We start from the raw sequence: 56,015 nt of genomic DNA on the forward strand, positions 1-56,015 counted from the left end.
ATCTTCATCGTCAGCATCCTCGTGGGCGTGCTCTCCGCCGGCCTGCGCGGCAAGCTGGAGGAGCTGCGCAAGGGCCGCTCGCGCGTCATCGAGAGCGGCCACACCGTCATCCTCGGCTGGTCCGAGCAGCTCTTCACGATCGTCTCCGAACTGGCGAAGGCGCACGCCAGCCAGCACGGGTCGGTCATCGCGATCATGGCCGAAAGGGACAAGCCGGCCATGGAGGACGCCATCCGGGCCCGGGTGGGTGACACGGGCAAGACGCGCCTGGTGTGCCGCACCGGCCGGCCCACCGAGCCGGCCGACCTCGACCTGTTGAGCCTGAGCAGCGCGCGGACGATCGTCGTGCTCTCCCCCGAGCAGGACGACCCGGACGCGCACGTCATCAAGACCCTCCTCGCGCTGGGCAAGCGCGCCGGGGACCATCCTCCGGTGGTCGCCGCCATCGCCTCCTCGCGCAACATGGCGGCCGCCCGGCTGGCCGGAGGGCCCGGCGTCCACCTGGTCGACAGCGACGACATCGCCGCCCGGCTGATCGTGCAGTCGTCCCGGCAGTCCGGCATGTCCGTCGTCTGCATGGACCTGCTGAACTTCGACGGCGACGAGATCTACCTGCGCCGCGACCCCTCCTTGGCGGGCAGGTCGTACGGCGAGGCCCTCGACGCCTACGCGACCGCGACCGTCCTCGGCCTGCGCGCACCCGGCGGCGTGGTGCTCAACCCGCCACCGGACACGGTGATCGGGACGTCCGACGAGATCGTCGTGCTCGCCCAGGACGACTCGCTCATCCGCCGGGAGAGCGGAACGGCTCCCGCGGACGAACGGCACATCGTCCCCGCGACGGCCCCGCCTCCGGCCCCCGAGCGGACCCTGATGCTCGGCTGGAACGGCCGGGCCGCACGGATCATCCACTACCTGGACGGATACGTGACCCCCGGGTCGGTGCTCGACGTCGCCGGCGACCACCCCGGCGCCGGCGCCGGCCTGGCGGACCTGCGCAACCTGACGGTGAACGTCAAGGAGTGCGACGGCACCGACAGGTACGCCCTGGAGTCCCTCGGTGTCGGCGTCTACCAGCACGTCATCGTGCTCTCCGACGACCGGTGCGATCCGCGCCACGCCGATACCCGGACGCTGATGACCCTGCTGCAGCTGCGCGACATGCAGGCGACCCTCGGGGAGAAGTATTCGATCGTGAGCGAGATGCACGACGAGAACAACCGGGCGCTCGCGGAGGTCACCGAGGCCGACGACATCGTGATCAGCGACACCGTCATCGGCCTGCTGCTCGCCCAGCTCGCCGAGAACCCGCACCTCGCCGAGGTCTTCGGCCACCTCTTCGACTCCACCGGCTCGGAGGTCTACCCCCGGGCCGTGGAGGACTACGTGACCACCGGGGTGCCCGTCGCCTTCCGCACGATCATGGAGTCGGCGCTGCGGCGTGGCGAGACCGCGATCGGTTACCGCCTGGCGGCGAAGTCCGGGAAACCGCCCCACTACGGCATCGTGCTCAACCCGGACCGGTCACGGCCAGTGACGCTCACTCCCGGTGACTGCGTGATCGTCCTCGCCGAGCGGTGAGCCCGGTCGCCCCGACGACTCACTCGGTCGCGTGAAGCCCGGTTGCACGGAGCTCGGCGCAGACGGACGTCAGGTGGGACCCGGCGCCGGCAATGCCGTGCTGCCGGCCCGCCGCCTGTGGCGGCGCCCACGCTCCTGCTAGAGCGCCTTGACGGAGGACATCACCTTGTTGATGTCGTGCCAGCGCTTCTTCTGGCTGTCGGGGATCGTGACGAACACGACGGCGGGCTTCGTCTCCGGCGTGTCCACGAGGGCCAGCGCCGCGGCGGAGACCCGTTTCCTGCCCTTGAGCGAGTAGTGCACGGTGTAACCGAGCAGCCAGCCCTTCCGCTTGCCCGCCTTGATGGGCTGCGAGGCGGTCCAGGTGATCGTCGCGCCCGACGGGTGGTGGTTGAGCGTCCATCGGGCGGCCAGGAAGGCGGTGTCGCGCAGCGTCTTCTGCTCGGGGATCGGCACCGGGCAGGAGACCAGCATCCCGCGGTACGACGCGCCCTTCGCCATGGGCAGCAACTGGCGGGAGGCGAACGGCGCGGGCTTGGCCAGCGTCCATGCCTTGGTGAAGCGGGGCAGGGCGACGCCGGAGCGCCTGTCCTTGATCAGGCTGTGGGTGGCGGCCGCCCGGCCGGGCAGGCTGCGGAGCCGGCGGACGTCCTTCGGCAGCGCGGGCACCCGGGGGTCCTTGAGGGCCGCCGCCAGCGCGGGATCGACCGCGTCCGCGTTGTCCGCGGGGCTGGCGTCCACGCTGGGCGTGGCGCTCGTCCCGGTGCTGGACAGCGGGCTGGACGGCGGGCTGGGCGGCGGGCTGGGCGGCGTGCTGGACAGTGGGCTGAGACCGGGGGTGGCCACCGCGCCCGCGGCCGGTGCGGCGGCGCCCGACGCGGACGAGGCCGACACGACCGAGGGGACTGCGGCGTCCGCGGAGTTCCGCGGCGCGGCGGTCGTGGTGGCGGAGTCGCCCCGGTTCAACAGCACGACGGTCACGCCCGCCCCCAGGACCACGACTCCCGTGGCGACCGCGATCATCCGGTAGACCACGCGCATCGGCAGGTCTCCGAGGCCCTTGGACGAGCTCGCCGGTGGCGCCGCCGCAGGGACCGTGATCTTCGGTAGTGGCGTGGTCTCGGCCTCGGCCGCTAGATAAGAAGGAACGGCCTTCGTCCCATAGTCCCCAGGTGACACGATCGGGAGCGTACGGCATATCCCGGTATTTCGGGCGCCTTCCCCATCACACTTCGGGAACGCCGACCCGCAGCCACGGCGCGTCGGCCACAACCGTCGCGGAGTTCGGGGCGATCTCGGTGAACCCTGCGTCCCTGACCACCGGCAGCCCGCTCGCGGCGAGCGCGTCCCACCCGGCCGGATCGGCCGTCCTGACCCGTACGGCGAAGCCGCGCTCGCGCCAGGCCGCCCTGTCCGCCTCGCCCGCGCCCCACCAGGCGAACTGGGCGCCGTGGCCCGCCTGGGCCATCGCCTTGCCCGCGGTCATCTCCAGACCGGGGTTGATCCAGAGCACCACGTCGCCGGGACCCGCCTCCGGCGGGGTGGCGTCGTCGGAGAGGTCCGTGCCCGAGACCTGGAGCCGGGCGAGGTCACGCGGCCAGTCGTCGAGCGGCACGGGAGGATGCACCCGCACCTCGGCCGTGCGCACGGTGACGGTGATGCCGGGCAGGGCGAGCGCCCGCCGCCATTCGGCGCCGCGTGCCCGCCTGACCACCTTCCTGATGCGCCCGTCCTGCCACTCGGCGACCTCGTCGGACCACTCGCCTCCGCGGTCCTCGGCACGGTCCCCGGCACGGCCCTCGGCATGATCCTGGGCACCGTCTTCGGCATGATCCTGGGCACGATCCTGAGCACGGTCGAGCAGGCGCACCACGGCCGTCGCCGCCGCCTCCAGCGCGTCGGTGCGCTGCGGCGGCGCGGACCGCTCGATGCGCACGACCAGGGGAAGAACGCGTTCGGTCACCCGACAAGGATCCCAGCTTCGCGGCGATCCCGGACACGCGTGACGATACGGGACGACATGAGCGCGGCGAACAGGCACAGCACGCCCGCGCCGTACCACGCCAGGTCGTAGTTCCCCAGGTGGTCGCGGGTGACCCCGGCCACGGTCGCGACGACGGCCGCGCCGACCTGGTGGGAGGCGAAGACCCAGCCGAACACCACCGCGCCGTCCGCGCCGAAGATCCTGCGGCACAGCGCGACGGTCGGCGGCACAGTGGCCACCCAGTCGAGGCCGTAGAAGACGATGAAGACCAGCATGCTCGGCTCGGTCGTGGCGGCGAACAGCCGCGGCAGGACCAGCAGCGACAGCCCGCGCAGCCCGTAGTAGACGACGAGCAGGAGCCGCGGGTCCACCCGGTCGCTCAGCCAGCCCGACACGACGGTGCCGGCGATGTCGAAGACCCCGATCACGGCGAGCAGCGAGGCGGCCGTGGTCTCGGGCATGCCGTGGTCGTGGGCGGCCGGGATGAAGTGGGTGCCGACCAGGCCGTTCGTGCTCGCCCCGCAGATGGCGAAGCCGACGGCGAGATACCAGAAGCGCCGGGTGCGGGCGGCGTCCCGCAGCACACGGACGGCCCGCGCGGCGGCGCCCTCGGCCGGCGTGCGCACGACCGGCTCGGTCGCGCCCAGCGCGGTCAGGCCGATCTCCTCGGGGGTGTCCCTGAGCAGGAACCACACGAGGGGGACGACGGCGAGCGCGGCCGCCGCCACCGTGACCGAGGCCCACCTCCAGCCCTGCGTCTGGGTCAGATGCGCGAGCACCGGCAGGAAGATCAGCTGCCCGGTCGCGCCGCCGGCCGTCAGCACGCCGGTGACCAGGCCGCGGTGCCGTACGAACCAGCGGTCGGTCAGCGTGGCGGCGAAGACGAGCGCCATCGAGCCGGTGCCGAGCCCGACCAGGACGCCCCACAGCGCGATGAGCTGCCAGCTCGCGGTCATGAACACGGTCAGGCCGCTGCCGGTCGCCACCAGCAGCAGGGCGCAGGCGACGACGCGCCGCATGCCGAAACGGTCCATGAGCGCGGCCGCGAACGGCGCGCACAGCCCGTAGAGCATGAGGTTCACCGAGACCGCGAGCGAGATCGTGCCCCTCGACCAGCCGAACGCGTCCTCCAGCGGCGTGATCAGCACACCCGGCGTGGCGCGGAATCCGGCCGCCCCGAGGATCGCGACGAAGGCGACGGCGGCGACGATCCACGCACGATGCAGCGACTTCATGGCGAGCATCCTCCGTTGTGCCCGCCTTGGGGGACAGTGGCCGGGAGGTCAACATGTGAAAGGATCGGGCCATGCACCGCGTCGCCGTACTGGCCCTGGACGACTTCTCCACACTCGATCTGGGCGTCCCGGGGCAGGTGTTCTGGGCCGCCCACGACCACGGCCCGCTGTACGAGGTCGTCACCTGCAGCCCGGGCGGCCGCCCGGTGCGGAGCCAGGCGGGCTACAGCGTCCTCCCCGACCACGACCTGAGCGTGCTCGCGACGGCCGACACGGTGGTGGTGCCGGGCATCCACAGCGGCACCCCGCTGGAGCACGGCACGCTCGACGAGGAGGTGCGCGCGGCGCTGCGGGGCGTCGCGGGACGCGCCCGGCTCATCTCGATCTGCACCGGGGCCTTCGTGCTGGCCGCCGCGGGACTGCTGGACGGGCGGCCGGCGACCACACACTGGCGCGACGCCGCGGGCTTCCGTGCGCTGTTCCCCCGCGTACGGCTCGATCCCGACGTGCTGTTCATCGACGACGGCGACGTGCTCACCTCGGCCGGCGTGGCGGCGGGCATCGATCTGTGCCTGCACGTCATCCGGCGCGACCACGGCAGCGACGTGGCCAACCGCACCGCCCGCCGGTGCGTCACCCCGCCGTTCCGGGAGGGCGGACAGGCCCAGTACATCGAACGCCCGCTCCCCGATCCCGCCGCGACCTCCACCGCGCCCACCCGGGCGTGGATGCTCGAACACCTGGAGGAGCCGGTCAACCTGGCCGCCCTGGCCGCGCACGCCCGCATGAGCGTGCGGACGTTCACCCGCAGGTTCCGGGAGGAGACCGGCCTCAGCCCGGCCAGGTGGCTCGCCGGGCAGCGGATCGCGCACGCCCGGCACCTGCTGGAGACCACCGACCTGCCGGTCGGCGCGATCGCCGGGAAGGCCGGGTTCGGCAGCGCGGTCTCGCTCCGCCAGCACCTCCACGCCGCCGTCGGGGTGTCCCCCCTGGTCTACCGCCAGACGTTCCGCACTCCCGCCGGCGTCGGCTGATCAGACCTGCCTCAGCGTCGGCCGGGAGGCCGGTGCCAGCGGCCGGTGTCAGCGTCGGCCGGGCGGCCGGTGTCAGCGGCGGTTGCCCGCGGCGGGTCCCCGCCAGGCGGACGGATTGCCCGACCGGCGTCCGGGCTCGCGCAGCGCCGGCGAGCCCGCGGGCCGCTGCTGCTTGCGGGTCCGCCGCCTGCGCATGAACAGCCAGCCGATGCCGAGCAGGACCATCCCGAGCGGCGTGCGCGCCAGCCAGCGGGTGAAGACGAGCTGCAGGATCCTCTTCATGACATCCGCCCCTACCCGGCACGGACGTGGTCATGTGCCCGCCGGTCAGGATGCCAGCTGCGGATACAGGTCTGCCACGTCGCCGGACAGCCTGGCCCGCACCCCGCGGCTCACGTCGTCGGCGACCACCTCGAAACTCCCCTGCTCGATCCCCCGCAGGGCCTGGGCGGCGACCTCCGCCGGGTCGGCCTTCGGGCCGTCGACGTGGGCGGCCATGTCGGTGTCCATGTATCCGACGTGCAGCGCCGTGACGAGCGTGCCCTGCTCCTTCAGTTCGAGGCGGAGGCTGTTGGTGAGCTGCAGCGCGGCCGCCTTCGCCGCGGAGTAGCCGGCCACCTGCGGGGCGGTGAACCACGACAGCACCGACAGCACGTTGAGGATCGCGCCGCCCCCGTTGCGGCCCAGGACCGGGGCGAACGCACGAGCCATGGCGAGCGTGCCGAAGTAGTGCGTCTCCATCTCCAGGCGGAGTCGTCGAGCGTACCGGCGAGGAACGACGAGCCCGTGGAGATCCCGGCGTTGTTGATCAGGAGGTCCACGTCGCGGGCCCGCTCGGCGGCGGCCCGGACGGACGCGGGGTCGGTGATGTCCAGGGCGAGCGGCACCACGCCCGGCAGGTCGACCGTCTCCGGCCTGCGCGCCGCCGCGTACACCTTGGCGGCGCCCCGGTCCAGCAGCGCGGCTGCGAAAGACCGTCCCAGCCCGCGGTTCGCGCCCGTGACCAGCGCGATCGATCCCTCGATCTTCATTGTTTCTCCATCCCTTGACGGCTTCGCGTCCACACTAGAGACCTGACTTTAAAGTTGCAAGTCAGCCTCTTCGAGCTAGCCTGGATCCCACCGGCGAAGAGCGAGCGAGGCGTGCGAATGACGACCACCGAACTCCCCGACTCGATGACGTGCTCCATCGAGCGGGCGGTGACCTTCCTCGGAGAGCGGTGGACGCCGCTGATACTGCGGGAGCTGCACGACGGAGCCGTCCGCTTCGCCGACATCCAGCAGCGCCTGGGGATCGCCACGAATCTGCTGACCACCCGGCTGGCGACGCTCGTCGGTGCGGGCGTCGTCGAGAAGCGGCCCTACCGCGACTCCGGGGCCCGCACCCGCTACGAGTACCACCTGACCGATTCGGGCCGCGACGCCCTCGTGATCCTCGGAGCGCTGCAGCAGTGGGGGGACCGCCACGCGCCCCGGCTCGCGGGACCGACGGTCGAACGCCGTGATCGGCGGACCGGGGCGCGGCTGGACGTGTCGTTCACCGACCCCGAGGGGCGCGCCGTCCCGCTGGACGCGGTCGCCCTCGTACGCACGGCCACCGACCGGCCGGACGACGGCGGCAGAGCGGCCTGAGCCGCCTGAGCCGCCGTGCGGTCACCCGGCACTCGTCATGCGTGAGCGGATGCGACTCGGCGCCTCGTGGGCCGGTGATCAGCGGTGGGACGGCGGTATCTCGAAGCCGAACTTCTCCCCCAGCGCGTGGACGTCCTCGCGATCCTTGTCCTGGGGTGTGTACGCCGTCTTGAAGGTGAACATCCACTCCGGGGCGACGCAGTCCACGGCCCGGCCGTTGATCGTGCCCTGTCCGGTGAGCGAGCCGTAGGGGTACGCGATCCCGTAGACGTTCTTTCCGGATTCGTCGTATTCGAAGACGTGCACGTCGACGCTGCGGCCTCGGCCGTCGGTCAGGACGTAGTTCCACGCGGTGTCGTCACCGTCGCGCCTCTTCGTGTATCCGAGACCCTGCATGAGTGCGGCGAATTCCACTTCGTCCTTGTGGTCGACCGCCACGTCGAGGTCCGGGTGCTCTCTCGTCTGCCTCCCGAGGAGGGCGTCGACGCACCAGCCGCCGTCGATCCAGATCCTCACTCCACGTCCGGCGAGATAGTCGTAGATGCCGCAGACCGCTTCGGCGTCCATCAGAACGCCGAGAGCCGCCCTCCGGATGGAGGACGGCTCTCGGGATGGTTCGGTCATTGTGGAGCTATGGGGATTCGAACCCCAGACCCCTTCCATGCCATGGAAGTGCGCTACCAGCTGCGCTATAGCCCCTTGCCACACCGCGTCCGCGGCGCCTTGCCAGTGTATAGGACTTCCGCGGTGTGGGTGTAACCGAGAAGACCTCGGCAGGCGCAGGCGGCTCCCGCGGGCGCGGCGAGCGGTTCGGCCCGCCCGGCGCGCACCCCCGGAGGGCTCCACGACCGCGAAGCCCACGACGTACGTCGCCGCCGGCGCGCCGCACGGCGTTCCGGTGTCAGGTCGCGTCCGGCGGATCGGTGATCGCCAGCGAGAACCAGACGGTCTTGCCTCCGGCCACCCGGCTGGTCCCCCAGTGCTCCGCGAGCTGGCTGACGAGGTACAGCCCCCTGCCGTCCTCGTCGAGCGGGCCGGGCTCGCGCACCACCGGCAGCCGGTGGTCGTCGTCGCTGACCTCGCACAGCAGGTGGTCGGTGCGCAGCAGCCTGATGGTGATGGGCCGCTGGGTGTGCTGCACCGCGTTGGTGACGAGCTCCCCGGCGAGCAGCTCGGCCGCCGGGATCATGGGCGTGAGGCCCCACGAGCCGAGCGTCCGCCGGACCAGGCCGCGTACGCGCGACGGCGCCGTCGGCTGAGGCTCCAGCAGCCACTGGGCGACGTGTCCGCTGGGGATGCCGCGGAACCGGATGGCCAGCACGGTGACGTCGTCGGTCCTCTCGACGGACAGCACGTCGTCGCTCAGCGCCTCGATCGAGGTTCCGTCGGCGAGCTTGCGGCGCAGCGACTCCACGCTCAGCCCGATGTCCTGTCCGCGCTCCTCCACGAGGCCGTCGGTGTAGAGGACGAGCATGCTGCCGTCCTCCGCCGCGATCTCCATCGTCTCGAACGGCGTGCGGCCCAGCCCGATCGGCGGGCACCGGGGCGGCGACAGCACCTCCGCCTTGCCGTCCGCTCCGAGCAAGATCGGCGGCAGATGCCCGGCGCTCGCGATCGTGCACCTGCGCAGCACCGGGTCGTACACGCAGTAGACGCAGGTGGTGAGCGTCTGCGCGGCCAGCCGCTGCGCCATCTCGTCGAGCGAGTGGAGCACCTGCTCGGCCGGCAGGTCGAGCGAGGCCAGGGTCTGCACGGCCGTGCGGAGCTGGCCCATCACCGCGGCGGCGGCCAGCCCGTGTCCCATCACGTCGCCGACGACCAGGGCCACCCTGCTGCCCGGCAGCGGGATGACGTCGTACCAGTCGCCGCCCACCCGGTCGGCCATGGGCTTGTAGCGGTAGGCGATCTCCAGCCCCGGCAGGTCGGGCGGGTCGCCCGGCCGCATCCCGCGCTGAAGGGTCTCCAGGGTCTCGTTGTGCCGGCGGTCCCGCCGCCCGTGATGGATCGTGAGCGCGGCGGGCACGGCGAGCTGTTCCGCGGCGAGCACGTGCGCCTTCCCGAAGGGCGGCCGACGGGCGTCGCGCGCCAGCAGCGCGCAGCCGACGGGCGTGCCGTACGCCCTGAGAGGCACGGCGAGCAGGTGCCCGTCGAGCAGGGTCGCCTCACCGATCCCGTCGTCGGCCCAGCGCGGCGGCAGCCGCCCGTCGGGATCGACCCGATGCCAGGCGGCGCCGTCCACATAGACCGCGGCGGCGTCGGCCAGCTTCGGCACCACCGCCTCACACAGGACCCTCGTCGCCTCCTCCGGGCCGCGGCTCTCGCCCATGGCCCGGACGACCCCGCTGACGTGACTCAGCACAGAGAACGGTTCCCCGTCTCGCGACACGGGTGCGGCCGCTCAGACTCGGTCACGCCGGCAGTTGACGAAGAGCTGGATTTCCGGCGGCGCCTGCGTGGTCGCCGGAGCGTACGAAAGGTGGTTCTCCGACAACACGCTGAAACCGGCGGCTTCGATGACCTCGCGCAACTCGTCACGCAGATATCCGGTCACCCGCACCGGAGCGCCGAGAAACTGGAAGGGCACGTCGTCGAGGTCGATTTCCACCATGCTCAGTGAGAACAGGCCGCCGGGGGCGAGCACGGCGTGGATCGCGCGCAGCGCCTGCTCGATCTCGGCCCGCGGCAGCATGAGCAGACTGAAGAAGGCCGTCACGGCGTCGAACGCGCCGAGCGAGCCGTCGAGGTCGAGCACGTCGCGTTCGACGAACGTCCCGGTCGGCACGTTTTTACGCGCCAGGTCCAGCATGACCGGGGAGATGTCGATGCCGGTCACCTCGCAGCCCGCCTCGGCGAACTGCTGTGCCGTGGGCGACCCCGTGCCGCAGCCGACGTCGAGGACGCGCGCCCCCGGCTTGAGCTGCTTGATCATCCACTCGCCGGCGGCCACCTGGCCTTCCTTGTGCGGAAACGCCTCGTCGTACCGGCCGCCGATGCGATTGAACGCCTCGGCCTGGATGGCCCGGTACTCCTGACGCGGATTGTCCGGTCCTGATTCGATTGTCATGGTCGCCGCCGTTGGTGATCAGCCGTCTTTTGCCTCCTTCTAGATAGGGGACCGCACCCGGACAAGTCAAGCCATTGCGTGGCTAAATAGGCATTTCGGCCAACAATTGTGTCAAAGATCGTTGTCAACTCATGGCCGGCACACCGATATGCCAGAGATGATCGACGAGGGCCGTGAGGCCGTACGCCCGCCGATGAACAGAACCGGCCGGCCCCGGCGGCGGAGAGTTTCGGACACACTGCGCACTGGCCTGAGCTCCGTTTTTTGGGCCACGCGGGCGACCGAGCGCTCGATGTAGCGGCCGGTCGGCCGCTCGCTCCGCCGGGCTCTCATTCGCCCGAACACATGCCAGCAGATCCCGGTATATCAAAATATCTTCTTCCATTTCGGCGGAAAGATCCCTAGCGTGGGCCGCCGTGACGATGCACACGGGCACGCTCCGCCCGCGCGGCGGAGAGCAGCGGGTCACGTTCACCGAGCTGTTCTTCGACCTCGTGTACGTGTTCGCGATCACTCAGCTCTCCCATCTGCTGCTCGGCCACCTGTCGGGGCGCGGCGCGGCGCAGACCCTGTTGCTGCTGCTCGCCGTCTGGTGGGCCTGGATCTACACCGCCTGGCACACGAACTGGTTCGACCCCGACCGCCCTTCGGTGCGGATCGTGCTGGTCGCCGTCATGCTCGCGAGCCTGGTCATGTCGGCGGCCCTCCCCCGGGCCTTCGGCGAGCACGGCCTGATGTTCGCCGGGGCGTACGTGGCCGTCCAGGTCGTCCGTACGGCGTGCTCGGTGGCCGCCGCGCCGCGGGGTCCGCTGCGGCGCAACCTGACGCGCGTGCTCGCCTGGGCGGTGCTGTCGGGGGTGTTCTGGATCGCAGGAGGCCTCGCGCACGGTCTGTCCAGGGAACTGCTCTGGGCGGCGGCGGTGGGGGCCGACCTGCTGGCCCCCTGGGTCGGGTTCGTCACCCCGGGCCTCGGCAGGTCGGCGACGACGGACTGGTCGATCGACGGCGCCCACCTGGCCGAGCGCTGCCAGCTCTTCCTGATCATCGCCTTCGGCGAGTCGATCCTGGTCACCGGGGCGACCTTCGCCGCGCACCCGTCCGCCGCCGCGGGCGCGGCCCTTCTCACCGCGTTCGGCGCGAGCGTCGGCCTGTGGTGGACCTACTTCGGCAGCAGCGCCGAGGCGGGCAGCCGGATGATCGCCGCGGCGGACGACCCGGGCCGGCTCGCCCGTTCGGCCTACACCTTCCTCCACCTGCCGATGGTCGCGGGCGTCGTCGTGTCGGCGGTGGCCGACGAACTCGTGATCCACCACCCGGGCGGGCACACCGCGCCCGGGACGGCGATCGCCGTGCTGGGCGGCCCCGCGCTCTTCCTCACCGGGCACGCGCTGTTCAAGCGGGCCGTCTGGGGGCGCGTCCCGAGGTCGCATCTGGTGGGGGTGCTCGTCCTCGCCGCCCTCGGGGCCCTGACGCCGCTGGTGCCGCCCCTGGCGCTCGCGGCCTGCGCCACCGCGACCGTGGCGGGCGTCGCCGCCCACGCGACCGTCGCCCGCCGCGGGGAGCCGCGGGCGCGTCGCCCCTGACCGCCACCACGACAGTCCTCCGCCTCTTCGGCATCCCTGAGGGAAACGGAGAACCGGCGCCACGGGGCGGATGGGAATGCCGCGCCCCGGAGCCCGCTCGCCGGCCTTCTGACATGAAAAAGGGCGGTCGATCGACCGCCCTCAAGGTGTTGTGGAGCTATGGGGATTCGAACCCCAGACCCCTTCCATGCCATGGAAGTGCGCTACCAGCTGCGCTATAGCCCCTTGCGACGCAGTCAGTGTATAGGAGTCCGCGCGAGGACGGTAACCGGATCCGGGCCCTCGTCCGCCGCCGAGGCGGCGGACGGGACGAGCGCCCCGGATCCGAGGGTGAGGGAGGGCGGCCAGGCCGCCCACCCCTCACTTCTTTCGGTCAGAACCCCTGCGCGAGCCGGTAGTAGGCCTGGTTCCACCGCAGTTCCTTGGTGAACTGGCGCGAGGTGGTCGCCTCGTCGATGACGAGCAGCTCGACGCCGAGCATGTCGGCGAAGTCGGTCAGCTCCTCGGACCCGACGGCCGAGGAGAGCACCGTGTGGTGCGGGGCCCCCGCCGTGATCCACGACTCGGTGGAGGTGCGCATGTCGGGCCGGGGCTTCCACACCGCACGGGCGACCGGCAGGGCGGGCAGCGGCTCGGGCGGGGCGACCACGTCGATCTCGTTGGCCACCAGCCGGAACCGCTCGCCCATGTCGGACAGGCCCACCACGACGGCGGGGCCGGGGGCGGCGTCGAACACGAGCCGCACCGGGTCCTCCCGGCCGCCGATGCTCAGCGGGTGGATCTCGCACGCGGGGGTGTCCGCGGCGATCGTCGGGCAGACCTCCAGCATGTGCGCGCCGAGGATGAGCTCCTCGCCCGGGGTGAGGTGGTAGGTGTAGTCCTCCATGAACGAGGTGCCGCCGGGCAGGCCCTCCGACATGACCTTGAGCGTGCGCAGCAGCACCGAGGTCTTCCAGTCGCCCTCGCCGCCGAAGCCGTAGCCGTCGCCCATGAGCCGCTGCACGGCCAGGCCGGGAAGCTGGCGCAGCCCGCCCAGGTCCTCGAAGTTCGTGGTGAACGCCTTGAAGCCGCCGCCCTCCAGGAAGTGCCGCAGGCCCAGCTCGATGCGGGCCGCGTAACGCAGCGAATCGTGCCGCTCCCCGCCCGCGCGCAGCTCCGGGGCCATCCGGTAGAGGTCCTCGTACTCCTTGACGAGGGCGGACACGTCGGCGTCCGCGGCGGCGTCCACGGCCTCGGCCAGCTCGTTGACGCCGTAGGTGTTCACCGACACCCCGAACCGCAGCTGCGCCTCGACCTTGTCGCCCTCGGTTACGGCGACGTCGCGCATGTTGTCACCGAAGCGGGCCAGGCGCAGCGAGCCGACCTCGGCCCGGCCGGCCGCGGCGCGGGCCCAGGTGGCGATCCGCGCCGCCACCGCCGGGTCGCTCACGTGGCCCGCGACGGTCTTGCGCGGCACGCCGAGGCGCGTCTGGATGTAACCGAACTCACGGTCGCCGTGGGCGGCCTGGTTGAGGTTCATGAAGTCCATGTCGATGGAGCTCCACGGCAGTTCCACGTTGGCCTGCGTGTGCAGGTGCAGCAGCGGCTTGCGCAACGCGTCCAGACCGGCGATCCACATCTTGGCCGGGGAGAACGTGTGCATCCACGCGATCAGGCCGATGCAGTCGTCGTCACCGTTGGCCTCAAGGCACACCCGGCGGATGGCCGCCGCGTCGGTGAGCACCGGCCGCCACTCGAGCTCGAACGGCAGCGCCTCGCCCAACTGCTCGGCGATGCGCTGGGACTGCTCGGCCACCTGCCGCAGCGTGTCCTCGCCGTACAGACCCTGGCTACCGGTCAGGAACCAAAGCTTCACAGGTGACTCCTCTGTCCATAGACGTTCTGATACCGGTCGTACAAGCGGTCGATGTCGCCCTGCGCGATCGGCAGGGGCTCACCGAGCTGCCGGGAGACATGCACGGTGCGGGCGACGTCCTCGCACATGACGGCGGCCTTGACGGCCGCCTTCGGCGAGTCGCCGATGGTGAACACGCCGTGGTTCTGCATCAGCACGGCGGGCGAACGGTGGCCGGACAGGGTCGCGACGATCCCCTTGCCGATGTCGTCGTTGCCGATGAGCGCGAACGGCCCGAGGGGGATCTCACCGCCGAACTCGTCGGCCATCGCGGTGAGCACGCACGGGATCGCCTCGCCGCGGGCCGCCCACGCCGAGGCGTACGTGGAGTGGGTGTGGACCACGCCGTTGACCTCCGGCATGTGCCGGTAGACGTAGGCGTGCGCCGCCGTGTCGCTGGACGGAGACAGGTCTCCCTCGACCAGGTTGCCGTCGAGGTCGCAGACCACGATCGACTCGGGAGTCAGGTCGTCGTAGGACACCCCGCTGGGCTTGATGACGAACAGGTCCTCGCCCGGCACCCTGCCCGACACGTTGCCGGCCGTCCAGACGACGAGGTTGTATCGCACCAGTTCGGCGTGGAGCCGGCAGACTTCCCTGCGAAGTTCATCGATCATGCACTGGCCTCGTTCCTGATAGCGCGCAGCCGGTGGAGCATCCCGCCGTCCGCGAAGTGGTCGTGCAACCTGCGGTACTCCGCGTACAGCCGGTCGTAGGCGTCGGCGCGCCCGGCGTCGGGCGCGTAGACGGCGGCTTGGCGCTTGCCCATGTCGGCCGCGGCCGCGGCGATGTCGGGGTAGGCGCCCGCGGCGACCGCCGCGTGGATCGCCGAGCCGAGGGCCGGCCCCTGGTCGGAGCCGATCACCGACAGCGGACGGCGCAGCACGTCGGCGTACGTCTGCATGAGGAAGCCGTTCTTGAGCAGGCCGCCGGCGACCACGAACTCCTCCACCGGGACCCCGGCCGCCTCGAACGTCTCCACGATCGTCCTGGCGCCGAACGCGGTGGCCTCGATGAGCGCCCGGTAGACGTCCTCGGGCCGGGTCGCGAGCGTCTGGCCGACGACGACGCCGGAGAGGGTGTGGTCGACCAGGACCGAGCGGTTGCCGCCGTGCCAGTCGAGGGCGATCAGCCCGTGCTGCCCGACCTTCTGCTCGGCGGCGAGGGAGGTGAGGTACTCGTGCAGCCCGAGCCCCGCCTCGGCGGCCCGGTCCGCGTACGACGCGGGCACGCAGTTGTCCACGAACCAGGCGAAGATGTCGCCGACGGCCGACTGGCCCGCCTCGTAGCCCCACAGTCCGGGGACGATGCCGTCGCGCACCACGCCGCACATGCCGGGAACCTCGGCGAGCTGGTCGGAGCACATGACATGGCAGGTGGAGGTGCCCATGATGGCGACCATCTGGCCCGGCCGCACGGCGTCGGCCGCCGCGGCGGTGACGTGGGCGTCGACGTTGCCGACCGCCACCGCGATCCCCTCGGGCAGTCCCGTCCACTCGGCGGCGAGCGCGGTCAGGCGGCCGGCGAGGCCGCCGAGCGGAGCGAGCTCCTGGCCGAGCTTGCGGGTGAAGCCGGAGAAGGCGGGATTGAGCGCGGCCAGGAAGTCCTCGGACGGATAGGCGCCGTCCTGGTGGACGGCCTTGTACCCGGCGGTGCAGACGTTGCGGGTCTCCACTCCGGTGAGCTGCCAGATGATCCAGTCCGCGGCCTCGATCCAGCGGTCGGCCCGGTCGTACATCTCCGGGTCCTCCTCCAGCAGCTGCAGGCCCTTGGCGAAGGCCCACTCGGAAGAGATCTTGCCGCCGTACCGGGGCAGCCACGCCTCGCCGCGCTCGGCGGCCAGCGCGTTGATGCGGTCGGCGTGCGACTGGGCCGCGTGGTGCTTCCACAGCTTCGGCCAGGCGTGCGGCCGCTCGGGAAACTCCTCGCACAACGGGTGGCCGTCGGCGGTGGCGGGCAGGATGGTGCAGGCCGTGAAGTCCGTGCCGATGCCGATCACCTGCTCGGCCGGGACCTGCGCGGCGGCCAGCGCCTTGGGCACCGCGTGCCGCAACACGTCGATCCAGTCCGCGGGCGACTGCAGAGCCCAGTCCGGCCCGAGGCGGACGCCGGAGCCCGGCAACGCCTCCTCGATCACGCGGTGGGCGTACTCGTGCACGGCGCTGCCCAGCTCCGCGCCATCGCTCACCCGCACGACCACGGCGCGGCCGGACAACGTGCCGTAATCCACACCGACCACATAACGATCACTGTCAACGTTCAACACACAACCTCCAGAGGCTCTTGCGCCGGCCATGCCCGGAGCGGGGACCACCGGCCGGCGATGCGGCCGGTGGTCCGAAACCGGTTTCTATCGATGTCCACGGCCATCAGCGCGAGGTGCCGGCCCTGCGCTTGGTCCACACGTCGAACGCCACCGCGGCGAGCAGCACGGCGCCCTTCACGAGCATGACCCGCTCGCTCGGCGAGCCGATCAGCGACATGCCGTTGTTGATCACCGCCATGATCAGGCCACCGGTGATCGCGCCGACCACCTTGCCCACGCCACCCTGCACGGCCGCGCCGCCGATGAAGGCCGCGGCGATCGCGTCCAGCTCGAAGCTGTTGCCCGCGGTGGGGCCCGCCTGGTTGAGCCGGCCGGCGAAGATGACACCGGCGATGGCCGACAGCACGCCCATGTTGACGAAGATCCAGAAGACCACCGACTTGACCTTCACGCCGGACATGACGGCCGCCTGCAGGTTGCCGCCGATGGCGTAGATCTGCCGGCCGAACACCGTGCGGTTCGCCATCAGCGAGTACGCCAGCACGAGCACCGCCAGCAGCACGAGCACCCACGGCAGGTTCTTGAAGCGGGCGAGCTGAACGACGAGGAAGAGGATCAGCGCGGCTCCTGCCGCGATCTTCAGCACGAACAGCGCCAGGGGGTCGACCGCCTGGCCGTAGCCCTTGCGTGCGCTCCGGGAGCGCCACTGCGCGAACGCCATGCCGACGATCGCGACGACGCCGACCAGCAGGCTGAACAGGTCGGCGCCCCCCAGCGGGCCGAGGCCGACGTTGCCCAGCCAGCCGTTGGTGAAGCCGTTGGCCAGCGTGCGGACCTGGTCGGGGAACGGACCGATGCCCTGGTTGCCCAGGACGGTGAGGGTCAGCGCCCGGAACAGCAGCATGCCGGCCAGCGTGACGATGAAGGCGGGAATGCCGAAGTACGCGATCCAGTATCCCTGCCAGGCGCCGATCAGCGCCCCGGCCACGATCGTGATCAGCAGGGCCGCCGGCCAGGGCACGCCCATGTTCACCATGAGCACCGCGGCCAGCGCGCCGGTGACCGCGACCACCGAGCCGACCGACAGGTCGATGTGGCCCGCGATGATGACCAGGATCATCCCGATCGCGAGGATCAGGATGTAGGAATTCTGGACGATGATGTTCGAGATGTTCTGCGGCTGCAGCAGTGCGCCGTCGGTCAGCACCGAGAACAACACGATGATCAGTGCGAAGGCGATGTAGATGCCGCTGGAGCGCAGGTTGAGCGACAGCCCGCCGACCGACACCCGGCCCGGCCGCCCCGGCGCTCCCCCGCCGCCCTTGGCGCCGACTTCCACGTCGGCGGGCGTGATGCTGCTCATGCGAGCTACTCCTGTCCCTTGGTCATGAGATACATGAGGCGTTCCTGCGTGGCCTCCTCGCGCGGCACCTCTCCGGTGACGCGCCCCTCCGAGAGCGTGTAGATGCGGTCGCAGAGGCCGAGCAACTCCGGCAGCTCAGACGAGATCACCAGCACGGCCTTGCCCTGCTCCGCCAGACGGTTGATGATCACGTAGATCTCGTACTTGGCGCCGACGTCGATGCCCCGTGTCGGCTCGTCGAGGATCAACACGTCCGGCTCGGTCAGGATCCACTTGGAGAGCACGACCTTCTGCTGGTTGCCGCCGCTCAGCTTTCCGACGACGCTGTCCACACTGGGCGCCTTGATGTTCATGCTCCCGCGGAACTGCTGGGCGACGCGGTACTCCTCGTACTCGTTCACCCAGCCGCGCCTGGACAGGCCCTTGAGCCAGGCCGCGCTGATGTTGCGCTTGATGTCCTCGATGAGGTTGAGGCCATATCTCTTGCGGTCCTCGGTGGCGTAGGCGACGCCGTGCCTGATCGCGTCCTGCACGGTGCGGAGCTCGACCTGCTTGCCGCCCTTGAAGACCCTGCCGGAGATGTGCACGCCGTACGTCCGCCCGAACACGCTCATCGCCAGTTCGGTGCGCCCGGCGCCCATCAGCCCGGCCAGGCCCACGATCTCACCACGCCGCAGCATGAGCGAGGCCCCGTCGACCACCTTCCTGCCGGGCTGGCTCGGGCTGTAGACCGTCCAGTCCTCGATGCGGAACGCCTCCTCGCCGATCGCCGGCGTGCGCGGCGGGAAGCGGTTGTCGAGGGCGCGGCCGACCATCCCGGAGATGATGCGGTCCTCGGTCACGCTGTCGGCGGCCATGTCCAGCGTCTCGATCGTGTGCCCGTCACGGAGGATCGTGACGGAGTCGGCGATCGCGATGACCTCGTTGAGCTTGTGCGAGATGATCACGCACGTGATGCCCTCGTCCCTGAGCCCGCGCAGCAGGTCGAGCAGGTGGGCCGAGTCCTCGTCGTTGAGCGCCGCGGTCGGCTCGTCGAGGATGAGGAGCTTGACCTCCTTCGACAGCGCCTTGGCGATCTCGACGAGTTGCTGCTTGCCCACGCCGATGTCGGAGACGGTCGTCGTGGGGTTCTCGCGCAGGCCGACCCGCTTCAGCAGCTCGCCGGCCTCGTAGTTGGTTCGGTTCCAGTCGATGATGCCGCGCCTGGCCCGCTCGTTGCCGAGGTAGATGTTCTCCGCGATCGACAGCTGCGGGCTGAGCGCGAGCTCCTGGTGGATGATGACGATGCCGGCGCGCTCGCTGTCGCGGATGCCGCCGAATTCGCAGCGATTTCCCTCGAAGACGATCTCGCCGTCGTACTGGCCGTGGGGATAGACCCCGGACAGCACCTTCATCAGCGTCGACTTGCCGGCGCCGTTCTCACCGCAGATCGCGTGGATCTCACCCCGCCGTACCGCCAGGTTGACGTCCTGCAGGGCCGTCACTCCGGGGAATGTCTTGGTGATCCCGCTCATTCGCAAGATGTGCTCGGTCATGTGCCCCCCGCTCAGGGAGGGCCCGGGGACTGCTCCCCGGGCCCCAATCCCTACTTGAGCTGGTCCTCGGTGTAGTAGCCGCTGCCGACGATGACGTCCTTGTAGTTGTCCTTGTCGACGACCACCGGGTCGAGCAGGTACGACGGGACGACCTTGTTGCCGTTGTCGTAGTCCTTCTCGTTGTTCACCTCGGGCTTCTGACCCTTCAGCACCGCGTCCGCCATCTTCACGGTCTGCTCCGCGAGCTTGCGGGTGTCCTTGAAGATGGTCGAGTACTGCTCACCGGCGACGATCGACTTGACCGACGCCAGCTCGGCGTCCTGGCCCGTCACGACCGGGTACGGCTGGCCGCTGGTGCCGTAGCCGGAGCTCTTGAGCGCCGACAGGATGCCGATGGACAGCCCGTCGTACGGCGAGAGCACACCGTCGACCTTGGCGTCACCGGTGTAGGTCTTGGTGAGGATGTCCTCCATGCGCTTCTGCGCCGTGGCGGGGTCCCACCGCAGGATGGCGGCCTGCTTGAAGTCGAGCTGGCCGCTCTTGACCTTCAGCGTGCCGTCGTCGATCTTCGGCTGGAGCACCGACATCGCGCCGTTCCAGAAGAAGGTGGCGTTGTTGTCGTCGGGCGAGCCGCCGAACAACTCGACGTTGAACGGGCCCTTCTCGCCGCCGTCGACGCCGAGACCCTTCAGCAGCGAGGTCGCCTGCTGCACGCCGACCTTGAAGTTGTCGAAGGTGGCGTAGTAGTCGACGTTCGGGCTGTTGCGGATGAGCCGGTCATAGGCGATGACCGGGATCTTGTTGTCCGCGGCCTCCTGCAGCTGCGAGGTGAGCGCGGTGCCGTCGATCGAGGCGATGATCAGGAGCTTGGCGCCCTTGGTGATCTGGTTCTCGATCTGGTTGACCTGGGTGGGGATGTCGTTCTCGGCGTACTGGAGGTCCACCTTGTAGCCGAGGCCTTCAAGCTGCTGCTTGACGTTGTCGCCGTCGTGGATCCAGCGCTCGGACGACTTGGTGGGCATGGTGACGCCGACCAGGGCTCCGGCGTTGCCTGCCGCGGACGACGCGGACGTGTCGGCGTCCACCGTCTTCTGGCTGGAGCCGCAGGCCGTCATGGTCGCGGCGAGCGCGATGGCGGACACCGCGCCCCCGATTCTCAACAACCTCATGTGCATCTCCTTGGTGGGGGCTGGCCGCGCAACTGTGTGCGGCCGATCGAAGGGGTAAGGCTTTTCCGCACGTCAGGGGGTTCGGCGGCGCGATCCGCCTGAGAATACGCGCTGAAGGAGAATAAAGACGAACAGCAGCATGCCGATGAAGATCCTGGTCCACCAGGAGCTGAGCGTGCCCTCGAAACTGATGATCGTCTGGATCAGCCCCAGCACGAGCACGCCGAGCACGGTGCCGATCAGGAAGCCGCTCCCGCCGGTCAGCAGCGTGCCGCCGATGACGACCGCGGCGATCGCGTCCAACTCCATGCCCACGGCGCTCAGCCCGTAGCCGGACAGGGAGTAGAAGGCGAACAGCAGACCGCCGAGAGCGGAGCAGAACCCGCTGATCGTGTAAACCGCGATCTTCGTACGGGCCACCGGCAGACCCATGAGCAGGGCCGACTGCTCGCTGCCGCCGGTCGCGTAGACGTTGCGGCCGAGCCGCGTGTAGTGCAGCACGTACGCCGCGATCACCACGACGACCACCGCGATCACCGCGCTCGGGGAGACCGACAGGTCGCCGCCGAGATTGACCCGCGTCTGGGCGATGTCGGTGAATGTCGGGTTGTCGATCGGGATCGACTCGGTGCTGATCGTGTAGCACAGGCCGCGGGCGAGGAACATGCCGGCCAGCGTGACGATGAACGGCTGGATCTCGAAGTAGTGGATGATGGCGCCCATCGCCAGGCCCAGCACCCCGCCGATCACCAGCACCAGGACCATGACGGCGTACGCCGGCCAGCCGTCCTTCAGCAGGCTGGCGCTCAGCATCGTGGCGAGCGCGACCACGGAACCGACCGACAGGTCGATGCCGCCGGTGAGGATCACGAACGTCATGCCGACCGCGACGACCAGCAGGAACGCGTTGTCGATGAAGACGTTGAGGATGATCTGCCCGGTGGCGAAGTTCTCGTAGCGGATGCCGCCCGTCACGAACATGGCCACGAACAGGCCCGCGGTCACCAGGACCGGGATGTACTTCTGCGGAATCGTACGGCGACGGTCCAGCAGACCGGTGATGCTCGTCACGCCGAGACCCTCACCTTCTCTTCGGGCGCCGCGGACGCCGCGACCGGGCGCCTGCGGCGGTGGAACACCTTCGAGCGGAAGGCCGGGGACTGGATCAGGCAGACGATCGTCACCACGAGCGCCTTGAACAGCAGCGTCGTCTCCGGCGGAACACCGATCGAGTAGATGGTCGTGGTCAGCGTCTGGATGATGAGAGCGCCCAGCACGGTGCCGCTCAGCGAGAACCGCCCGCCGGACAGTGGGGTGCCGCCGATGACCACGGCGAGGATCGCGTCCAGCTCGATCCACAGACCGGCGTTGTTGCCGTCGGCGCTGGAGACGTTCGAACTGATCATCAGGCCCGCGATGCCCGCGCACAGCCCGCAGAACGCGTACACCATGATGAGCACGCCGCGGGCGCTGATGCCGGCCAGGCGGCTCGCCTCGGCGTTGCCGCCGACCGACTCGATGAGCAGGCCGAGCGCCAGGCGCCGGGTGAGGAACGCGGTGAGCGCGAGCACGACCGCCACGATGATGATCCCGAACGGCAGCGTGAGCCAGTAGCCGCCGCCGATCAGCTTGTACGACGAGCTCTGGACCGTGGTGATCTGGCCGTCGGTGATGAGCTGGGCCAGTCCCCGCCCGGCGACCATCAGGATCAGCGTCGCGATGATCGGCTGGATCCCGATGCCCGCGACGAGGAAGCCGTTCCACAGGCCCAGGACCACCGACAGCACCAGCGCGATGCCCACGGCCGACAGCACGCCGGTCACCGAGTTCTGGTCGCTCAGGTCGCTGATCTGCATGCAGGCCAGCGCTCCCGCGATCGCCACGACCGACCCGACCGACAGGTCGATGCCGCTCGTGGCGATGACCAGCGTCATGCCGGTCGCGACCAGGATCAGCGGCGCGCCGAAGCGGAAGATGTCGATGAGGCTGCCGTAGAGATGGCCCTCCTTCATCTGGATTCTGAAGAAGCCGTCGGTGAAGACGAGGTTGAGCAGCAGCAGCGCGACCAGGACGACCACGGGCCAGAACAGGCGATGCTTCAGGATCCGGTTCATGATCGGGCTCCGCTCGCGATCGTCTCCGTCAGTGCGTCGGTGGTCAGGCCCTCGTCGTTGTCCAGCTCGGCGACCAGCCTGCGGTCGCGCAGCACGCCGACCTTGTGGCTGAGCCGCAGCACCTCCTCCAGCTCGGCGGAGATGAACAGCACGGCCATCCCGCCGTCCGACAGCTCGGCGACCAGGCGCTGGATCTCGGCCTTGGCGCCGACGTCGATGCCCCGGGTGGGCTCGTCGAGGATGAGCAGGCGCGGCTCCAGGATGAGCCAGCGGGCCAGCAGCACCTTCTGCTGGTTGCCGCCGCTGAGGTTCCTGACGAGCTGCTCGGGGTTGGCCGGGCGGATGTTCAGCGCGGTGATGTACTTGTCGACCAGCTCGTCCTGCTTGCGCCGCGGGATCGGCCGGGTCCAGCCGCGCACGGCCTGCAGGGCGAGGATGATGTTCTCGCGGACGGTGAGGTCGGGGATGAGCCCCTCGGCCCGCCGGTTCTCCGAGCAGAAGGCGAGATTCCGGGAGACCGCGGATCGGGGCGTGCGCAGGTTGACCTGCTCGCCGCCGATCTTCAAGGAGCCCGTGCCCGCGTGGTCGGCCCCGAACAGCAGCCGGGCGATCTCCGTACGGCCCGAGCCGAGCAGCCCGGCCAGGCCGACGACCTCACCCTCGTGGATGGTGAGCGTGAACGGCTCGATGGCCCCGGAGCGCCCCAGTTGCTCGGCCTCGACCAGCGGCGCGGCCTCGAGAGCGGACGGGCGGGCCTCCAGCTTCTCCAGGTCGGCCAGCTCGCGGCCGATCATCTTGCCGACCAGCTCGACCTGGCTCAGCTCACTGGTGCGGTATTCCCCCACGAGTGCGCCGTTGCGCAGGATCGTCATCCGGTCGGAGATCTCGTAGATCTGGTCGAGGAAGTGCGAGACGAACAGGATCGCGATGCCCTGTTCCTTCAGCCTGCGCATCACCCGGAACAGCTGGGCGACCTCGTCCGCGTCGAGGCTGGAGGTGGGCTCGTCGAGGATCAGCACCTTCGCGTCGATGTCCACGGCCCGCGCGATCGCCACCATCTGCTGGATCGCCAGCGAGTACGACGCCAGCGGGGCGGACACGTCGAGGTCGAGGTCGAGCCGGGAGAGGATCTCCACGGCCCGGCGGCGCATCGTCTTCCACTGGATCCGGCCGAAGCGGCGCGGCTCACGTCCGATGAAGATGTTCTCCGCCACCGACAGGTTGGCGCAGAGGTTGACCTCCTGGTAGACGGTGCTGATGCCCGCCTGCTGCGCGGCGAGCGGGCTGGAGAAGGCGACCCGCCTGCCCTCCAGCTCGATCTCTCCGGCGTCGATGTCGTGGACCCCGGTCAGCACCTTGATCAAGGTTGACTTGCCGGCGCCGTTCTCTCCCATGAGCGCGTGGACCTCTCCCGGCAGCAGCCGGAAGTCCACGCGGTCCAGCGCCTTCACGCCGGGGAACTGCTTGCCGATCCCGCTCATCCGCAGGATCGGCGCGGGTGCGGCCATGCGGTGCCCCTCTCCCGTGTTTCCGTGTCTCCCGCTCACCGTCGGGAGCGCGCCGCCCGCCCGGTCGTGCCGGAGGCACGCGATGCCACGCATTCGCGGCTCCCGCGCACTCCTCGGTCCAGACCGGCGGCGCGCCCCTACGGATCGCTCGATCCCTCAGGGCCGGGCCGCCCCCCGGTGGGGGCGGCCCGGTTTCCGGTCAGTACTTGCGGCTGGGCAGGACTTCCTTGGCCTGCTCCTGGGTGAAGGTGGTCTCCTCGGTGACGACCCGCTGAGGCACCTGCTCGCCGTTGACGACCTTCTTGGCGAGGTCCATGAGCTGCTTGCCCATCAGCGGGTTGCACTCGACGATGAAGTTGATCTTGCCGTCGGCGAGCGCCTGCATGCCGTCGTGGGTCGCGTCGGCAGTGATGATCTTGATGTCCTTGCCCGGGACCTTGCCCGCGCCCTCGATCGCCTCGATGGCGCCGAGACCCATGTCGTCGTTGTGCGCCCAGAGCACGTCGATGTCAGGGTTGGACTTGAGGAAGGCCTCCATGACCTCCTTGCCCTTGGCCCGGGTGAAGTCGCCGCTCTGCGAGGCGATGATGTGGAACTTCGGGTCGGCCTTGACGATCTCTTCGAAGCCCGACTTGCGGTCGTTGGCCGGCGCCGACCCGGTGGTGCCCTCCAGCTGGACGATGTTCACGTCGTCCTTGCTGTCCTTGTACTGGTCGACCAGCCACTGACCGGCCTTCTTGCCCTCCTCGATGAAGTCGGAGCCGAGGAAGGTCTTGTACAGGCTGGTGTCCTGGGAGTCCACGGCCCGGTCGGTGAGGATGACCGGGATCTTCGCGTTCTGCACCTCCTTGAGGACGGTGTCCCAGCCCGACTCCACGACCGGCGAGAAGGCGATGACGTCGACCTTCTGCTGGATGTAGGAGCGGATCGCCTTGATCTGGTTCTCCTGCTTCTGCTGCGCGTCGGAGAACTTCAGGTCGACACCCGCCTCCTTGGCGGTCTCCTGGATGTCCTTGGTGTTGGCGGTACGCCAGCCACTCTCCGCGCCGACCTGGGCGAAGCCCATCACGATCTTGCCGTCTTTCGCGCCACCGCCGGACGAACCGACGCTGCTGTCGCCGCTGTCGCTGCTACCGCAACCGGTCATCGTCAGGGCCGTGGCACCGGCCAGGATCAGTGCCGAGATCCTCTTCAACACTGTGGGATCCTTTCTAAAGTGAGCGCTAACACCTACGGTGCAGCGCTGATCATCCAATGTGTCTCCGTGCGGCTAGCGCGCGGCTGTGCTTCCCCTGAGTACGAACTGGGGAGGCACGACGAGGCGCTCATGAGGGAGCCCCTCGCCCGACTCGATCTGCCGGAGCAGTACGTCGATGCTGCGCCTGCCTACGGCCCCGAAGTCCTGTCTTATGGTCGTGAGCGGCGGGGAGAAGAACTCCGATTCAGGGATGTCATCGAAGCCCACGATGCTGATCTGCTCGGGGACCTTCACCCCCTCCTCCGTGAACGCGCGCAGGAGGCCGAGCGCCATCTGGTCGTTGGCGACGAACACCGCGGTGACGTCGCCGGCCATGGCGGCGAGCTCCTTGCCGGCCCGGTAGCCCGATCGGGGGCTCCAGTCACCGGTCAGCATGCCGGGGATGGGCCGCCCCGCGGCGGTCAGTGCCGCGCGCCAGCCCTCGATCCGGCCCTCGGCCTCCAGCCAGTCCGCCGGGCCGCTGATGTGCCAGACGGTCTCGTGCCCCAGCTCCAGCAGGTGCGAGGCCGCCAGCCTGGCGCCCTCGACCTGGTCGACGCTGACCGCGGAGACCTCGCCCTGGTGCCAGCCCTCGACGGCCACGGCGGGCATGCCCGCCGGCAGGTCGTCGAGTGCCCGGGCCGCCGACCGCTGCGGGGCGACGACGACTATGCCGTCCACGCCCTGCTCGGCGAGGTAGCCGATCGCGTCGTTCACGCCGGCCCTGTCGATCGTCCGCAGACTCACGATGCTCACGAAATAGCCCGCGTCCCTCGCGGCCTGCTCGATTCCGTATACCGTGCTTGCCGGGCCGTACAGCGTCGTGTCGAAGCTGACCACGCCCAGCGTGCGCGAGTGCTTGGTGACCAGTGCCCGGGCGACGAGGTTGCGGCGGTAACCGAGCTGGTCGATGGCCCGCATGACCCGGGTACGGGTCTCGGCGCGGACGTTCGGATGGTCGTTGAGCACCCGCGAGACCGTCTGGTGCGACACTCCGGCCAGCCTGGCCACGTCGGCCATGACGGGCGGGCGGCGGTCGACGTTGGGTCTCACTGGCGCTCCTCTCAACTGCTTGAGGAAGACTGTGAGCGTTAACACGACCCCCCGTCAAGGAGATGGCCCATCACGGTCCGGTCACACCGAAACATCGCGTTCACGTCCTATTGACGGACATGCCACATGACCTTTAACTGGGGTCCGAATCCCATTTGTTAGCGCTCACTTCGCGACTATCTCGTTATGTTATCGCTATCAAAAACCGGAGGAGCCCCCCGAATGAGCAGAAGGGCCTTGTCACTGGCCTTGTCGGCGGCCATGGTGAGCGGTGTCGTGAGCGGCGCGCTCTCCACCACACCCGCTCAGGCCGAAACCGCCGCCCCGATCCCCGCCGGCGCGTCCGTCGACCAGTTCGACGCCACCACGCTCGGTCCCGACTGGCAGGTTCTCAACCCCGACGACACCCAGTGGTCCCTCGGCGAGCAGCCCGGCAGCCTGCGCATCCACTCGCTGAAGGGCGACACCTACCAGACCGACAACTCGGCCAGGAACATCTTCCTCATGGACGTCCCCGCCGGGGACTTCGAGGTCGTCACGAAGTTCAGCGCCCCGGTCGCGCTCGACTACCAGAGCGCCGGCATCTTCGCCTGGCAGGACTGGGACAACTACGTCCGCGCCGGTCTCGCGCACGTCGGCTCGTCCGGGGGCAACGTCATCGAGACCGACGCCGAAGTGAAGGCGGCCTTCACCGCGGCCTTCGCGAGCCGCGCCGGGTCCTCGGGCGAGACGCTCAAGCTGGCGAGGTCGGGCGACGAGTTCACCTCGTCCTACTGGGACGGCTCCGCCTGGGTGCAGGCGTCCAAGGTCACCGCCGCGCTGGACGTCAAGCAGGTCGGCCTGTTCGCGCTGTCCGCGCAGAACGGCACCCCGATCGCGGCCGACTTCGACTACTTCGCGGTCAAGGCGGCCGAGGGCAGGGCGGTCGTCCCGTCCGGCCCGTTCACGCTGCGCGCGGCCGGCTCCGCGCCGTACCTGTCGGCCGCCGGGGACGGGCGGGTGGTCGCCTCCGGCGCCCAGGGCATGACGAGTCTCGCGGTCACCGCCGAGGACAAGGGCGACGGCACGGTCGCGCTCAAGGACCTGAACGGCAAGGGCTACCTGGGGGTCGCCGGAGACTCCACACTGCGCCTCGGTTCGACCGCTGGATCGTTCCAGCTCCGTGACGCCGGCGGCGGCAAGGTGTATCTGTCGGCCGGGGACAGGCGGGTCGCGGTCACCGACGGCAGGCTGGTCGCCACCGGCGGGAACACAACAACACAGACCTCAACAACACAGGTTGTACCAACACAGTTTGTAACAGCACAGGGCACGAAGTTCCAGGTCGAGGGATACGCCAAGGACACCGGCGAGCTCACGGTGGACACCACCGCCGCCGGCACCAAGGTCAGCCCCAACCTGTACGGCATCTTCTACGAGGACATCAACCACGCGGCCGACGGCGGCCTGTACGCCGAGCTCGTGCAGAACCGGTCCTTCGAGTTCAACTCGGTCGACAACCGGAACTACAACGGCCTCACCGCGTGGACCAAGGTCGGGCGCGGCGGCGCGGCCGGCACGGCCGCGGTGTCCGGCGACCAGCCGCTCAACGGCGACAACCGCAACTTCCTGCGGCTGGACATCACCAGCCCCGGCACCGGTTTCGGCGTGAGCAACGCCGGCTTCAACAAGGGCATCGCGGTCCAGGCCGGCAAGACCTACGACCTGTCGCTGTTCGCCCGGCGCACCGCCGGCGGCCCGATCACCGCGTCCATCGAGAGCGCCGACGGCTCCAAGGTGTACGGCACGGCCACGATCGACGTCCAGCCGTCCGGCTGGAAGAAGTACACCGCGACGATCACCGCGAGCGAGACCACCGACGCCGCGCGCCTGGTCGTGCTGGCCGGCGGCACCGGCCGGGCCGACCTCGACATGATCTCGCTGTTTCCCGAGGACACCTTCAAGGGCCGTCAGAACGGCATGCGCAAGGACATCGCCGAGACGACCGCCGCTCTCAAGCCGCGGTTCCTGCGCTTCCCCGGCGGCTGCGTGACCAACGTCGGCACCTACGACCCGTACTCGCTCAACCAGGACCGGCGCCGCATCTACCAGTGGAAGGAGACGATCGGCCCGGTCGAGGAGCGGCCGACCAACTTCAACTTCTGGGGCTACAACCAGTCGTACGGCATCGGCTACTACGAATACTTCCAGTTCGCGGAGGACCTGGGCGCCGAGCCGCTGCCGGTGCTGTCGGTGGGCGTCAACGGCTGCAACGAGAACCGGCCGCTGACCGACGAGGCCAAGCTCCGGCAATGGGTCCAGGACACGCTCGACCTCATCGAGTTCGCCAACGGCCCCGCCGACTCCACCTGGGGTGCCAAGCGGGCCGCCATGGGCCACCCCAAGCCGTTCGACCTGAAGTACATCGGCCTCGGCAACGAGGAGATCTACCCCGAGTTCTTCACGAACTTCCCCAAGTTCGCGAGCGCGATCCGGGCCGAATACCCGAACATCGAGATCCTCTCGAACGCCGGCCAGTCGTCCCAGGGCAGCTGGTTCGACCGCATGTGGCAGTTCGCGCGTGACCAGAAGGCCGACCTGGTCGACGAGCACTACTACAACGACCCGAGCTGGTTCCTGGCCAACAACCACCGCTACGACACCTACGACCGCAGTGGCCCGCACGTGTTCGTCGGCGAGTACGCCTCGAAGGGCAACACGTACTGGAACGCGCTGACCGAGGCGTCGTACCTGACCGGCATCGAGCGCAACTCCGACGTCGTCGAGCTGGCGTCGTACGCGCCGCTGCTGTCCAACGTCGACTACGTCAACTGGACGCCGGACCTCATCTGGTTCGACAACGACCAGGTGTACGGCTCGCCCAGCTACTACGTGCAGCGCATGTTCTCCCGCAACGTGGGCGACACCGTGCTGCCGAGCACCTACAACGCGAGCCCGCTGCCGGTGGACGACATCAGGGGCGCCATCGGCCTCGGCTCCTGGAGCACGCAGGTCCGCTACGACGACGTCAAGGTGACCGGGGCCGACGGCACGGTCCTGTTCTGCGACGACTTCTCCGACGGCACGGGCGAATGGACTCCCGGCCAGGGCACGTGGGCGGTGCAGGACGGCGCGTACGTCCAGACGGCCGACGTGACCGACGCCCGGTCCACGGCCGGCTCGACGGACTGGTCCGACTACACGCTGGAGGTCACGGCACGCAAGACCGGCGGCGCCGAGGGCTTCCTGGTGATGTTCGGCGCGAAGGACACCGGCGACTTCTACTGGTGGAACATCGGCGGCTGGAACAACACCCAGTCGGCCGTCGAGAAGGCGACGAACGGCGCCAAGTCGTCGATCGCGACGTCGAGCACCACGGTCCAGACCGGCCGCGACTACAAGATCAAGATCCAGGTCGCCGGGCGGCGCATCACCACGTGGCTGGACGGCCAGAAGGTCAACGACTTCATCGACAACGCCGCCGTCGAGCCGCTCTACCAGGTGGTCTCGAAGGACGGCGACACCGGCGACGTGGTGATCAAGGCCGTCAACGTCCAGGACACCGCCGTGCGCAGCACGGTCGACCTCGGCACCGCCCCGATCGCGCCGAAGGCCGTCGTCACCTCGCTCACGGGTGACCCCGCCGCCGTGAACTCGCTCACCGAACCCACGAAGATCGCCCCTGTCGAGCGGGAGGTGAGCGGATTCTCCTCCGCCTTCACCTACGACTTCCCGGCCCACTCGGTGACGTTCATCCGCCTCGGCAGGGACACCCGGGCCGGCAGCACCGTCACCGCCCACGCCTCACCCACGCAGGTGAAGCAGGGCAAGAAGGTCCAGGTCCACTACAGCGTGGACCCGAAGGGCGCGACCGGTGAGGTGACCGTGTCCGAGGGCGCGACGATCCTCGGCGAGGGGACGCTCAACCCGGGCGGCCAGGGCAAGACCGAGCTCGGCCTCCACCTGCCGGCCGGCACGCACCAGCTCGCCGTCTCCTACTCCGGCGACGCCCGCTTCCGGCCGTCGGCCACCACGGTGACGCTGGAGGTGAAGCCGTAACACGCGGCCGTCCGGGGTGCGCCATCGCCCCGGGCGGCTCCTCCCCCGCGGCGGCAGGCGTGGACACGCCTGCAGCGCTCCACCCGTGCCCGATCACCGAGGCGGGCGCACGCCTTTTCAGCGGCTGACGCCGGTGCTCTCCCTCACCACGAGTTCGGGCTCCACCATGCGCCTGGCCTCGCCTTCCCCCCCGGCGATACGGTCGAGCAGGAGCTGGAACGCCTGCCTGCCGACCTCGCCGAAGTTCTGCCGTACGGTGGTCAGAGGCGGCCAGAAGTAGGCCGCCTCGGGAACGTCGTCGAACCCGACGACGCTCACGTCCTCGGGGACCCGCCGGCCCATCTCCCGCAGGGCTCGCAGCACACCCATCGCCATGTGGTCGTTGGCCACGAAGATCGCCGTTACGTCGGGCTCGTGGGCGAGGCGCTTGCCGATCTCATAGCCGGAGTAGGCGGTCCAGTCGCCGACCAGCAGCTCGGGAACCTCCCTGCCCTCCGCCTCCAGCACCGACCGCCAGCCGGCCACCCGGCCGCTCGCGTCGATCCAGTTGGGCGGGCCCGACAGGTGCCGGACGGTCCGGTGACCGAGACTGAGCAGGTGGCGGGTGGCGCGGGCGGCACCGGCGTACTGGTCCACCGCCGCCACCGGCACCGGCAGGTCCGTTCCCCCGCCGACGTCGACCACCGGAAGGCCCGGGGGAAGGTTCCGGAGCCCCTCGGCGGCCGACTCGTGCGGTGCGACGACGATGACGCCGTCCACCGACTGGGACCGCAGGCGGTCGATTCCCCTGGTGATCCAGGTGCGGTTGAGCGCGGGCAGGCTGGCGATGCTGACCAGGTAGTCGCTGTCTCTGGCCGCCTGCTCGATGCCGAACAACGTGGAGGCCGGGCCGTACAGGGTGGTGTCGAAGCAGACGACCCCCAGCACTCCCGAGCGGCCGGTCACCAGGACCCGCGCCGCCGAATTGGGCCGATAGTCGAGCTCGCGGACCGCCGCGAGAACGCGCGCCCGAGTCTCCGGGCGCACCTTCTCCGGGGCGTTCAGCACTCTCGACACCGTCATCGCCGAGACGCCTGCCAGCTCCGCGACGTCCTCCATGACCGCCGCCTTCGGGCGTTCGGTCGGGCTCTCTCCAGGCCGGACCTTCGTCATCCGCCGCGCCCCGCTCATTCCGGATCAGGTTTCCTGACTGTTTGCGATAACAGCGAGCCGTGTCAATACTGTGATGATCACTGTTCCGTCACGAGCCCGATGGGGAACGTTCCGCCTGGTGACCGCGTGCGCGCACTCCCCAGCTCATGGTATCGCTAACAGGCTCTCCGGCCCCTGCGTTAGCTCCGGGCGTCGCGAAGTTCCCTTCCGGCGAGCCAGGCGAGGGCGCACCCGAGCACGGCCGCCCCGCCCACCTGCACGGCGGACAGGCGCTCCCCCAGCAGCACGACGCCGATGACGGCGGCGACCAGCGGTTCGAGCAAGGACAGGACCGCCGCCGTGGTGCCGCCGACGACGCGCAGCCCGGCGAAGAACAGCCCGTACGCGAGCGCCGTCGGCACGGCCGCCAGGTAGCCGAGCAGCAGCACGCTGACCACGGCGTGCCCGGCGGGCAGCAGCCCTCCGGCGGCGGCGAGCGGGAGCAGGCAGGCCGCGCCTCCGGCGAACCCCCACACGGCCACGCCGTCGGCGGGCATCCGGCGGGTCGTCAGGGTGACGAGGGAGTAGGCCGCCGCCGACAGCAGCGAGTAGCCGACGCCCGCCGGAGTGACCGCCTGCGCGCCTCCCGTGAGCATGGCCAGGCCGGCGACGGCGAGCGCGGCGCATCCGAGGCCGGTACGGCCCAGCGACTCGCCCAGGAAGACCCGGCCGGCGGCCGCCACCAGGACCGGGGTGGCGCCCATCGTGATCATCGTGGCGACCGCGACCCCGGCCTCGGCGATGGCCGCGAAGTAGGCCGCCTGGCACACCGCCATCGCCGGGCCGACGAGCAGCACCGCCCGCCAGGAGGGGCGGCTGCGGGCGACCGCGAGCAGGAGCACCGCGCCGCAGACGAAGCGCCAGAACGACACGGCGACGGGACTCAGCTGTCCCGCGCCGTGCAGCAGCGCTCCCGCCGGTCCTCCGGTCCCCCAGGCGACCGCGGCGGTGGACACGTAGACGAGGCCCTGCCGTACGGACAGGGCTGGAGCATGGTTCATCGATGTCTCTCCAGTGAGGTGGGCCCGATTCCCGCAGGCGGGCAGGGGCCACCGGCCGGGCCGCCCGGGCCCGGCTCACCGGATGACGCCGCCCGCTAGCGAGCGGGCGGCGGAGAGACGATCAATGTCACGCGGGCACCGTAACGTGTCCGCACGTTCGGCCGCATCACCATTTGGGCACTTTCGGGGGTGCCGGTGCGCGCGGCGGGAGCCCGAAGGCTTAGTCTTGCATCGTGGCAGCCCGAGGCGAGGTCAGGTCGCCTCGGGCTGTCCGCTTCAGGAAGCCGAGGATGCGCGACCAGGCGTCGGCGCAGGCCTCGGCCAGCTCCGGGCGGCCCAGCTCGAAGAAGCTGTGCGGGGCTTCCGCGTAGGTGACGAACTCGTGCGCCACCCCCGCGCCTTCCAGCGCCTGGCCGAACGCGCTCACCACCTCGGGGGAGATGCCCTCGTCCGCGCCTGCGAACAATCCCAGGATCGGTCCGCGCAGCTCACCCGCCATCTGGGTGGGGCCGGGGTTGCCGAACAACACGTCCGGATATCCGTACAGGCCAATTGTGCCGGCGACCCCGAATGCGGGCCGGGCCGTCATGAACGCGAGCCTGCCGCCGAAGCAGAAGCCGAGGGAGACGATTTCCTTGTCGCTTTCGGCGCGCAGGTGTGCGACTCCGGCGGCGATGTCCGCGAACAGCCCGTCTTTGTGCGCCTTGCCCAGGTGCTCCATGAAGGGGAAGTCGGCGGTCCGCGGGCCGGTCCCGGCCGTCCGCCCGAAATAGTCGATGACGAGTGCGGTGTGCCCCTGCTCGGCGAGCCGTTCGGTGAGGCGCTCGTAGAATCCCGACAAGCCCCGGTTGTCCGGCAGGACGAGCACCGCAGGACCGGACGCGTGGCCGGGGCGGGACAGATGAGCCGCGAAGTTCGCGCCGTCGGCCGAGGTCAGCACGAGGCGTTCGGACGTGACGGTCGTGATCGGAGAACCGTGGACGGGCGGCACGGCATCGGGCTCGTAACACACGGGCGACATCCCTTTCGATTGATGCGATGAGATACGCCCGCGAGTTTATAACAATGTTTTTCCATCATATCAGGGCTAAATAAATTACCGATCACTCGCATATAACATATAGGCCCGCCTCTCGATTCGCGAGAGGCGGGCCTATTACGCGTGCTGTCTGATCAGATCACCGGGCCGGGCGTGTCGCGCGGCGGGATCGGGCCGGTGCCGGGGGCGGGACCCGTGCCGGGAGCCGGGGGGATCGGGCCGGTGCCGGGCGGCGGCAGCGGCGTCTCGCGCGGATACTCGGGGTTCACGGTCCGGGGCGGCATCGGCTCGCCGATGTCGTAGCCCGTGCCGGAGCCGCCGGTGCCCAGGCCGCCCTGCTGGTGCGGGCCGGGGACCTCACCGCGCCAGCCGCCGGTCTCGCCGCCGCGTGACTCGATGAACGTCTTGAAACGCTCCAGGTCGCCCTTGACGCGCATGCGGACGATCTGCAGAGCGTCCGCCGCCTTCTCCAGGAAGCCCTCGGGGTCGTACTCCATCTGCAGCGTGACCCGGGTCGTGCCGTCGTCGATCCGGTGGAAGGTGACGACGCCGGCCTGCCGCGGCGCGTCCACCGAGCGCCAGGCCACCCTCTCGTCGGGGTGCTGCTCGGTGATCTCCGCCTCGAACTCACGGCGGACGCCCGCGATCTCGACGACCCAGTCGGTGCGCGTGTCGCCGATCTGTTTGACCGACTCCACGCCCTCCATGAACTCCGGGAAGCTCTCGAACTGCGTCCACTGGTTGTACGCGGTGCGGATCGGGACATTCACATCGACTGACTGCTCGATCGAGCTCATGCCTTCTCCTTCTCTCGTGGGTTTCTGCACTACCGCCTGCCCCGAGACAAGGACGTAAACCCGTGCACGGCCTCAGCGGGAGGCCGGCCTGCGGCGCTCGCCTCCCCTGCGCGCACCGTGCCGCCCGGCCGGGCGGGCCAGCCGCGGCCGCGCCGCCCCGGACTCGTCACGAGACCGCGCGTGCCGCGCCTTCTCGCCCGACCGGCGCACCCGGCCCGCGATGAGGTCGCGCACGCCCCGCGAGACGTGGTCGTCCCGCCGCCCAGTGGGCGTGGACGGCATCTCGTCTTCCAGGGTGCGGCCCGCCGCCGCGTACCAGCCGGTGGCCACCTGCACGGCGAGCGCGGCGAACAGCAGCCCGAACGGCAGCACCCACCCGCCGCTCACCTGGTGGAGCAGGCCGAACGTGATCGGCCCGGCGCCCGCGATGAGGTATCCGGCGCTCTGTCCGAAGGCCGACAGCGCGGCGGTGCCCGCCGCCGTGCGGGTCCGCATGGCCAGCATCGCCAGCGCGAGCGGGAACGTGCCCCCGCCGACGGCCACGAGGATCGACCACGCCCACAGCGCCTGCCCGGTGAGCAGGCCCGCGAAGCCGACCGCGTACAGGACGGCGAACGCGATCACCAGCGGGCGCTGGCTGGACAGCCGGGCGGCCAGGGCGGGCACCGCCATGGAGACGGGGATCCCGAGCCCGGTGAACACGGCGAGGACCAGGCCGGCCTGACCTGCGGTGTAGCCGTTGTCCCGCAGCAGCAGCGGCAGCCAGCCGAACATCACGTACGCGATGAGCGACTGCGAGCCGAAGTATCCGGCCACGGCCCAGGCGAGCCTGCTGCGCAGGAGACCCTCGGCTCCGGCCCTCGCGGATGTGTCGCGCCGCTCCGGCTCACCGCGCCTGAGCGCGAGCCACGGAATCGCGGCGACGGCGGCCAGGACCGCCCACACCCCGAGTGCCACGTGCCAGTTGCCTCCCGCGGCCTGCTGCACGGGAACGGTCGCGGCGGCGGCGACCATCGTCCCGGCCGCGAGGGCCGTCGAGTAGACGGTGGTCATCGCACCCGCACGCCGCGGGAAGTGCCTCTTGATCAGCGCGGGGATGACGACGTTGCCCACCGCGCCACCCGCCAGCGCCACCGTGCTGGCCGCCATGAACGGCACGGCCGAGTCGACGAGGGAGCGCACGGCCTGTCCCGCCGCGAGCAGGAGGATCGCGGCCAGCAGCAGCCGCTGCTCCCCCAGCCTGCGGGACATGACCGGCGTCAGGGCGCCGAACACCGCGAAGCTCATCACCGGCAGCGTGGTGAGGAGCCCCGTCATCGCTCCCGACAGGCCCAGGCCCGCGCTCACCTGGTCGAGGACGGTCCCCACGCTGGTCACCGCGGTGCGCAGGTTCAGAGCGGCGAGGGCGATACCCCCGGCGATCAGCCACGCCATCGATCCGCGCCGTGCTCCCCACGGTGCTCCCCATGGTGTTCGCAGCACGCCCCTCCGCGTCACGACGGCACTCATCGCCGCAACATCTCCCCTCATCCGGTCATCCTACGATTGGCACCATACCAAAGCCCTCATCGCTCTTATTTGTTCCAGCTGCGGAGAAGTCGGTTACGAACGCCGAAAGTCGGTTACGAACGCCGGACGCCGCGGAGCAGCCACAGGAGGCCGATCACGGGAAGCGCGAGCGGCACGAAGCCATACCCGCTGCCGTACCCCGACCACACGGTGGCCTCCGGAAACGCGGCGGAGTCCGCCAGGCTCAGGGTGCCCACGACCAGCACCCCGGCCAGCTCGACCAGGCAGGCGGCGACCGCGACCCGCCGGGCGTTCCGGGCCAGCGCCACCGTGAGCACGATGTAGACCACTCCGGCGAACGCCGACAGCGCGTACGCCAGCGGCGCCTCGGCGAACCTCGTGGCGATCTGCACGGCGGCGCGGGAGGTCGCGGCCAGCGCGAAGATCCCGTAGACGGCCACGAGCACGCGTCCCGGCCCCGTGCCGGAGGGGGCGCTCATGCGCCCGCGTTCCAAAGCTGCAGCAGCCGCCCGGTCATGACGGCCACGGTGAAGGCGGCGACGGCGATGACCCCCGGGCCCCAGCGCGTACGCTCCGCCCGGCCCCACCACATGGCCGCGGGAGGGATCACCACGGTGCCCGCCAGGTAGCCGATGAAGGTCGCCTTCTCCGCCACGTGGCCGAGCCCGGCGAGCGCGAAGCCCGCCTGCGCGAGCACGGCGAGCTCCAGCAGGCCCAGCCCGGCCAGCAGCACCGGCCCCATCGGCCGGTCCCGTACGGCGGTGACGACGCCGACAAGCGCCAGCAGCAGGCCGGCGCCGATCAGCCAGCCCGAGTAGGCGCCGTTCATGCCGTGCTCAGGGCGGAGATCGCAGACATGGCCAGTAGGGTATCGGCCCGTACACCCGCCCTGCCGCACGCCCTCCCAGCGCTGCCGCACCGCCTCCCAGAGCCCTGCCGGACGCCCTCCCCGCCCTGCCGCACGGCCTCCTAGCGCTGCCGGGTCTCCGCGAGCAGCAGGTCGACCGCGTCCTGCGACTTCCCGTTGACCGCGTACGCCCCCCGCTGGCGCGAGGCGGAGCTGCCCCGGCGCAGCGCCGCGTCGGCAAGCTCCGAAACGATCTCCCAGTCGCCGAGCTCCTCCAGGGTCGGCCGCAGTTCCTCCAGCATCCCGGTGATGAGCCGTGGCGCCGGCTCGGGCCTGCTCGTCACCGGCGACAGCAGGTCGCCCTCCAGCCCGTCGCGGGCCGCCCGCCAGTTGGCCGCCCGCAGCAGCGCCAGGCGCTGCTCGCCGACCGGCGGTTCGCCCCGCTCCACGGCCTGCGTCTCCCTCGTCATGAGGGCGCGGAAGAGACCGGCGAGCAGCACCACGTCGTCCGCGAGCGGGCAGGAGTCGCAGATGCGCATCTCCACCGTCGGCACGTGGGCGCTCAGCCGCAGGTCGAAGTAGACCATGCCCCGGTCTTCGATGACGCCGGAGGCCACCAGGTCCTCGGCCGTCCTGTCATACTCGGCGGCGTCGGCGAACGGGCCGAGCGGGCCCGCCGTCGGCCAGCGCTGCCAGGTCAGTGCCCGGCTGCTGGCATACCCGCTGTCCTCGTCCATCCAGTAGGGCGAGCTGGCGCTGAGCGCGAGCAGCGGGGGGAGCCATGCCTCCACGCGCTGGGCGGCGAGCACCGCCACGTCCCTGTCGTCGATCTCCACATGCACCTGCGCCCCGCAGATGAGCTGTTCGTGGGCGAGGAACCGGTAGGACTCCGACAGGTACTCGTAGCGCTCCCCCGGCGTGAACGTGTAGCCCTCGATGCCGGTGATCGGGGTCGTGCCGGAGGCGATCACGCCCACCCCCAGCGGCTCACCGGCCGACACGAGCGCCTGGCGCAGCCGCACGATCTCGGTCCGCACGTCGCCCAGGTCCTCCATCGGGGTGCTGTTGGTCTCCACCACCGAGCGCTGCAGTTCGGCCGAGAACCCCTCGTCCGGCAGCCGCTCCAGCATCGACTCCGCCAGCGGCGTCAGCCGCCGGGTCTCGAGATCGACGACAAGGAACTCCTCTTCGATGCCGACAGGCCGCTTCTTCGTCATGACCGATCACTACCCCGGTGGTGCGGAATAGGCCTGACCTGGCCGATCACGCATGGATCGATGCCGGCGCCCGCCTGCGGGCCGAGGACGCCCCGGTGGGCATCCGGCGTCGCCGCCGATTTCCCCTGTACGCGGCACATTTTCCGTGAATGATGGCTCTTATCGGGTGGGGGCCCGACATTTCCACTACGGGGAAGGATTCGACATGCCGGTCGACCTGTCCAACGGCAAACCGCTCGCGTGGGATTCGGCGAAACTCGACGCCGACACCAAGGCCATGCTCGACAACCTGCAGCCGAACATCCTGCAGGCGCACGTCCGGGAAAGCATGTCCCTGCTCCTCGTGCATTTCGGCGACGGCCCGGACGGCAGGCGCTTCCTGCGCTCCCTCGTGCCGCTCATGAAATCGGCCAGGAAGCACCTGGAGGAGGTCCGCGACTTCAACCGTACGAAGAAATCCGGCACGCCGTACGTGGGCGTCGGTATCAGCAAAATCGGCTATCTCAAAGTGGGCCACTCGCCCACCCGATTCACCGACAACGCGTTCAAGTCGGGGATGAAGCGGCGCAAGGACACGTTGAGCGACCCGGCGGTGGGCGCCTGGGAGAAGCACTACCAGGAGGAGATCCACGCGATCGTGCTGATCGGCGATGCCAGGCCCGAACCGGTCGCCGCCACCCGCGAGCGCGTCCTCGCGCTGCTGCCGAAGACCGCGAAGATCGTCGGCGAGGAGAAGGGCGAGGGCCTGCGCGACGCCCAGGGCCGGGGCATCGAGCACTTCGGCTACGTGGACGGCCGCAGCCAGCCGCTGTTCCTCGCCGACCAGGTGGCCGCCGAGTCCGGCACCAACTGGAACCCCTTCTTCCCGCTGAGCCACGTGCTCGTCCCCGACCCCCTCGCTCCCCACCCGAGCCGGCACTTCGGCAGCTATCTCGTCCTGCGCAAGCTGGAACAGAACGTCCGCGCGTTCCGCGAGGCCGAGGAGGCCCTCGCCGACGCGCTCGGCCTGAAGGGAGACGACCGGCCGCTCGCGGGCGCGATGCTGGTGGGCCGGTTCCGCAACGGCACCCCACTGCGGCTGCACGGCAAGCCGAGCTCCGAGGGCCATCCGGTGCAGAACGACTTCAGCTACCGCGACGACCCCGGGGCCAAGTGCCCGGTCGGCGCGCACATCCGCAAGGCCAACCCCCGCGACTCGCGGGACGGCGGCCTGGAGCGCGCGCTCGGCGTCATGATGGCCCGGCGCGGCCAGACGTACGGCGGGCGCACCGACAGGCCGTGGGACGACGCGCCCGCGACGACCCGGCCGACCGGCGGGGTGGGCCTGCTGTTCATGGCGTTCAACTCCAGCCTGCAGAGCCAGTTCGAGTTCACCCAGCAGACCTGGGCCGACAACCCCGATTTCCCGGCCGGGGGCACCGGTCACGACCCCGTGATCGGCCAGGGCAAGCGGGACGTCAAGGTGCGGTACCCGAAGGCGTGGGACAGCACGAAACTCAGCGCTCCCCAGCCTCAGGTCCCCCAGACCGTGACCATGAAGGGCGGCGAGTACTTCTTCATGCCGTCGCTCGCCTATCTCAAGAGCCTGTGACCCCGCGTCAGGCGCGGGAGCGGCCGACGTAGACGTTGCGGGCGCGGTAGTACGTGGCGACGCTCGGGCCCGGCGAGCCGGACGAGCCCTCCATCTGCAGGTTGATGATCAGCCACATCGGCTTGCCGACGAAGCCACGGGCGTGGTGGACGGCCTTCCACTGGCCGTCGACGTAGTAGTGGATGTCCACGTCCGTGGCGCTCACCTTCGTGATCCACGCCCGGTAGTTGTGCCAGGAACCGGGCGACGACACGCCCACGATCGTGCTGTCCACGTCGGACGAGGTCCGGAACGTGTTGAACCAGTTGCGGCTGTCGCCCTTGAACTCCAGGATGTCGCTCTCCGGCGGCCAGCTGTTCACTCCGGTGAGCCAGAACGCCGGCCAGGTCCCCCGGGACGACGGCGCCTGGAAGTCTCCCTTGACCTCCCAGTTGGGGAACTGGTCGTTCACCACGACCTGGTCCCGGGCGTGAATCGCGCCGGAGTGGTAGTGGATCGCCCACTCCGACTCCAACGCGGAGTAGCCGGCGAACGAGCCGGTGTCGACGACCGTCTCCCACGCCGCCGCGTGCGCCGAGGCGGGGGTCGTGATGGTCGATCCCACCACGGCGGCCGCGAGGAGGAGGGCACTGTGACGTCTCACGCCGGAAGGGTCGGCCGACGGCCGGAGGTGAGTCAACGACCGCGGCGCGGCGCCGGGCGCAACCGCGGGTCATGCGGGAGACACGCGTGAAAGTTCCGGTGTCCGGGGTGTTCACGAGAGGGCGTGACCTCTGGCAACCCCGTCACGCGCCGTCAGCGGCATCGCGCCCGCCGACCACGGTCCGTTTCGCATAGCCGTACAGGAAGGTCGAAACCCCTGCGGCGACCATCTCCCGGAGCGCGTTCTCGTTGTGCAGGTCCGCCCGGTCGGTGAGGTTGTCGGCGGAGATGAGCAGCATCAGGTGCCCGGCCGCGCGAGCGGGATCGTCGATGGTGAGGACGCCGCGCTCGGCGATTCGGCGCAGGCGTTCGGCCAGTTCGCACCGGGTACGGCCGGGGCCGGTCTGCTGCCAGAGCTGGAGCGCGGCAGGCGGGATGTGCTCGATCTCGGCGTTGATCTGGCGGATGAGCGCGAAGTGCGGGGCCAGGTCGGAGGTCAGCACGCCGAGCCAGGCCAGTCCAAAGTCGATCAGGTCGCTCTCGAGATCAATGATCTTGGTCAGATGGCGGTCGATGATGTCGACCATCGTGTCCGCGACCCGCTGCGTGCTCTCCTGCATCACCGCCTGGAACAACTCGGCCTTGTCAGTGAAGTGGTTGTAGATGGTGCGATTGGACACCCCCGCCTCGGCGGCGATCGCGTCCAGCCCGGCGCGTGTGTAGCCGTCGCGGGCGAACAGGGTCAGCGCCCCGGCCGTGATCGCCCGGCGCTTGTCCGGCTGGCCGACCGGCTTCTTTCTCTCGGTCACGCCTCCGAGGCTAGTCGATTACATCGGCACTTGCATTTGCTACACCGATCGACGTAATATTTGCACCGATCGTTGCAATCTTCCACTGAGGAGACATCAATGACCAAGATCGGCATCATCGTCGGCAGCACGCGCCCCGGCCGCCGTGGCCGCGCCGTCGCCGAGTGGGTGGCCGAAATCGCCGCGCGGGAACAGCCGGCGGCCGGCTTCGAGATCATCGATCTCGCCGACTTCGGCCTGCCGCTGCTGGACGAGCCGCACCCACCGGCGTCCGGCTTGTACGGCAAGGCGCACACCATCCGCTGGGCAGAGGCGATCGCCGGCTACGACGGGTTCGTCTTCGTCACGCCGGAGTACAACCGCTCCATCCCCGGCGCGCTGAAGAACGCCCTGGACTTCGTCTACGCCGAGTGGAACGACAAGGCGGCCGGCTTCGTGGGCTACGGCCTGCACGGCGCGACCCGCGCGGTCGAGCACCTCCGGCTGGTCCTGGCCGAACTGAAGGTCGCCACCGTACGCAGTCAGGTGGCGCTGTCCCTGCACCACGACTTCACCATCTCCGCCCCCACCGAGCCGGGCGATCTCACTCCCGGCCCCCACCAGCTCTCCGCTCTCACCGCCCTGCTGAACGACGTCGTCGCCTGGTCGCGGGCGCTCGCACCGATCCGTGAGGGAGTTCCGGCATGACCTCCTTGATGACCGAGACCACGCTCGACGACCTCGCCGACGCGATCGCCGCCGGCGCGGTCGTCGCCGGACTCGGCGAGTCCACCAGATTCGCTCACGAGATCTTCAAGGTGCGTGACCGGCTCTTCCGCCGCCTCGTCCGCAGGCACGGCTTCCGTGCGCTGGCCGTACAGGACGACGCCTCCGTAGGAGCCACCCTCGACGCGTACGTCACCGGCGGCGCGGGCACGGCGCGATCCGCCCTGGCCAGCGCCTGGCGGCCCTGGCGCACCGTCGAGATGGCCGCGGCTCTGGAGTGGATCCGCGCCTTCAACCAGGACCACCCGGACGACCCCGTCCGGATCTTCGGGATCAAGCCCGCCCAAGCCCGGCCCGCCGACTACGACGCCGTTCTGGATCACGTTCGCCGTGCCGCCCCGCACCGGCTGGCGGAACTGACCGCCCACCTGGAGCCGATCCGTACCGCACACGAGATCGACGAGCACGTGCAGCGGGCCAGAGGCCTGCACCCGGGCCGTCCTTTCGCCGAACACGCCCGCCACGCACTCGCGATCGTCGAGCAGCTGCCCGGCGACGTCGTCCTGGAGCGCATGCGCCTCATCGCCGACTTCCACCAGCGCAGCGTCGCCGGACGCGGCGACTATACCGGCGACGCCCGGACCTGGGCCGATGCGATCACCGGCCACCAACACCGGACCGGCCGCCGCGTGGCCTACTGGGACGGCATCGCGCACACCTCGGCGGCTCCGGCGACCCTGGGCCTGGCGCCGCAACGCGGCGCCCAGCCCACGGTCGGCAGCGTGCTGCGCGACCACTACGGCACCCGCTACGTCTCCGCGGCGATCGGCTTCCACCACGGCGACCTCGGTGCCCACACCGTCCCGGAACCGGCCTCCGACTGGCTCGACGCCCGCCTCGGCGCCACCGGCCGGCCCGCCCACTGGCTCGACCTGCGTGACGGCGGATGGGAGGGGCCGATGAAAGCCCGCGTCATCAGCGGCGTTTACGACCCCGCCAGGGACGCGGCCGAACACCTCGCCGTCGTCTCCCTGCCCGACGCGTTCGACGTGCTCGTCCACCTGCGCCACGTCACCCCCGTGCAGGGGCTGACGGCGTAGAGGTGCGGACCCACACAGAGGTGACGCACACCACACGATCACGCCGTCACAGGATCCACGGGAGCGGGATCGTCGTGGACAGGGCAGCGACGCCCGCCACACATCACCTGCATGGAACGGAAAGGAACCCATCCCATGAACGAGTACACGTCACAGCCGAAGGTCGCCCTGATCACCGGCGCGAACAAGGGGATCGGCCACGCGGTCGCCGAACTGCTGGCCGCAGAGAGGGTGACCGTCCTGGTCGGCGCCCGCGACCTGCGCCGCGGCGACGAGACCGCGGCGGCGATCCGCGCCGCGGGAGGCGACGCACACGCGATCGAACTGGACGTCACCACCTCGTCCACCGTCCAGGCTGCCGCCTCGTGGATCGACGACCGCTTCGGCCGTCTGGACGTGCTGGTCAACAACGCCGGCATCACCGGATCGGGGTAAGGCCGCGCCCCAGGACGCCCTCGACCGCATCCCCAGCGCCGTCGACGTGGAGCTGGTCCGCGAGGTGTTCGACACCAACGCCCTCGGAGTGATCACCGTGACGAACGCGGTGCTCCCGCTGCTCCGGCGATCCCCCGCCGCCCGGATCGTCAACCTCTCCAGCCACGCCGCTTCGCTAGCGATGACTGCCGAGGCCGACGGGCCCCTGTCGGGGCTGCCCTCAGTGGCCTACTCGCCGGCCAAGACCGCGCTGAACGCGCTGACCCTGCAGTACGCGAACGAGCTACGCAAAGAGAACATCCTGGTCAACGCCGCCGCGCCCGGCTACGTCGACACCGACATCAACGGCCACAGCGGATTCCTCACACCGGCGCAGGGCGCGGCTGTGGTGGTGCGCCTGGCCACCCTCGGCGAGGGCGGCCCGACCGGCGGGTTCTTCAGTGAGGACGGCCCACTGCCCTGGTAGTGATCCGGGCAAAAGGGGCCGGTGTGTGGAGCTATGGGGATTCGAACCCCAGACCCCTTCCATGCCATGGAAGTGCGCTACCAGCTGCGCTATAGCCCCTTGCCACCGCCCCGGGTGTTCCCGGCGCGGCGCTCGGAGAGCATATAGGTATGCCCGTCCGTTTACCTAATCGTCACCCAGGTCACCCGAGTCTCAAGCGTCCGCGGTGGCGGCCGGGCTGTCGTCGCTGCTGACCGGCTCGGGCAGCGTGCCGGCGTTGTGCTCCAGCAGGCGCCAGCCGCGGCGGCCCTCCTCCAGCACCGACCACGAGCAGTTGCCGAGGCCGCCCAGCGCCGACCAGAGCTCCTGCGGCAGCCCGAGCATCCGGCAGATGCCGAGCCGCAGCGCGGCGCCGTGCGAGGCGACGACCAGCAGACCGTTCTCGTCGAGGCGGGACGCCCAGCGCCCGATTGCGTCGGCGACCCGATCGGCGACGTGCGCCACGTCCTCGCCGCCCGGGGCCTCCCACGCCTCGTACTCGACCGGCCAGCCCGCCCTGATCTCGTCGCGGGTCAGGCCCTCCCACTCGCCGCCGCCGCGCTCGCGCAGGTCCTTGTCCACCGCCACGTCGAGGCCGGTGAGCCGGCCGAGGGCCGAGGCGGTGTCGTACGCGCGCCGAAGGTCCGAGGCGACGACCATGGTCGGCCGCAGGGCCGCGAGCAGGGACGCCGCCCGGGCCGCCTGCGCGACGCCGGTCTCGTCCAATGCGATGTCGGTGTGCCCCTGGAAGCGTTTCTCGACGTTCCAGAGCGTCTGCCCGTGCCGCAGGCAGACGACGCGACGGCTCATCGGGCCGCCCCGATGACAGGGTTCGTCACTGGGCCGCTCCGTGCCCGCGCTGCGCGGCGACCCGCTTGACGCTCTCCGGCAGCTCGATGGACGGGCAGTCCTTCCACAGGCGCTCCAGCGCGTAGAAGTTGCGGTCCTCCTCGTGCTGCACGTGCACCACGATGTCGAGGTAGTCGAGCAGGACCCAGCGACCCTCCCGCTCGCCCTCACGGCGTACGGGCTTGGCGTCGGCCTCCACACGCATGCGCTCCTCGATCTCGTCGACGACCGCACGCACCTGCCGGTCGTTGGACGCGGAGCAGAGAAGGAAGGCGTCGGTGATGACGAGCTGGTCGCTCACGTCGTAGGCGATGATGTCGTCGGCCAGCTTCTCGGCGGCGGCCTCGGCCGCCACCCGCACGAGCTGGATCGATCTCTCGGATGCTGTCACGATTCGGTTCTGTCCTCCGTTGACGGGTTCTTCCAGGGTGCACAGTCCGCGTGCTCCGTACAACCGGCTTTCCCGGGGAGACCCTACCGGCACACCTGTCGATTCCGGTGTTATGCCCGGGATCAGGAGTTCAACGTCCTGCAGGGCCCGTGGATTCCGTCAAGGGAAAGGCGGCGACGGTCGCGCCGACCCGGATCGTCCCCGGCGTACGCGGTGCCGCAGCGCCCTCGTGCAGGTCCACGATCGCGGCGAGGATCCTACCGCGGACGTCGTGCCACAGCTCAGGCTCGACCCACAGCTCGGCGTCGGCCGTGACCCCTTCCTCGCCCGCGCGGCGCCGCCCGGCCCGCTCGCGCAGCGACCGCGCCAGCGCCTCGGCGAGCAGCGGGAAGCCGTCCCGCTGCTCGGTCAGCGGCGTGCCTCCCGCCGCCCGGTAGCGGCGCTCCCGGCCGCCGCGCCGGACCCGTACGTCGGCCAGCTCGGCCAGTCCCGCGTCGTCCAGGCAGCGCAGGTGGTGGCTGGCGAGGGCGTGCGAGATGCCCAGCTCCCGGGACAGCTCGGCCGCCGACATGGGCGCGCCCCACATCAGCGAGAGCATGCGCAGCCGCACCGGATGCGCGAGCGCCCTGAGCCTGGGATCCCCCTCCGCCATGGCGGAAAGTAAACACCATAACAACCCCCAAGCATTGACTTGGGGGTTGGATCGCGGCAATGATCGCCGGCATGAAAGCCGCCCTCGCCGATCGCAACGCCCGTCGTTACCTGAGCGCCGTCGTGGTCTCCGGGTTCGGCACCATGGCGATGTCCCTGGTCGCGGGCATCTGGGTGAAGTCGCTGACCGGCTCAGACAGCCTCGCCGCCCTCACGTCGTTCTGCTTCTGGGCGCCGACGGCGGCCGGGTCCGCACTCGGCGCGGTGGTCGACGTCCTCGGCGCGCGGCCCGTCCTCATCTGGACGAACGTCGTGATGGGCGCCGCGCTCTGCCTGCTCTTCCTGGTCCGCTCCCCCGCGCAGGTCTGGCTGCTGTTCGCGGTGCTCCTGCTGTACGGCGTGAGCTTCGTCGTGCTCGACGCGGCGGAGGCGGCCGTCCTACCCGCGGCCGTGCCGGAGGCGCTGCTGGCGGAGGTCAACGGGATGCGCATGAGCGCGTCGGAGGGCACCCGCCTCGCCGCGCCTCTGCTGGGCGCCGGGCTGTTCGCCGTCGCGGGCGGCGACGCGGTGGTCGCGCTCGACGCGGCCACCTTCGCGGCCGGCGCGTGGCTGCTCGGCACGCTGCGACTTCCGGCCGCCTCCGCACGGCGCGCCCGTGTGACGCGCGGCTGGGCGGCCCGGACGGCCGAGGGGACGCGCTTCCTGTTCCGCGACCCGCTCCTGCGCCGCCTCATACTGTCCGGAGCGGCCCTGATGCTGGTCTCCGGCGTCAACGGCGCGGTCGTCTTCGCCGTGGTCGACCACGGTCTGCACCGGGAGCCCGGCTTCACCGGCGTGCTGTCCGCGGTCCAGGGCGGCGGCACGGTCCTCGGCGGCCTCATCGCGGGGCCGTTGCTGCGCCGGGCAGGCGAGGCGCGGCTGTCCGCCGTGGGAGGGCTCCTCTTCGCCGCCTCGGTGGCGCTGCGTGCCGTCCCCTGGACGCCCGTCGTGACGGCGGCGAGCCTGCTGTCGGGACTGGGGTTGCCCTGGGTGCTGGTCGCCGCCTTCACCGCCGTACAGCGGATCGCGCCCCGAGACCTGCTGGCCACCGTGTCCGCGACCGCCAACACCGTCTTGTTCGTCCCGACCGCCGTGGGGATGGCGCTCGGCGCCGGGCTCCTCGCCCTGACCTCCTACCGTCCGGTGCTGTACGCGGCGGCGTTCGCCGGCGCGCTCGCCGCGGCGTACGGCCTGCGGGAATCGCGACGGGCCGTCAGGACTCCGGATCGTGATACAAGTGCCGCTTGTTGATGTACTGCACGATGCCGTCGGGGACCAGATACCAGATGGGCTCTCCGGCGGCCACCCGGTCGCGGCACTCGGAGGAGGAGATCGCCAGGGCGGGGATCTCGATCAGGCTGACCTTGCCCGCCGGCAGGCCGGGGTCCTGGAGCGTGTGGCCGGGCCGGGTGCAGCCGACGAAGTGCGCGATGGTGAACAGCTCGTCGACGTCGCGCCAGCTCAGGATCTGCGCGAGCGCGTCGGCGCCGGTGATGAAGTACAGCTCCACGTCCGGCCCGTACGCGGCGCCGATGTCACGAAGCGTGTCGATCGTGTAGGTGGGGCCGGGCCGGTCGATGTCCACCCGGCTGACCGAGAAGCGCGGGTTCGACGCGGTGGCGATCACCGTCATCAGGTAGCGGTCCTCGGACGAGGACACGTTCTGCTCGGCCTTCTGCCATGGCCGGCCGGTCGGGACGAACACCACCTCGTCCAGGTTGAAGTGGTGGGCCACCTCACTGGCCGCCACGAGGTGGCCGTGGTGGATCGGATCAAAGGTTCCGCCCATCACGCCCAGTCGCCGGATCGTCGTCCCGTTACGCATGAAACGGACGATAACGCGCCTAGTGGACGTTACCGGAACCCGGGCCTCCTATGACGGCGGGGGCTCCCCCCACGTCCGCGCGCGTCCGGCGCGTGAGACATAGCATGCGGAACATGACCACTCCCGATCGCAATCGCGTGCAGCTGACCGGCATCAGCTCGCGAGCCTACGAACACCCCGCCGACCGTTCCGCGCTCGTCGCGATGCGTTCGCTGTCCGGATTCGACGCGGTGCTCAAGCGCACGTCCGGCCTGTTCAGCGAGCGGCGGCTCCGTCTGATGTTCCTGGCCTCCGCGGTGCGCACGACCGACACCCAGTTTCGCGCCCTGCACGACATGGGCCGCGACAGCGCCTACATCCTCGACCTGCACCGGATCCCCGAGATCTACGTGCAGCAGGACCCGAAGGCGTACGCGATGGCGATCGGGTTCGACGAGCCGTTCATCATCGTCTCGACGGGGCTGCTCGACCTCATGGACGACGAGGAGCTGCGCTTCGTCATCGGCCACGAGACCTCGCACATCCTGTCGGGCCACGCCGTCTACGGCACGATGCTCGCGATCCTGACCCGCCTGGCCACCCGGGTGGCCTGGATCCCGCTCGGCTACATCGGCCTGCGGGTCATCGTCGCCGCCCTGGAGGAATGGCAGCGCAAGGCGGAGATGTCCGCCGACCGCGGCGGCCTGCTCGCCGGGCAGGACCCCGACGCCGCGCTGCGGGCGCTCATGAAGCTCGCCGGCGGCTCCCGCCTGCACGAGATGAACATCGAGGCGTTCCTCGACCAGGCCAGGGAGTACGACACCGCGGGCGACGTGCGCGACGGCCTGCTCAAGGTCCTCAACATGCTCGGCACGACCCACCCGTTCGCGGTGACGCGCGTCGCCGAACTCGACCGCTGGCGTCGCAGCGGAGAGTACGACCGGATCATCGGCGGCACCTATCCGCGCCGCGAGGACGACGGCAACGCCAGCATCACCGAGGAGATCAAGGCGGCGGCCAACTCCTACCGCGAGTCGTGGGCGCAGTCGCAGGACCCGTTCATCGGCGTGCTGCGCGACGTCGCCGAGGGCGCGGTCAACGCCGGCGAGCGCATCTTCAACCGTTTCTCCCGGCGCGAGAACTGAGCCAGGAGAACCGAACCAGAGAATTGAGCCGCGACACGTGAGCGGCGAACCGGCCCGGCAGCGTCAGAAGAAGAAGGCCACGGCGCGGACGGCCGCGGCGCAGAGCGCGACGAAGCCGCCCAGGACGGCGAGCGCGCGCAGGCCCTCCCGCCGCAGGCCCGGAATGGCCGCACCCGCGCGCTCGATCTCCCGGCCGGTGATCGCGCCACTGACGACGCCGAAGGCCACGCCGGCGATGGTGACGGGCACCGCCTGAGACCACCACTCGGGCTCCAGGCGACCCCCGGAGCCCACCCACAGCGCCGCGAACGCCGCCGCGACGGCGGGCAGCCCCGGCCACGCGACGGCCGACAGCAGCGAACCGGCCAGCGTGAGGGGGAACGCCAGCGCGCGCAGGCAGGCGCGGGCACGGCCGGGTTTGCGGCTGCGCACCAGCCAGTGACTGGTCCACACGGCCCTGATCACCACCGCGAGGGCCGCCGTGATCGCGAAAGTGGCGAGCGGGTAGACCACCGACGCCACCACGCAGGGAAGGGCGAGCAGCGCGACCAGGACCAGGGCCGCGTTCCCGGTCGGGATGCCGAGCGCCCCTTCCGCCCCCTCCGGTGCGGTGGCGAGGGCCGTGGCCGACCTCACCCGCCGGGGGCCGGCGGCGGAGCCGGGGCCGCCGCGCCGTGCGGCCCGTTCGGCCGCCGCCGCCCGTTCCCGCGCCGTGGTCTCGGCGCCCTTCCTGGCCGGTTTCTCCTCCGTCCGGGTGCCCTTCCTGACCGGCGGCTTGTCCTCCGCCCTGGCGCCCTTCCTGACGGGCTTCTCCTCCGTCCGGGTGCCCTTCCTGACCGGCGGCTTGTCCTCTGTCCTGGCGGCTTTCCCGGCCGCCGGCTTCGTGTCGGCTCCGGCACGTGCCCGGGCCGGCTCCGCGGGCGTACGTGTGAGGGTCTCGGCGACGGACGCCTCCCCGGCGGCCCGCGCGAGCCGGGACAGGCGGTCGGCCAGCAACGCGGCGGTCGGCCGCCGGGCGGGGTCGCGATGCAGGGCGGCGCGGACGAGAGGCAGCAGGGCGGCCGGCACCCCCACCAGGTCGGCCTTGCCGTTCAGCACCGCATACATCTGGGACTCGGCGGTGCCCCGGCCGAAGGTCGGCCGTCCGGTGGCGGCGAACGCCACCGTGGCGGCCCAGCCGTGCACGTCGGCGGGCTCCCCCACGGTCTCGTCGGCGAAGACCTCGGGAGCGCAGTAGCCGGGCGTGCCGAGGAACGTGCCGGTCACCGTGACCCGCGTCGCGTCGAGCACCTGGGCGATGCCGAAGTCGATCAGCACCGGCCCGTGCTCGCCCAGCAGGACGTTGGTCGGCTTGACGTCACGATGCACGACCCCGCCCGCGTGGATGATCGCCAAAGCCGCCGCGAGGCCCTGCGCCAGCGTGATGAGCCGGGACTCCTTCAGCGGCCCGCCACGCCGTACGCCGTCGAGGAGGTTCTCCCCCTCGATGTAGTCCATGACGAGATACGGCCGGTCGCCGGACAGGTCGGCGTCGAGCACCTGGGCGACGTACGGGCTCTCGACCCGTCGCAGCGCCCGCACCTCGCGTTCGAGCCGTAATCGGGCGTCCGGATCGTTCTCGATGGGGTCGCGGAGCATCTTCACCGCGACGCGGTCGCCCCGGCGGCCGACGGCGAGGTACACCTCACCCATGCCACCCCGGCCCAGCCGCTCCAGCAGCGCGTAGGGGCCGACCCGCCCGAGACGTCCAGCCATAGGAGCGCCAACCATAGCGGCCCGGCCGTCCGAATAGGCGGAGGCGCGCCGTTCGAATCGCGGACGAGCCGATGCCGACCGGCCCACGATCGACGAGGCCGGCCGGACCGCCGGGCGCCCGGCCGCCTCACCCCGCCGCAGGCTCGCGTCCCGTGCTCACCCGCGTCTGACGGCGGTCACGCCCGTACGTGGCCCTCGCCGGTGTAGATCCACTTGGTGGAGGTGAGCTCCGGCAGCCCCATCGGGCCCCGGGCGTGCAGCTTCTGGGTGGAGATGCCGATCTCCGCCCCGAAGCCGAACTCTCCGCCGTCGGTGAACCGGGTCGAGGCGTTCACCGCGACCGCCGCCGAGTCCACGGTCGCCACGAACCTGCGGGCGGCCTGCTGGGAGCGGGTCACGATCGCGTCGGTGTGGGCCGAGCCGTACCTGCGGATGTGCGCGACCGCGTCGTCCAGCGAGTCGACGACGGCGGCGGCGATGTCGAGCGAGAGATACTCGCTGGTGAAGTCCTCCTCTGTGGCGGCCACGACGTCGGCGCCGTAGGCCCGCACCCGCTCGTCCCCGTGGACGGTCACGCCCGCGTCCTTCAGCGCCGTCAGTGCCCTGGGCACGAACTCATCGGCGATGGCGGCGTGCACGAGGAGCGTCTCGGCCGCGTTGCACACCGAGGGCCGCTGCGCCTTGGCGTTCACCAGGATCTTCAGGGCGGTGTCGATGTCGGCGTCGGCGTCCACGTACACGTGGCAGTTGCCCACCCCCGTCTCGATCACCGGCACGGTCGACTCCTCGACCACGCTGTTGATCAGCGAGGCGCCGCCACGCGGGATCAGCACGTCCACCAGCCCGCGGGCGCGCATCAGGTGCTTGACGGACTCGCGGGTCTGCCCCGGCACGAGCTGCACGGCGTCCGACGGCACCCCGGTCGCCGCCAGCGCCTCCTGCATGACCCGCACCAGCGCGCTGTTGGAGGAGTACGCGCTGGACGACCCGCGCAGCAGCACGCCGTTGCCGCTCTTGAGGCAGAGCGCGGCCGCGTCCACGGTCACGTTGGGCCGGCCCTCGTAGATGATGCCGATGACGCCGAGGGGCACCCGCACCTGACGCAGCTCCAGGCCGTTGGGCAGCGTGCTGCCGCGCACGACCTCGCCGACCGGGTCGGGCAGGTCGGCCACCTCGCGGACGGCGTCGGCGATCTTCGCGATCCGGCCGGCGTCGAGCCGCAGCCGGTCGATCATCGCTTCGGAGGTGCCGCTCTCCCTGGCCCGGTCCACGTCGACGGCGTTGGCCGCGACGATCTCGTCCGTGGCCGCCTCCAGGGCGTCGGCCACGGCCCGCAGCGCCGCGTCCTTCGGCGCGCGCGGCATCGGCGCGAGCACCGTCGCGGCGTCCCTCGCCGCCCGCGCGACCTTCAGAAATTCCTCTGCCTCAGACATTGCCTCGCGCTCCGTCACTTGTGGTGGTGAACAGGCTCCAATATCACGATGTCGTCCCGGTGGATCAGCTCGCGCTCGTACTCCGGGCCGAGTGTGCTCGCCAGCTCCCGGGTGGAGCGGCCGAGCAGGCCGGGGACCTCCCCCGCGTCGTAGTTCGCCAGACCGCGGGCGACGACGGCGCCCGTCGGCGCGCACAGGTCGACCGGGTCGCCCGCGGCGAAATCCCCCTCGACCTTCACGACGCCCGCGGGCAGCAGCGACTTGCGCCGATCGACCACGGCCTCGACCGCGCCCGCGTCCAGGTGCAGACGGCCCCGGCCGGTCGTCGCGTGGGCCAGCCACAGCAGCCGGGTGCCGGGGTGGCGGCCGCCCGGGTGGAAGCAGGTGCCGATGTCGGCGCCGGCGAGCGCCTGCGCCGCGTGCGCCGCCGCCGTGAGCACGACCGGGACGCCCGCCCCGGTCGCGATGCGGGCCGCCTCCACCTTGGTGATCATTCCGCCGGTGCCGACCCGGCCGGAGGTGCCCAGCTCGACGCCCTCCAGATCTTCGGGCCCCCGGACCTCGGCGATCCGCTGGGCGCCGGCCTTGCGCGGGTCTCCGTCGTACAACGCGTCGACGTCCGACAGCAGCACCAGCCCGTCGGCGTGGGTGAGGTGGGCCACCAGCGCCGCGAGCCGGTCGTTGTCCCCGAACCGGATCTCGTCGGTGGCCACCGTGTCGTTCTCGTTCACGACGGGCACGATGCCGAGCTCCAGCAGCCGGGCCAGCGCCCGCTGGGCGTTGCGGTGGTGGATGCGGCGCATCATGTCGTCGGCCGTCAGCAGCACCTGCCCCACGCGCAGGCCGTACCTGGCGAAGGAGGAGGTGTAACGGGCGACCAGCACGCCCTGCCCGACCGAGGCGGCCGCCTGCTGGGTGGCCAGGTCCTTGGGCCGGGCGCGCAGACCTAACGGCCCGAGCCCGGCGGCGATCGCGCCGGACGACACGAGCACGATCTGCGTGCCGGCCTGGCGCCGGACCGCCAGCACGTCGACCAGCGCGTCCACCCGGTCGACGTCGATCGTGCCCCGGGACGTCGTCAGCGACGACGACCCCACCTTGACCACCAGCCGCGCGGCCTCGCGGATCCGCTGTCTGCCTGTCACGCCATCTCCCACTCCGGCCCTCCGGTCAGCCGAGCCTCGCGTCGGTGCCACGCGGGCCCATGGTCGCCTCCATACCCTGCGACGGCTGCCAGTCGAAGACGTAGCCGCCCTCCATCGGACCGATGACCACCTCGGCGCCGGCCGTCGCGCCGGCCTTGATCAGCGCCTCCTCGACGCCGAGCCGTTCGAGCCGGTCGGCCAGATAGCCGACGGCCTCGTCGTTGGAGAAGTCGGTCTGGCGGATCCACCGCTCGGGCTTCTCGCCGCTCACCTGGAAGCGGTTCTCGTCGATGCGGCGTACGGCGAACCCGGTCTCGCCGAACTGCCTGGGCCGGATCACCAGCCGCGTCGGCTCCTCCACCGGGGCCTGCGCCCGCGCCGTCGCCACCATCTCCCCCATCGCGTACGCCAGGGGCCGCAGGCCCTCGTGGCTGGCCGCGGAGATCTCGAAGACGCGCAGTCCGCGCTCCTCCAGCATGGGCGTGACGATGTCGGCCAGGTCCCGGCCGTCGGGGACGTCCACCTTGTTCAGCGCGACCAGCCGCGGCCGGTCCTGCAGCGAGCCGTACGCCGCCAGCTCGGCCTCGATCACCTCGAAGTCGGTGAGCGGGTCGCGCCCCGGCTCGACCGTCGCGCAGTCGAGCACGTGCACGATCGTCGAGCAGCGCTCGACGTGCCGCAGGAACTCGTGTCCGAGACCCCGGCCCTCGGACGCCCCCGGGATGAGCCCCGGCACGTCGGCGACCGTGAAGATCGTCTCGCCCGCCGTCACCACGCCGAGGTTGGGGATGAGCGTCGTGAACGGATAGTCGGCGATCTTGGGGCGGGCCGCGGAGAGCGCCGCGATCAGGGACGACTTGCCCGCGTTGGGGAACCCGACCAGCGCCACGTCGGCGACGGTCTTGATCTCGAGCACGATCTCGGCCTCGTCACCCGGCTCGCCGAGCAGCGCGAAACCCGGAGCCTTGCGCTTGGCGCTGGCCAGCGCGGCGTTGCCGAGGCCGCCGAAGCCGCCCTGCGCGGCGACGTACCGGGTGCCGGCGCCGATCAGGTCGACCAGCACCTCGCCGGTCCCCGCGTCCTTCACGACCGTGCCGTTGGGCACCTGCAGTACGACGTCCTCCCCGTTGGCGCCGTCCCGGTTGGAGCCCATGCCCTGCTTGCCGTTGCCTCCCCGGCGGTGCGGCCGGTGGTGGTACTCCAGCAGGGTGGAGGTGTTGGGATCCACCTCCAGGATGACGTCGCCACCGCGTCCGCCGTTGCCGCCGTCGGGCCCCCCGAGGGGCTTGAACTTCTCCCGGTGGATGGAGGCGCAGCCGTTGCCCCCGTCACCCGCCTTGATGTGCAGGACGACGTGGTCCACGAAATCGGCCATCAGCCGCTCCCCCTAACTGCCGTACGGAAAAACGAATGAGGCGGACCGAATGCTCGATCCGCCTCATCGCGCTGCTTATTGGTGTCCCGGGCGGATCTACTCCGCGGCCGGGACGATGCTCACCGCGCGGCGACCGCGCTTGGTGCCGAACTGCACCCGGCCGGTGGCCAGGGCGAACAGCGTGTCGTCGCCACCACGGCCGACGTTGTCGCCGGGGTGGAAGTGCGTGCCGCGCTGACGGACGATGATCTCGCCCGCGTTCACCAGCTGACCGCCGAAACGCTTCACACCGAGGCGCTGAGCGTTCGAGTCACGGCCGTTCCGGGTGGACGAGGCGCCCTTCTTGTGTGCCATGGTTCACTCCCTTTCGGGGGTAAGCGGGGGTCGTCCCCCGGGAAACTACTGTCCGGGGTTGATGCCGGTGACCTTGACCTGGGTGTACCGCTGGCGGTGACCCTGGCGCTTCTTGTATCCGGTCTTGTTCTTGTACTTCAGAATCCGGATCTTCGGTCCCTTGGTCTCGCCGAGAATCTCGGCGGTCACCTGGAACCGGGAAAGCGTGGCAGCGTCGGTGGTGACATCGCCGTCGTTGACGACGAGCACCGCCGGCAGCGACACCGAGGAGCCAACCTCTCCGGCGACCTTGTCCACCTCGAGGACGTCCCCGACGGAGACCTTCTGCTGCCTGCCGCCGCAACGAACGATCGCGTACACCGCGGAACCCTTCTACTGGCTAAATGCTGAGATGCCGCGCCCCGCATCCAGCTGCTGTCGATACACGACCGGCGATCCGGGCAGGCGCGCGAAGCCAGGCACGCCAACACCAGGCGCACCGGTTGACCAGAGTACCGGATAGCCGGTACCCAGGTCGAACCGAGCGGATCGCCGGATGACGAGGTCGTTACTCCGCCGTCTTCCTGCGGGAACGTCGCCGTCCCCGGGAAGACGACACGGAGCTGTCGCCCCCGTCGGAGTCGGTGGAATCGGCGTCGATGGCGTCGGTGACGCTCTGGCGCACCGAGCCTGCCGCCACGGCGACGGAACCGTCGCCTGCTCCCACCTTTTCGGCCACCGCTTTCTCGATGGCCATCTTGCCCTGCGTGCCGCGTGGCTCGGGCTTCGCCTCGACCGGCTCGGTCGACACGATGATCCCGCGCCCGTGGCAGCAGTCGCATGGCGTGGAGAACGCCTCCAGCAGGCCCTGACCGACCCGCTTGCGCGTCATCTGCACCAGGCCGAGCGAGGTGACCTCGGCCACCTGGTGCTTCGTCCGGTCCCGCGCCAGGCACTCCAGCAGCCGCCGGAGCACCAGGTCACGGTTGCTCTCCAAAACCATGTCGATGAAGTCGATCACGATGATGCCGCCGATGTCCCGCAGCCTGAGCTGGCGGACGATCTCCTCGGCCGCCTCCAGGTTGTTGCGGGTGACGGTCTCCTCGAGATTGCCGCCCTGCCCGGTGAACTTGCCGGTGTTGACGTCGACGACGGTCATCGCCTCGGTCCTGTCGATCACCAGCGAGCCGCCGGACGGCAGCCACACCTTGCGCTCCATCGCCTTGGCGATCTGCTCGTCGATGCGGTAGGCGGAGAACGCATCGGTCCCCTCCTCCCACTTCGACAGCCGCTCGGCCAGGTGCGGGGCGACGTAGCGGACATACTCGTCCACCGTCGTCCACACCTCGTCGCCCTCGACGACCAGGGAGCCGAAGTCCTCATTGAAAACGTCGCGGATCACCCGGATGGTCAGGTCG

At 70.5% G+C, this 56,015-nt stretch carries 52 protein-coding genes, 3 tRNA genes and 1 pseudogene (2 of these 56 running past the window's edge); 12 read left to right on the top strand and 44 right to left on the bottom strand.

The window, feature by feature from the left end:
• On the top strand, positions 1–1,581 hold the 3' portion of the coding sequence (locus FLX07_RS22820; RefSeq protein ID WP_142573300.1) for a CASTOR/POLLUX-related putative ion channel. It extends 285 nt beyond the left edge of the window; 1,581 of the gene's 1,866 nt are visible here — the last part of the coding sequence; its start codon lies beyond the left edge, outside the window; the stop codon is at positions 1,579–1,581.
• A gap of 138 nt (positions 1,582–1,719) precedes the next feature.
• Here FLX07_RS22820 and FLX07_RS22825 read toward each other — a convergent pair whose 3' ends face one another.
• The 3 genes from FLX07_RS22825 to FLX07_RS22835 form a co-directional block, all read right to left on the bottom strand.
• The gene (locus tag FLX07_RS22825) at positions 1,720–2,622 is read right to left on the bottom strand and encodes a hypothetical protein (RefSeq protein ID WP_142573173.1); all 903 of its coding nucleotides are present in this window, start codon (positions 2,620–2,622) and stop codon (positions 1,720–1,722) included.
• A gap of 184 nt (positions 2,623–2,806) precedes the next feature.
• On the bottom strand, positions 2,807–3,544 hold the full coding sequence (locus tag FLX07_RS22830) for a peptidyl-tRNA hydrolase (protein ID WP_208762330.1): 738 nt from the start codon (positions 3,542–3,544) through the stop codon (positions 2,807–2,809).
• The gene (locus FLX07_RS22835; RefSeq protein ID WP_142573175.1) at positions 3,541–4,800 is read right to left on the bottom strand and encodes an MFS transporter; all 1,260 of its coding nucleotides are present in this window, start codon (positions 4,798–4,800) and stop codon (positions 3,541–3,543) included. The genes FLX07_RS22830 and FLX07_RS22835 overlap by 4 nt, the downstream gene beginning before the upstream one ends.
• Positions 4,801–4,871: 71 nt before the next feature.
• On the opposite strand from FLX07_RS22835, the gene FLX07_RS22840 reads away from it, so the two are divergent.
• Entirely contained in the window at positions 4,872–5,834 is a 963-nt protein-coding gene (locus tag FLX07_RS22840) for a GlxA family transcriptional regulator (RefSeq protein ID WP_142573177.1), read from the top strand.
• A gap of 72 nt (positions 5,835–5,906) precedes the next feature.
• Here FLX07_RS22840 and FLX07_RS22845 read toward each other — a convergent pair whose 3' ends face one another.
• The 3 genes and pseudogenes from FLX07_RS22845 to FLX07_RS38510 form a co-directional block, all read right to left on the bottom strand.
• Positions 5,907–6,116, bottom strand: a complete 210-nt coding sequence (locus FLX07_RS22845) for a DUF6203 family protein (RefSeq protein WP_142573179.1) — start codon at positions 6,114–6,116, stop codon at positions 5,907–5,909.
• Positions 6,117–6,161: 45 nt separating this feature from the next.
• The gene (locus tag FLX07_RS38505) at positions 6,162–6,575 is read right to left on the bottom strand and encodes an SDR family NAD(P)-dependent oxidoreductase (protein WP_263407650.1); all 414 of its coding nucleotides are present in this window, start codon (positions 6,573–6,575) and stop codon (positions 6,162–6,164) included.
• A gap of 83 nt (positions 6,576–6,658) precedes the next feature.
• Positions 6,659–6,865 (bottom strand): annotated as a pseudogene (locus FLX07_RS38510) (SDR family NAD(P)-dependent oxidoreductase); the annotation flags it as partial.
• 117 nt (positions 6,866–6,982) lie between these two features.
• On the opposite strand from FLX07_RS38510, the gene FLX07_RS22855 reads away from it, so the two are divergent.
• Positions 6,983–7,465 carry a winged helix-turn-helix transcriptional regulator gene (locus tag FLX07_RS22855; RefSeq protein ID WP_142573181.1) on the top strand — a complete coding sequence of 161 codons (483 nt, stop codon included), beginning with the start codon at positions 6,983–6,985 and terminating at the stop codon, positions 7,463–7,465.
• Positions 7,466–7,543: 78 nt separating this feature from the next.
• On the opposite strand, the gene FLX07_RS22860 is transcribed toward FLX07_RS22855, so the two are convergent.
• From FLX07_RS22860 to FLX07_RS22875, 4 genes are all read right to left on the bottom strand, one after another.
• Positions 7,544–8,089: a nucleotidyltransferase domain-containing protein gene (locus FLX07_RS22860; protein WP_208762331.1), complete on the bottom strand. Its 546-nt coding sequence runs from the start codon at positions 8,087–8,089 to the stop codon at positions 7,544–7,546.
• 2 nt (positions 8,090–8,091) lie between these two features.
• Positions 8,092–8,164: transfer RNA gene (locus tag FLX07_RS22865), tRNA-Ala, on the bottom strand.
• A gap of 202 nt (positions 8,165–8,366) precedes the next feature.
• On the bottom strand, positions 8,367–9,824 hold the full coding sequence (locus FLX07_RS22870) for an ATP-binding SpoIIE family protein phosphatase (protein WP_142573183.1): 1,458 nt from the start codon (positions 9,822–9,824) through the stop codon (positions 8,367–8,369).
• 39 nt (positions 9,825–9,863) lie between these two features.
• A complete protein-coding gene (locus FLX07_RS22875; RefSeq protein ID WP_142573185.1) occupies positions 9,864–10,529 on the bottom strand; it encodes a class I SAM-dependent methyltransferase in 666 nt (221 codons plus the stop codon).
• A gap of 422 nt (positions 10,530–10,951) precedes the next feature.
• Between FLX07_RS22875 and FLX07_RS22880 the strand changes: the two genes are divergently transcribed.
• Positions 10,952–12,112, top strand: a complete 1,161-nt coding sequence (locus FLX07_RS22880; RefSeq protein WP_142573304.1) for a low temperature requirement protein A — start codon at positions 10,952–10,954, stop codon at positions 12,110–12,112.
• Between the two features lie 152 nt (positions 12,113–12,264).
• Here the strand turns inward: FLX07_RS22880 and FLX07_RS22885 are convergent.
• From FLX07_RS22885 to FLX07_RS22940, 12 genes are all read right to left on the bottom strand, one after another.
• Positions 12,265–12,337, bottom strand: a tRNA-Ala gene (locus FLX07_RS22885).
• Between the two features lie 148 nt (positions 12,338–12,485).
• Positions 12,486–13,967, bottom strand: coding sequence for an L-arabinose isomerase (araA, locus tag FLX07_RS22890; protein WP_142573187.1), 1,482 nt, complete (start codon positions 13,965–13,967; stop codon positions 12,486–12,488).
• Positions 13,964–14,623, bottom strand: coding sequence for an L-ribulose-5-phosphate 4-epimerase (locus tag FLX07_RS22895; RefSeq protein WP_142573189.1), 660 nt, complete (start codon positions 14,621–14,623; stop codon positions 13,964–13,966). The genes araA and FLX07_RS22895 overlap by 4 nt, the downstream gene beginning before the upstream one ends.
• Positions 14,620–16,302 carry a ribulokinase gene (araB, locus tag FLX07_RS22900; protein ID WP_142573192.1) on the bottom strand — a complete coding sequence of 561 codons (1,683 nt, stop codon included), beginning with the start codon at positions 16,300–16,302 and terminating at the stop codon, positions 14,620–14,622. The genes FLX07_RS22895 and araB overlap by 4 nt, the downstream gene beginning before the upstream one ends.
• 73 nt (positions 16,303–16,375) lie before the next feature.
• Positions 16,376–17,635, bottom strand: coding sequence for a multiple monosaccharide ABC transporter permease (mmsB, locus tag FLX07_RS22905; RefSeq protein ID WP_189105047.1), 1,260 nt, complete (start codon positions 17,633–17,635; stop codon positions 16,376–16,378).
• 5 nt (positions 17,636–17,640) lie between these two features.
• Positions 17,641–19,170 (bottom strand): multiple monosaccharide ABC transporter ATP-binding protein, encoded by a 1,530-nt coding sequence (mmsA, locus tag FLX07_RS22910; protein WP_142573194.1) that lies wholly within the window; start codon positions 19,168–19,170, stop codon positions 17,641–17,643.
• A 50-nt stretch (positions 19,171–19,220) separates the two neighbouring features.
• Positions 19,221–20,339 (bottom strand): multiple monosaccharide ABC transporter substrate-binding protein, encoded by a 1,119-nt coding sequence (gene chvE / locus FLX07_RS22915; RefSeq protein WP_142573196.1) that lies wholly within the window; start codon positions 20,337–20,339, stop codon positions 19,221–19,223.
• Between the two features lie 72 nt (positions 20,340–20,411).
• Complete coding sequence (gene yjfF / locus FLX07_RS22920; RefSeq protein ID WP_229689890.1) at positions 20,412–21,410, bottom strand: galactofuranose ABC transporter, permease protein YjfF; 999 nt, start codon at positions 21,408–21,410, stop codon at positions 20,412–20,414.
• Entirely contained in the window at positions 21,407–22,453 is a 1,047-nt protein-coding gene (locus tag FLX07_RS22925; protein ID WP_142573198.1) for an ABC transporter permease, read from the bottom strand. The genes yjfF and FLX07_RS22925 overlap by 4 nt, the downstream gene beginning before the upstream one ends.
• Complete coding sequence (locus tag FLX07_RS22930; RefSeq protein WP_142573200.1) at positions 22,450–23,961, bottom strand: sugar ABC transporter ATP-binding protein; 1,512 nt, start codon at positions 23,959–23,961, stop codon at positions 22,450–22,452. The genes FLX07_RS22925 and FLX07_RS22930 overlap by 4 nt, the downstream gene beginning before the upstream one ends.
• Before the next feature lie 199 nt (positions 23,962–24,160).
• Positions 24,161–25,159: an ABC transporter substrate-binding protein gene (locus tag FLX07_RS22935; RefSeq protein WP_208762333.1), complete on the bottom strand. Its 999-nt coding sequence runs from the start codon at positions 25,157–25,159 to the stop codon at positions 24,161–24,163.
• 72 nt (positions 25,160–25,231) lie between these two features.
• A complete protein-coding gene (locus FLX07_RS22940; protein ID WP_142573312.1) occupies positions 25,232–26,218 on the bottom strand; it encodes a LacI family DNA-binding transcriptional regulator in 987 nt (328 codons plus the stop codon).
• A 255-nt stretch (positions 26,219–26,473) separates the two neighbouring features.
• Here FLX07_RS22940 and FLX07_RS22945 point away from each other — a divergent pair, with 255 nt between their 5' ends.
• A complete protein-coding gene (locus FLX07_RS22945; RefSeq protein ID WP_167748362.1) occupies positions 26,474–30,289 on the top strand; it encodes an alpha-L-arabinofuranosidase C-terminal domain-containing protein in 3,816 nt (1,271 codons plus the stop codon).
• A gap of 117 nt (positions 30,290–30,406) precedes the next feature.
• Here the strand turns inward: FLX07_RS22945 and FLX07_RS22950 are convergent, their stop codons facing one another.
• The 8 genes from FLX07_RS22950 to FLX07_RS22985 form a co-directional block, all read right to left on the bottom strand.
• The gene (locus FLX07_RS22950) at positions 30,407–31,387 is read right to left on the bottom strand and encodes a LacI family DNA-binding transcriptional regulator (RefSeq protein ID WP_223853610.1); all 981 of its coding nucleotides are present in this window, start codon (positions 31,385–31,387) and stop codon (positions 30,407–30,409) included.
• Positions 31,388–31,620: 233 nt separating this feature from the next.
• Positions 31,621–32,481, bottom strand: a complete 861-nt coding sequence (locus FLX07_RS22955; RefSeq protein ID WP_142573204.1) for a DMT family transporter — start codon at positions 32,479–32,481, stop codon at positions 31,621–31,623.
• Between the two features lie 220 nt (positions 32,482–32,701).
• Positions 32,702–33,502: a dienelactone hydrolase family protein gene (locus tag FLX07_RS22960; protein WP_142573206.1), complete on the bottom strand. Its 801-nt coding sequence runs from the start codon at positions 33,500–33,502 to the stop codon at positions 32,702–32,704.
• A gap of 152 nt (positions 33,503–33,654) precedes the next feature.
• Positions 33,655–34,317 (bottom strand): SRPBCC family protein, encoded by a 663-nt coding sequence (locus FLX07_RS22965; RefSeq protein WP_142573207.1) that lies wholly within the window; start codon positions 34,315–34,317, stop codon positions 33,655–33,657.
• 72 nt (positions 34,318–34,389) lie between these two features.
• The gene (locus FLX07_RS22970; RefSeq protein WP_142573209.1) at positions 34,390–35,751 is read right to left on the bottom strand and encodes a CynX/NimT family MFS transporter; all 1,362 of its coding nucleotides are present in this window, start codon (positions 35,749–35,751) and stop codon (positions 34,390–34,392) included.
• Positions 35,752–35,939: 188 nt separating this feature from the next.
• Positions 35,940–36,326: a hypothetical protein gene (locus FLX07_RS22975; protein ID WP_142573211.1), complete on the bottom strand. Its 387-nt coding sequence runs from the start codon at positions 36,324–36,326 to the stop codon at positions 35,940–35,942.
• Complete coding sequence (locus tag FLX07_RS22980) at positions 36,323–36,676, bottom strand: hypothetical protein (RefSeq protein WP_142573213.1); 354 nt, start codon at positions 36,674–36,676, stop codon at positions 36,323–36,325. Before FLX07_RS22980 ends, FLX07_RS22975 begins: the two co-directional genes overlap by 4 nt.
• A 140-nt stretch (positions 36,677–36,816) precedes the next feature.
• Entirely contained in the window at positions 36,817–37,911 is a 1,095-nt protein-coding gene (locus tag FLX07_RS22985; RefSeq protein WP_142573215.1) for a carboxylate-amine ligase, read from the bottom strand.
• A 205-nt stretch (positions 37,912–38,116) separates the two neighbouring features.
• On the opposite strand from FLX07_RS22985, the gene FLX07_RS22990 reads away from it, so the two are divergent.
• Positions 38,117–39,502 (top strand): Dyp-type peroxidase, encoded by a 1,386-nt coding sequence (locus tag FLX07_RS22990; RefSeq protein ID WP_142573217.1) that lies wholly within the window; start codon positions 38,117–38,119, stop codon positions 39,500–39,502.
• 7 nt (positions 39,503–39,509) lie between these two features.
• Here the strand turns inward: FLX07_RS22990 and FLX07_RS22995 are convergent, their stop codons facing one another.
• Both FLX07_RS22995 and FLX07_RS23000 read right to left on the bottom strand, forming a co-directional pair.
• Positions 39,510–40,145 carry a LamG domain-containing protein gene (locus FLX07_RS22995; protein ID WP_142573220.1) on the bottom strand — a complete coding sequence of 212 codons (636 nt, stop codon included), beginning with the start codon at positions 40,143–40,145 and terminating at the stop codon, positions 39,510–39,512.
• Positions 40,146–40,287: 142 nt separating this feature from the next.
• Positions 40,288–40,953: a TetR/AcrR family transcriptional regulator gene (locus FLX07_RS23000; RefSeq protein ID WP_142573222.1), complete on the bottom strand. Its 666-nt coding sequence runs from the start codon at positions 40,951–40,953 to the stop codon at positions 40,288–40,290.
• A gap of 99 nt (positions 40,954–41,052) precedes the next feature.
• On the opposite strand from FLX07_RS23000, the gene FLX07_RS23005 reads away from it, so the two are divergent.
• From FLX07_RS23005 to FLX07_RS38520, 4 genes are all read left to right on the top strand, one after another.
• Positions 41,053–41,640, top strand: coding sequence for an NADPH-dependent FMN reductase (locus tag FLX07_RS23005; RefSeq protein ID WP_142573224.1), 588 nt, complete (start codon positions 41,053–41,055; stop codon positions 41,638–41,640).
• Entirely contained in the window at positions 41,637–42,758 is a 1,122-nt protein-coding gene (locus FLX07_RS23010) for an erythromycin esterase family protein (protein ID WP_142573226.1), read from the top strand. Before FLX07_RS23005 ends, FLX07_RS23010 begins: the two co-directional genes overlap by 4 nt.
• Before the next feature lie 135 nt (positions 42,759–42,893).
• The gene (locus tag FLX07_RS38515; RefSeq protein ID WP_263407651.1) at positions 42,894–43,193 is read left to right on the top strand and encodes an SDR family NAD(P)-dependent oxidoreductase; all 300 of its coding nucleotides are present in this window, start codon (positions 42,894–42,896) and stop codon (positions 43,191–43,193) included.
• A 46-nt stretch (positions 43,194–43,239) separates the two neighbouring features.
• Complete coding sequence (locus tag FLX07_RS38520; RefSeq protein WP_268239533.1) at positions 43,240–43,659, top strand: SDR family NAD(P)-dependent oxidoreductase; 420 nt, start codon at positions 43,240–43,242, stop codon at positions 43,657–43,659.
• A gap of 26 nt (positions 43,660–43,685) precedes the next feature.
• Here FLX07_RS38520 and FLX07_RS23020 read toward each other — a convergent pair.
• The 4 genes from FLX07_RS23020 to FLX07_RS23035 all read right to left on the bottom strand — a co-directional run bounded on the left by FLX07_RS23020 (position 43,686) and on the right by FLX07_RS23035 (position 45,569).
• A tRNA-Ala gene (locus tag FLX07_RS23020) sits at positions 43,686–43,758 on the bottom strand.
• A gap of 93 nt (positions 43,759–43,851) precedes the next feature.
• Entirely contained in the window at positions 43,852–44,487 is a 636-nt protein-coding gene (locus tag FLX07_RS23025) for a histidine phosphatase family protein (RefSeq protein WP_142573229.1), read from the bottom strand.
• Positions 44,488–44,512: 25 nt separating this feature from the next.
• Positions 44,513–44,917 carry a ribosome silencing factor gene (rsfS, locus tag FLX07_RS23030; protein WP_142573231.1) on the bottom strand — a complete coding sequence of 135 codons (405 nt, stop codon included), beginning with the start codon at positions 44,915–44,917 and terminating at the stop codon, positions 44,513–44,515.
• Positions 44,918–45,047: 130 nt separating this feature from the next.
• Positions 45,048–45,569, bottom strand: a complete 522-nt coding sequence (locus tag FLX07_RS23035) for a winged helix-turn-helix domain-containing protein (protein ID WP_142573233.1) — start codon at positions 45,567–45,569, stop codon at positions 45,048–45,050.
• Positions 45,570–45,640: 71 nt separating this feature from the next.
• Between FLX07_RS23035 and FLX07_RS23040 the strand changes: the two genes are divergently transcribed.
• Complete coding sequence (locus tag FLX07_RS23040; protein ID WP_208762335.1) at positions 45,641–46,858, top strand: MFS transporter; 1,218 nt, start codon at positions 45,641–45,643, stop codon at positions 46,856–46,858.
• Here the strand turns inward: FLX07_RS23040 and nadD are convergent.
• Complete coding sequence (gene nadD / locus FLX07_RS23045; RefSeq protein WP_142573237.1) at positions 46,821–47,432, bottom strand: nicotinate-nucleotide adenylyltransferase; 612 nt, start codon at positions 47,430–47,432, stop codon at positions 46,821–46,823. The genes FLX07_RS23040 and nadD overlap by 38 nt on opposite strands.
• A gap of 113 nt (positions 47,433–47,545) precedes the next feature.
• On the opposite strand from nadD, the gene FLX07_RS23050 reads away from it, so the two are divergent.
• Entirely contained in the window at positions 47,546–48,556 is a 1,011-nt protein-coding gene (locus tag FLX07_RS23050) for a M48 family metallopeptidase (protein WP_373292608.1), read from the top strand.
• 63 nt (positions 48,557–48,619) lie between these two features.
• Here FLX07_RS23050 and FLX07_RS23055 read toward each other — a convergent pair whose 3' ends face one another.
• From FLX07_RS23055 to FLX07_RS23085, 7 genes are all read right to left on the bottom strand, one after another.
• Entirely contained in the window at positions 48,620–50,311 is a 1,692-nt protein-coding gene (locus tag FLX07_RS23055; RefSeq protein ID WP_142573241.1) for a protein kinase domain-containing protein, read from the bottom strand.
• Positions 50,312–50,487: 176 nt separating this feature from the next.
• On the bottom strand, positions 50,488–51,744 hold the full coding sequence (locus tag FLX07_RS23060) for a glutamate-5-semialdehyde dehydrogenase (protein ID WP_142573242.1): 1,257 nt from the start codon (positions 51,742–51,744) through the stop codon (positions 50,488–50,490).
• Between the two features lie 14 nt (positions 51,745–51,758).
• Positions 51,759–52,889, bottom strand: coding sequence for a glutamate 5-kinase (gene proB / locus FLX07_RS23065; protein ID WP_229689891.1), 1,131 nt, complete (start codon positions 52,887–52,889; stop codon positions 51,759–51,761).
• 25 nt (positions 52,890–52,914) lie between these two features.
• Positions 52,915–54,264: a GTPase ObgE gene (obgE, locus tag FLX07_RS23070; protein ID WP_142573244.1), complete on the bottom strand. Its 1,350-nt coding sequence runs from the start codon at positions 54,262–54,264 to the stop codon at positions 52,915–52,917.
• 96 nt (positions 54,265–54,360) lie between these two features.
• On the bottom strand, positions 54,361–54,618 hold the full coding sequence (gene rpmA, locus FLX07_RS23075; protein ID WP_030505847.1) for a 50S ribosomal protein L27: 258 nt from the start codon (positions 54,616–54,618) through the stop codon (positions 54,361–54,363).
• 45 nt (positions 54,619–54,663) lie between these two features.
• Positions 54,664–54,978 carry a 50S ribosomal protein L21 gene (rplU, locus tag FLX07_RS23080; protein ID WP_030505848.1) on the bottom strand — a complete coding sequence of 105 codons (315 nt, stop codon included), beginning with the start codon at positions 54,976–54,978 and terminating at the stop codon, positions 54,664–54,666.
• Positions 54,979–55,165: 187 nt separating this feature from the next.
• A protein-coding gene (locus FLX07_RS23085) for an Rne/Rng family ribonuclease (protein ID WP_142573247.1) crosses the window boundary here: on the bottom strand, positions 55,166–56,015 show its final stretch. Its footprint extends 2,105 nt past the window's final position; 850 of the gene's 2,955 nt are visible here — the last part of the coding sequence; its start codon lies beyond the right edge, outside the window; the stop codon is at positions 55,166–55,168.

Source organism: Microbispora bryophytorum, from assembly GCF_006874465.1.
GTDB lineage: Bacteria > Actinomycetota > Actinomycetes > Streptosporangiales > Streptosporangiaceae > Microbispora > Microbispora bryophytorum.

Excerpts from the sequence above, each read along its gene's own strand:
- FLX07_RS22825 (WP_142573173.1), bottom strand. The coding sequence starts at position 2,622 with ATGCGCGTGGTCTACCGGATGATCGCGGTCGCCACGGGAGTCGTGGTC.
- FLX07_RS22835 (WP_142573175.1), bottom strand. The coding sequence starts at position 4,800 with ATGAAGTCGCTGCATCGTGCGTGGATCGTCGCCGCCGTCGCCTTCGTC.
- FLX07_RS22840 (WP_142573177.1), top strand. The coding sequence starts at position 4,872 with ATGCACCGCGTCGCCGTACTGGCCCTGGACGACTTCTCCACACTCGAT.
- FLX07_RS22845 (WP_142573179.1), bottom strand. The coding sequence starts at position 6,116 with ATGAAGAGGATCCTGCAGCTCGTCTTCACCCGCTGGCTGGCGCGCACG.
- FLX07_RS38505 (WP_263407650.1), bottom strand. The coding sequence starts at position 6,575 with ATGGAGACGCACTACTTCGGCACGCTCGCCATGGCTCGTGCGTTCGCC.
- FLX07_RS22855 (WP_142573181.1), top strand. The coding sequence starts at position 6,983 with ATGACGACCACCGAACTCCCCGACTCGATGACGTGCTCCATCGAGCGG.
- FLX07_RS22860 (WP_208762331.1), bottom strand. The coding sequence starts at position 8,089 with ATGACCGAACCATCCCGAGAGCCGTCCTCCATCCGGAGGGCGGCTCTC.
- FLX07_RS22875 (WP_142573185.1), bottom strand. The coding sequence starts at position 10,529 with ATGACAATCGAATCAGGACCGGACAATCCGCGTCAGGAGTACCGGGCC.
- FLX07_RS22880 (WP_142573304.1), top strand. The coding sequence starts at position 10,952 with ATGCACACGGGCACGCTCCGCCCGCGCGGCGGAGAGCAGCGGGTCACG.
- FLX07_RS22895 (WP_142573189.1), bottom strand. The coding sequence starts at position 14,623 with ATGATCGATGAACTTCGCAGGGAAGTCTGCCGGCTCCACGCCGAACTG.
- araB (WP_142573192.1), bottom strand. The coding sequence starts at position 16,302 with ATGGCCGGCGCAAGAGCCTCTGGAGGTTGTGTGTTGAACGTTGACAGT.
- mmsB (WP_189105047.1), bottom strand. The coding sequence starts at position 17,635 with ATGAGCAGCATCACGCCCGCCGACGTGGAAGTCGGCGCCAAGGGCGGC.
- mmsA (WP_142573194.1), bottom strand. The coding sequence starts at position 19,170 with ATGACCGAGCACATCTTGCGAATGAGCGGGATCACCAAGACATTCCCC.
- chvE (WP_142573196.1), bottom strand. The coding sequence starts at position 20,339 with ATGAGGTTGTTGAGAATCGGGGGCGCGGTGTCCGCCATCGCGCTCGCC.
- FLX07_RS22925 (WP_142573198.1), bottom strand. The coding sequence starts at position 22,453 with ATGAACCGGATCCTGAAGCATCGCCTGTTCTGGCCCGTGGTCGTCCTG.
- FLX07_RS22930 (WP_142573200.1), bottom strand. The coding sequence starts at position 23,961 with ATGGCCGCACCCGCGCCGATCCTGCGGATGAGCGGGATCGGCAAGCAG.
- FLX07_RS22940 (WP_142573312.1), bottom strand. The coding sequence starts at position 26,218 with ATGGCCGACGTGGCCAGGCTGGCCGGAGTGTCGCACCAGACGGTCTCG.
- FLX07_RS22945 (WP_167748362.1), top strand. The coding sequence starts at position 26,474 with ATGAGCAGAAGGGCCTTGTCACTGGCCTTGTCGGCGGCCATGGTGAGC.
- FLX07_RS22950 (WP_223853610.1), bottom strand. The coding sequence starts at position 31,387 with ATGGAGGACGTCGCGGAGCTGGCAGGCGTCTCGGCGATGACGGTGTCG.
- FLX07_RS22955 (WP_142573204.1), bottom strand. The coding sequence starts at position 32,481 with ATGAACCATGCTCCAGCCCTGTCCGTACGGCAGGGCCTCGTCTACGTG.
- FLX07_RS22960 (WP_142573206.1), bottom strand. The coding sequence starts at position 33,502 with ATGTCGCCCGTGTGTTACGAGCCCGATGCCGTGCCGCCCGTCCACGGT.
- FLX07_RS22965 (WP_142573207.1), bottom strand. The coding sequence starts at position 34,317 with ATGAGCTCGATCGAGCAGTCAGTCGATGTGAATGTCCCGATCCGCACC.
- FLX07_RS22970 (WP_142573209.1), bottom strand. The coding sequence starts at position 35,751 with ATGGCGTGGCTGATCGCCGGGGGTATCGCCCTCGCCGCTCTGAACCTG.
- FLX07_RS22975 (WP_142573211.1), bottom strand. The coding sequence starts at position 36,326 with ATGAGCGCCCCCTCCGGCACGGGGCCGGGACGCGTGCTCGTGGCCGTC.
- FLX07_RS22980 (WP_142573213.1), bottom strand. The coding sequence starts at position 36,676 with ATGAACGGCGCCTACTCGGGCTGGCTGATCGGCGCCGGCCTGCTGCTG.
- FLX07_RS22985 (WP_142573215.1), bottom strand. The coding sequence starts at position 37,911 with ATGACGAAGAAGCGGCCTGTCGGCATCGAAGAGGAGTTCCTTGTCGTC.
- FLX07_RS22990 (WP_142573217.1), top strand. The coding sequence starts at position 38,117 with ATGCCGGTCGACCTGTCCAACGGCAAACCGCTCGCGTGGGATTCGGCG.
- FLX07_RS23005 (WP_142573224.1), top strand. The coding sequence starts at position 41,053 with ATGACCAAGATCGGCATCATCGTCGGCAGCACGCGCCCCGGCCGCCGT.
- FLX07_RS23010 (WP_142573226.1), top strand. The coding sequence starts at position 41,637 with ATGACCTCCTTGATGACCGAGACCACGCTCGACGACCTCGCCGACGCG.
- FLX07_RS38515 (WP_263407651.1), top strand. The coding sequence starts at position 42,894 with ATGAACGAGTACACGTCACAGCCGAAGGTCGCCCTGATCACCGGCGCG.
- FLX07_RS23025 (WP_142573229.1), bottom strand. The coding sequence starts at position 44,487 with ATGAGCCGTCGCGTCGTCTGCCTGCGGCACGGGCAGACGCTCTGGAAC.
- FLX07_RS23035 (WP_142573233.1), bottom strand. The coding sequence starts at position 45,569 with ATGGCGGAGGGGGATCCCAGGCTCAGGGCGCTCGCGCATCCGGTGCGG.
- FLX07_RS23040 (WP_208762335.1), top strand. The coding sequence starts at position 45,641 with ATGAAAGCCGCCCTCGCCGATCGCAACGCCCGTCGTTACCTGAGCGCC.
- nadD (WP_142573237.1), bottom strand. The coding sequence starts at position 47,432 with ATGCGTAACGGGACGACGATCCGGCGACTGGGCGTGATGGGCGGAACC.
- FLX07_RS23050 (WP_373292608.1), top strand. The coding sequence starts at position 47,546 with ATGACCACTCCCGATCGCAATCGCGTGCAGCTGACCGGCATCAGCTCG.
- FLX07_RS23055 (WP_142573241.1), bottom strand. The coding sequence starts at position 50,311 with ATGGCTGGACGTCTCGGGCGGGTCGGCCCCTACGCGCTGCTGGAGCGG.
- FLX07_RS23060 (WP_142573242.1), bottom strand. The coding sequence starts at position 51,744 with ATGTCTGAGGCAGAGGAATTTCTGAAGGTCGCGCGGGCGGCGAGGGAC.
- obgE (WP_142573244.1), bottom strand. The coding sequence starts at position 54,264 with ATGGCCGATTTCGTGGACCACGTCGTCCTGCACATCAAGGCGGGTGAC.
- rpmA (WP_030505847.1), bottom strand. The coding sequence starts at position 54,618 with ATGGCACACAAGAAGGGCGCCTCGTCCACCCGGAACGGCCGTGACTCG.